Origin of the sequence: Gordonia sp. CPCC 205515 (assembly GCF_048537925.1) — a bacterium.
Lineage (GTDB): Bacteria > Actinomycetota > Actinomycetes > Mycobacteriales > Mycobacteriaceae > Gordonia.
This window is the reverse complement of sequence record NZ_JBCLVJ010000012.1, coordinates 1-56,223: the sequence shown is the minus strand read 5'-3', so window position 1 is coordinate 56,223 and position 56,223 is coordinate 1. Positions and strand designations below refer to the sequence as shown.

The following is a 56,223-nucleotide window of genomic DNA, read 5'->3' as shown; positions in this document are numbered from 1 at the left end:
GCGTCGGCGGCGTTGGCGGGCACCACCAGTCAGCCGCCGCTGTCGGCGATCGTCGCCGCGACCGCGCACACCGAACGCGACACCGGACTCAACCTGCAGAGCGTGTGCGACCTCGAGCCCTACTGGGAGGCGCTGCGAAAGGTGTACTCGCCGTTCGAGTCCGGGCTTCCGGCTCCGACCGGACGCGTCTACACCCACGAGATTCCCGGCGGGCAGCTGTCGAATCTGCGGCAGCAGGCCATCGCCCTCGGACTTGGTAACCGGTTCGAGGCGGTCGAGGAGTCCTATGCCGCGGCCGACCGGATGCTGGGCCGGCTGATCAAGGTGACACCGTCGTCGAAGGTCGTCGGTGACCTGGCGCTGGCGTTGGTCGGACGCGGGGTGAGTGCCGACGAGTTCGCCGCGAACCCGTCGTCGTACGACATCCCGGATTCGGTGATCGGGTTCCTGCGCGGCGAACTCGGCGATCCCGCCGGTGGCTGGCCCGAACCGCTGCGGTCGCTGGCGCTGGAGGGACGTGCCGAGCCGGCTCCGACGCAGGAGATCTCCGACGCCGATTCGCAGGCCCTCGACTCCTCCGGGCGGGACCGTCAGGTGACGCTGAACCGTCTGCTGTTCCCTGGCCCGAGCAAGGAGTTCGAGGAGCACTACGAAAACTACGGCGACACATCGAGTTTGAGCGCCAACCAGTTCTTCTACGGGCTGCGCTACGGCGAGGAGCACCGCGTTCAGCTCGAACCCGGCGTGCAACTGCTCATCGGACTCGAGGCGATCAGCGAACCCGACGAGAAGGGCATGCGCACCGTGATGTGCGTCCTCAACGGGCAGTTGCGTCCGGTGGCGGTGCGCGACCGGTCGATCGACTCGGCGGTCGAGGCCGCAGAGAAAGCGGACCGGTCCAACCCGCATCACATCGGTGCACCGTTTGCCGGGGTGGTGTCGTTGAGCGTGAGTGTCGGCGACGAGATCGTCGCGGGTGCGGCGATCGGCACCATCGAGGCGATGAAGATGGAGGCCACGATCACCGCACCGGTCGGCGGAAAGGTCGCGCGGGTCGCGATCGGCCCGGTCACCCAGGTTGCCCCGGGTGACCTGCTGATCGAAATCGGTTAGGCGGGAGCTCAGTTCGCCCGCTGATCCGCCTTGGTCAGGATCACATACTGCGCCGAGATCTGCTGGTAGGCATCCTGCTGGTTGGTCGACTTGACCTCGCCCACATAGCGTCCCACCTGCACGAGGCACAGGACGCGCGGAGTGCTGCCGCTGGTGTCGGACAGGCACGTGGCGGGGGAGAGACCGGGCGGATCGGCGATCTCGCTGAACCCTCGGTTGCGCGCCGACGATGCGAGGCTGTCGACGATGGTGTCGGCACCGTCATCGGTGTTGGCGCGGTACACATTTGAGCGTTCGACGGCGTTGGCGGTGGAACCGACATCGGTGAGCAGCCGGAGGTCGTTGGGCGGGTCGGCGCTGATCTGGGCCATGCCGCGCGGTCCGTAGACCGCGCGGATGGTGGCGCTCGGGGCCCCGGTGCCCTCGGACTTCTTCAGTTGCTCGTCGGTGTAGGGCAGCGCGTAGATCAGGATGTGGTTCTGATCGACGAGAACCTTTGTCGGATTCGGGTTTCCGGCCGCCGATTCGGCTTTCGTCGGGGTGTAGGGGAACTGGTCGATCAGCGTGGACTGCTGGGTGATCAGCGAGCGCACCGTCGGCTCGAGCTTGCTCTTCTGTCCGGCGCCGGTCTCGTACCACTGGTAGAGCACGTAGTTGTTGTGCGGCGTGAAGGCGACGATGCGGCTCTTGCCGTCGGCGTCGACGCGGACGACCTGCGTGTCGGGTAGTCCCGGCAGCGTGGACACCGTCGTCTTCTCCGAGGCCGCGAGAGCAGCGGCCATCTGCTGTGCGGCGGCTTTCGCATCGGCCGGGGTGAGATAGCGGACCACCATGTTGTTGAGGGAGCGTTTCTGCCCGTCCCGCAGGTTCTCCCCGGGGGTGGTGGCCGCGGCGACGAATCCGCCGACGAGGTTGTTGTTCGCCGGGACCGCAACCACTTCGGCCGGCAGGACCGGTCGGAGCGTGCTGCGGCCGGTGATGACCATCGTCGGGAACGCGGAGTTCGTGAGGTCTTGGTCCACCTCGAACGGCACCACGATGTACTGCGCCATCCGCTGGCCCTCGACCTGCAGCAGGTTGTCGTGGGTGGTTTCGCCGAACGGTGGGCGGGGACTGGTCGGATAACTCCCCGTGTTCAGCGCGGCGACGTCGACCGACGCCGGTGCGCTCGATGAGGTGGCAACCGGCGCCGTTGTGGACTGCGTCGACGATTCACTCGTCGCGGTTCCATCGGTGGAGCAGCCGGCGATCATCGTGACCGCCGCGGCCGCACTCACCAAGGCCGCGCTGCGCTGCCAGTTCGTCATCTGTCGTTCCCCTCTCATCGCAGACAGTGTCGTCGCGATCGATCGTCTTGTCTCGGGTTCGATGCGACGGCGACGCGAAATGTTCCCGACCGCAGATGCTGGTGTCGGCAGCGTACGGTGACCGAGAATGTTCGCTGTGACCACCGGGGGGAGACGATGACCGAGACCGCGCCCACGGCCGCCGATCCGTCGGCGACCGCCGCGGCGAGTGTGGTGGAGGCGTCAGCCAAGGTGCTGCGGGCCTATCGCATGGAGACACTCGCCGACGTCGCCGAAGCGAAACTCGACCCGGCGCGGCAGACCCGGACGGTGGTGGTCGTCGGCGAGGTCCAGCGCGGGAAGAGTTCGCTGGTCAACGCCCTGGTGGGCCGACGCGATCTGTGTCCGGTCGGAGTGGAGGTCACGTCGTCGGTGGCGGTCAGCGTGACGCCCGACCCGGAACTCGACGGCGAGTCCGCCGCACAATTGTTCTTCCCGTCGGGTCCACGGCCGACCGGCGTCGACGAACTGGCACGGTGGGTCACCACCACCGGAGCGCACGTCCGGGATCCGCGGGTCGACGAACTGCCGACCGGCGCCGCGATCGCGCTGCGCGACGCCCGAATGAATGACATCACCCTGGTGGACACGCCCGGGGTCGGCGGCCTGGATGTCGGGCTGTCCCGGCTGGCCACCCAGTCCGCGCAGCAGGCCTGTGTGCTCGTCCTCGTGTGCGATGCGTCGAGTCCGCTGACCGCCCCCGAGATGGAGTTCGTGGCCGAGGCGACCCGCACCGTCGACTCGGTGGTCGTCGCGGTCACCAAGACCGACAAGAACCTGCGACGCTGGCGCGAGATCATCACCGACAACGAGCGTCTGCTCGCCGAACACCTACAGCGGCCGGTGTCCGTCTGTGGAGTGTCCAGTCTGCTCGCGGTCCTCGCTGCCGAATCGCCCGATCCCGCGCAGCGTGACCGTCTCGAACGCCTCAGCGGCATCGCCGACCTCCGGCAGGAGATCTCGCGCCGCCTCGACGCCGCCGCCGACCTGCCGCACCTCGACGCGGTCCGCACCTGCCTGGAAGGACTACGGGTGGTGCGCGGCAAGGTCGCCCGGGAACTCGAGGCCGTCGACGCCGGGGCCGACGCCCTGCCCGACCTCACCGCCGACAAGGCGCGACTCGAGGAACTCCAGTCGCAGGCGCGAGAGTGGGAACACTACATGGCGCGCGACCTCACCCTCCTGCGCCAGGAGGCCGTCGACGACCTCGAACGCCGCCTCGACGACGTCCGCGACAAATGGACGACCTACGTCAACACCCACGGCATGGAGATATTGCGCCGCAGCGCACAGAAATTCACCGCCGACATGCAGACCGACCTGCAACTCGCGATGGCCCACACCCTGTCGACGTTCCTGCAGCAGCTGCACGACACGGTGATCGCGCCGCGGTTCCCCGACGAGCCCAGTGTGTGGGAAGAACTGTCCGCCGCGATCGTCACCTCCATGCAGGACAAGAAGATCGAAGCCCACCAGGTCGGCAGCAAACGCCACGGGCTGCTGGATCCGACACTGCTGACGATGGGTGTCGTCGGCTCCTCGACACTGGGTACCCTGCTGGGACTCTCCGCCCTGGTGGGGGTCGGTGCCGCCGTCGGTGCCGTGTGGGTGGGCATCAACCTGGGGTTCCGCGCGATGCGCGCCGGAAAGTCGAATCTCCTTGCCTGGCTGCGGGAAACGATCGCCGCAACCAAAGCGGCGACGGGTAGACTGCTCGACAGTGCGGTCGCTCGAGCCCGGCCGGAGATCGTCATCCGCTACCGCGAATACCTGCGTGTCAACATCGAGCAGCTACAGGCCACGATCACCGAGGTGCAGCAGGCGACGGCTGCGGACACCGCGAGCCGGGACAAGACCCGGCAACGATTGACCACCAATCTGGAGATCGTCGACAAACGGATCGTCGCCGCCGAGGCGCTGCTCGGGTCGCGAGGCCCCCGATGAGCGGCCCGAATGCCGGTCCGAGCACGGCGGTGCATCAGACCCTCGATCAGGGCCTGCGCCACTTGGCCTCGCTCGGAGGCGATCTCGTCGATTACGCCAACTCGATCGGCTCGATCCTGTGGTCACCACCGCGGGTGGTGATCGTCGGGCGACTCAAGGCCGGCAAGTCGACGCTCGTCAATGCGCTGATCGGGGCGCCGGTCGCGGAGACCGCTGCGCTCGAGGCCACCAACGTGGTCACCATCTACTCCGACGGGTCGCCGTCGCGGGCCGATGTGGTGGGCATCGATGGCCGTCGGTATCCGGTCGCCGTGCACCGCGACGAGCGGGTGCACCTGCCGATCGACTCGCCGGACGTTGCATTCGTCGACCGATGGCTGCCGTCGGCGGCGCTACGGAACCTCACTTTGATTGATACACCGGGACTGTCGACGCTGACCGTTGCCAACGACGCCGCGACGCGCCGGGTGACGATCGACGGATTCGAGCAGACCCGCACCGCCAGCATCGACGCGGACGCCGCGATCTTTCTGTTCGACGCCGCACCCCGACGCGACGAACTCGACTTCCTCGCGCAACTCCCGTTCACCCCGCTCAACACGCTCGGGGTGCTCTCGCGGGCCGACGCCTTCGGTGAAGGCGCACTGGGCCGACGGGATCCGCTCGGGCACGCGGCCGAACATGCCACCCGGCTCAGCGCGCAACTCGCGGGGACCGTCGAGGACGTCGTGCCGATCTCCGGGCTGATGGCACAGACCAGTCACACCGGCATGCTCACCGAACAGCTTGCCGCCCAACTGGCCTCGTTGCAGGCGATGAGCCCGCTCGACGTGACGCTGATGTTCGACGACGACGCCGTGGACGGCTCGCTGATGCCGGCCGTCCGCGATCGGCTTCTCGGACTGCTCGGCGAGTACGGCGTGATCAACGGCCGCCGGGTCGCGACCGGGGGAGCGGCCGCACTGAACCGGTGGCTCGTCGACCGGTCCGGTATCGCAACGCTCCACCGGGCGCTGGACGCGTCGACCACCCGCTACGCGGTGTTGCATCGTGCCCACCGGATTCTCGACCGCCTCGACCGGCTCGCTTTCACCCATCCCGCTCGTGAGCAGATTCGTTCTCTGACAGCACAATTGCGTGCCACCCCGAGCCTGCATCCGGTGACGGTGTTCGAGGACTATCAGCGCATGCTGCGGACCGATCCGAAGGCGGCGGTGACCGACGAATTGCGCACCGTCCTCACCGCAACCTCGCCGGCCGGTCGCGTCGGACTGCCTGACCAGGCGCCCACGCACGCGGTGATGGCCGAGGCGCAGCGTCGGCTCGCGATGGCCCACCAGCGTGCGCTGGCCACCGGTTCGGCCGCCGAGGACGCCGCTATCGTCACCCTGATCCGCACCTACACGCCCCTGAGTGCGCCGCCCGCGCGCTGACCATCGAAAACGATCACAGGACAACGCAACCCATGCCCTCACCGTCCACGTCCGCTGCCACCTGGACCCTCGCGATCGACTTCGGCACCTCCAACAGTGCCGCCGCGCACTCGGGCGCCACCACCGGCCGCATCGAGACGCTGTCGCTGACGCACACCAGCAACCTGATGCCGTCATCGGTCTTCGTGGCCGGGCCGCAAGCGATTTCGGTGGGGGACGCGGCGATCAACCAGGCGCAACAGAACCCGGCGGGCTTCGTGCCATCGCCGAAACGGCTGATCGGCGGCGCCCCCACCGTCACCGTCAACAACGTCACGCTGCCCACGTATGCACTGGTGAGCGCGGTGATGCGGGCGATCATCGCCCGCGGCGCGGCCGCCCACGCCGGTGCGCCCCCGACGCAGCTCGTGCTCACCCACCCGGAAGCGTGGGCGCGTCAACAGATTCGGGTGCTCGTCGATGCCGCGGCGCACGCCGGGATCGATCCCGCGCGCATCGTCACCATCTCCGAACCCCGGGCCGCGGCCGCACACTATTCGCGATCGCATGCGATGCAACCCGGCGCCAAGATCGCCGTCTTCGACTTCGGTGGCGGCACCCTGGACGTCGCGGTCCTCACTGTCACCAGCGAGAACGCCTTCTCCGTTGTCGCGGCCCGTGGCGACAACGGTCTCGGCGGTAAGAACCTCGACGCGCTGATCGGGCGCTGGGTCGAAGAACGTCTCGACGACCGCGATCCGAACCTGGTCACCTATCTCCGCCGTCAGGCCCCGGTCGACGTGGTGCAGTCACTGCAGGAATCCATCCGCCGCGCCAAAGAGCTTCTCTCCGAAGCGCCGTCGGCGACCATCACGGTGCCCACACCGGGTGGCCGACAGACCCTGCAGATCACCCGCGATGAGTTCGACGAACTCATCGGCCCCTCGGTCGCCCAGTCGATGTCGCTTACCCGGGCCACCCTGCTCGACGCGGGCATCACTCACCCCGAGCAACTGACCGCGCTCTACCTGACCGGCGGGTCGTCGCGGATCCCGCTGGTGCAGCGGCGTCTCGCCGAACTGGGGCGGGTCGCCACTCTCGACGACCCGAAAACCGTGGTGGCACAGGGTGCACTGGTGACCGCGATGGCTGATGCGGCACCCCCGAACCAGCCGCCCCCGAACCAGCCGCGTGGAGCCACGATGCCCGGGGCAGCGGTGCCCGGTGCAGCGGTGCCCGGCGCCGCCGACCTCATGCCGTCCTGGCAGGGAGCCGGCACCGCACCCAATCCGGCGGTCCCGGGCGCGGGCGTCGGTGACACCGGCACGCCGAAGCGACGATGGGGGCGGATCGCGGTCATCGGAGTCGCGGCACTCGCCATCGTCGGGATCGTCGCGGGTGTCGTCGCCGCGATGAACCGCGACGAACAACCCGACACCCCCTCGGTGCCGTCCGGATCGTCCGCGTCGGTATCCGTGCAGGCAAGCGGTGACGCCTCGGTGATCCGCGACCAGGAGGCGCTGCTCGCCGCATTGCCCGCCACCTTCCGCGACTCGCTGACCACCTGCACCAGCGCCGGCTACAACGTCGACGGCGCCCTGAGGCTGACCTGCAAGGTCGACAGCGACAGCTCGTTGGCGTCGCTCGGCGCGTCCCCGGACTCGATATTCACCCTCGTCATGAGCGATGTCACCGAGGCCAAACAACGCATCAAGAACATCCGTAACGGCATCTACAGCGACGGCAAGGGCACGCTGGTGGAGAACGACGCACGGACCGCCGCCGCCGATATCGCGCGCACCTCGGCCACCATCGACAGCTACACGATCAAGTACGCGAACACGTCATCTGGCCTGGTCGCCGACGTGCAAGGGCTCAGATCCATCGAGGATGCGAAGACCTTCCTCACCCGCTCCGGACTGATGTCGTAAATCTATTTTCGGCGACGGGGAACATTCTGCGGTGCCGGGTGCAACCAATCTTCGACAACGCAAACCCAAGCGCCCGGGCCACCCGGGCATCGAGGAAAGGCCACACCATGTCCGACAGCATCCACCCCAGCACCCCCGCTCCGGCGCCCGCCGCCCCGGCCCCCGCACCGCAGCAGAGCACGAACGGCGCCCACGTCGAGCACTCCACCGACCCGGACACCGGCCACCAGGTCAACACCTACGTCGACGCGCAGGGCCACGTCTACCTCGTGGAGATGGACACCGACGGTGACGGCGCGATCGACGCCGCCGCCAAGCCCGGCCCGGACGGCGGCACGATCGTCGGCCGCGACACCGACCACGACGGCAAGGTCGACCTCGTCTCGCACCTCGACGCCTCCGGACACATCTACGAGCAGGACACGCTGAGCGCGAGCGGCCAGATCGAGAGCATGCTGCTCGACGCCGATGGCGACGGTGTGCCCGACGTGAAGCTCGTCGACAGCGACCACGACGGCCGCATGGACACCACCGTGCTCGACGTCGACCACGACGGCCGACCCGACACCCAGATCGTCGACACCGACGGCGACGGACAGCCCGACGTCATGAGCTACCTCAACGGCGGCCCGGCCGGCCTGCAGTCCAACAGCCCGGACAGTGACCCGTCGGCGCCGGAAGCCCCCAGCGTTCCCGAGGGTCACACCGACAGCTCCTACGGTGCACAGGACGATCACGACGGCTACACCGCGGCCCACTACGACGGGTCCGACGCCCACGGCGTTTTCTGATCCACCTGCCCGCACCACGACGGGGCGGCGGCCCGCAATGGTCGCCGTCCCAAACTCTTTCACGCCCATTCACTCGAGGAAGCAGGCTCGGCAGTGACCACGATGATCCCCGGCAGCATCAGCGTCGACGGAACCATCCACGCCGTAGGCGACCAGCAGCGCATCACCATCGGCGCCGCCGGAGACAACGACATCGTCGTCGCACACCCGGACGTCCTCGATCACCATCTCGCCCTGCAGTGGCGCGACGCCGGGTGGTGGCTCGTCGTTGCCGACCCCGCCGCGCGGGTGTTCACCGGCGGTCGGCAAATCGCCGAGGTGCCCGTCGACGGCTCGGTCGCCGTACACCTCGGATCCCCGGCGCTCGGTCCGGCCCTGACCGTCGTCCTCGACACCTATGCACCGCAAACACCCTGGACTGGCGACGGTTTCGAGGTGTCGGCAGCACCGATGCCCCGGCAACTCGCCGGCGCACCGCACTTGCAGCCGATGCGTCGCAACGCCGAGGGCGGCGCGCCCATCCGGCTCGACGGAGTCGCCACCATCGGCCGCAACGCCGACAACACCATCGTCGTCGACGACGTCCTCGCCTCCCGACTGCACGCTCGGATCACCACTGCGGCCGACGGCCTGTGGATCGACGATCTCGAGAGCATCAACGGCACCTACGTCGACGGTCAGCGCGTCGAGCGGCGCGCACTCATCGACGGCAACACGATCACCATCGGCAACAGCGACTTCGTCGTCGCCGGCCGGACCCTGGTCCGCGGGCACACCCCGGACGCGCCGGTCGGCGGGCTGGCCGTCCACGGCGTGGGGATCATCGTCGACGGCACCAAGGAACTCCTCACCGACGTGGACGTCGTCGCCCGGCCGGGTACGCTCACCGCGGTCATCGGGCCGTCCGGTGCCGGTAAGTCCACCGTCGCCAAAATTATTGCCGGACTGACTGTTCCGACCAGCGGATCGGTGACCTTCGAAGGCCGCGACGTGCACGCCGGTTACGCGGCGCTGCGCACCCGGATCGGCATGGTCCCGCAGCAGGATGTGCTGCACGGCAAACTCACCCTGCGCCAAGCCCTGCGGTACGCCGCCGAGTTGCGCCTGCCCGACGACTTGCCGGGTGCCGACCGCGACGCGGTGATCGCGGGTGTGCTCGACGAACTGCAGCTCACCGAGCACCTCGACACCCGGGTCGACACCCTCTCCGGGGGACAGCGCAAACGCGCCTCGGTGGCCATGGAATTGCTCACCGGCCCAGCGCTTCTCATTCTCGACGAACCCACCTCGGGTCTTGACCTCGCTCTCGATCGCCAGGTGATGTCGACCCTGCGCCGCCTCGCCGACGCCGGCCGCGTCGTCGTGGTGGTCACCCACTCGTTGGCCTACCTCTCGATGTGCGATCAGGTGCTGCTCCTCGCTCCCGGCGGCAAGACGGCCTACCTCGGCGCCCCGGCCGCTGTCGGCGCCGCGATGGGTACCGATGACTGGGCCGAGATCTTCGCTTTCGTTGCCGCACAGCCCGATACCGCGTATCAGCGATATCTGCGCGGCGCACCGAAACAGCCGCCACGGCTGCGCCGCGTCGTCGCATCCTCGCCGGCTGTACCGCACCGGAGCGCGCTGCGGCAGTGCTCCATGGTCGCGCGGCGACAGATCCGCCTGATCCTCGCCGACACCGGCTATCTCGCGGTCCTGGCGGTGATGCCGATCGTCCTGGGGTTGCTGACCCTGGTCATTCCGGGCAGTAGCGGGTTCACCGTCAACCAGTCGACGGAGACCGCGGGTGAGGCACTACAGATCCTGGTCATTCTCGTCGTCGGCGCCACCTTCATGGGAGCGGCGCTGACCGTCCGCGACATCGTCGGCGAACGCGACATCTTCGAACGCGACCGTGCGGTCGGACTGCAACCCGGGTGCTACCTCACCGCCAAGGTGCTCGTCTACTTCGCGGCCGCGACCCTGCAGTCATTGGTGATGGTGGCCATCGCCTTCGTGGGCACCGGACTCCCGGACGGTGGGGTGCTCGGGGTGGCGCCGCTCGAATTGTTCGGTGCCGTCGCCGCGCTGGCCTGCGTCAGTACGCTGGTGGGGCTGGCGATCTCGGCGACGGTGCGCTCCACCGAACAGACGATGCCGCCGCTGGTGATCATCGTCGTCTCCCAACTCGTGTTCTGCGGTGGCCTGTTTCGGCTCACCACGCCTGGACTGGAGCAGCTGTCCTGGCTGTTCCCGTCGTACTGGGGGTACGCGGTGGCCGCCGGCGCCGTCGACCTCACCCGGATCGCGCCGCTCGCTCCGCAGACCCGACAGGCGACGTTCTGGCAACCCGAACTGAGCAACACCCTGCTCGGCTACAGCGCACTGCTGCTGATGGCGATCCTGCTCGCCGGCTATGTCACGGCGCGCCTGCAACTGAAACGACCCAACCCCGCACCGGCCCGGTAGCATCTAGGGCGTGTCTCCCAATTCCCTTTGCGGGCCTTTGCGGCTCGATGGCCCCCTGGCTGCGTTGTCGTCGGTCACGATAGCTGCCGCTATCGCTCCCTCCTCCGCCTTGCCAGCGGACCATCGATTCCGCAAATGCCTCGCAGAGGAATTGGGAGACACACCCTAGCCGAGAAACCACAGGAGGTCACGACATGCCCGAGGAGCCCTCGATCCTGGCTTCGCTCGGCGTCGACCCCGGCACACTCACACCGCCGCCCCCGGAGATCTGGCAGGCCGCGCTGCACGCCGCCTTCGATCCGACCGCGATCGCCGACGCCGACACCGTGCCCGTCATGGACGACACTCCGGCGTCCGGCGACGATCAGGTCATCGCCGACGATCCGACTGCCGATGTCGCCCACGGCCAGCCGCCACATGGTGACGTGCCCGGACACGACACCGTACTGGTTGACGACGACCACGACGATATCCACCCCGGCCACACCGACACCCTTCACCACGATGTCGACGAGTTCGGCCACCACGACGACTACGGTCATGATCACGACGGTCACGACGACATCGGCGGTCATCACGGGCTGTGATGAGAGTCTGACGAGGTGGGGGACGTGAAGGACGAAGCGGTGCTGCTGATGCAGGCACGCGATGGTGATCAGCGCGCATTTGCCCAACTCGCCGGAGCGCACCGCACCCAGGCCTGGGCGGTCTGCCTCAACATCTGCGGCAATCCGCACGACGCCGAGGACGCGCTGCAGAACACCCTCATCGCCGCGTGGCAGAACCTGCACAAGTTCCGCGGCGAGGCCCGATTTTCCACCTGGCTGCACCGCATCGCCGCCAACAACGCCCTGATGGTCGTCCGCGCACGTAAGGCCAATACCCAGCTCACCGATTTCACCGACCCCGAGCAGCCCGTGCAACTCGTCGATGATGACGACGCACCGGCCTTCGACGAGCGCGTCGCGGTGCGTGACGCTGTCCGGGAAGCGCTCGGCAAGCTGCCCGACGACTTCCGGGAAGCCGTGGTGCTACGCGAGTTCGGCGATCTCTCCTACGCCGACATCGCTGCGCATCAGGGCATCGGGGTGCAGACCGTGAAATCCCGGCTCAACCGCGCGCGCACCCAACTCGCGGAGTTGTTGCGCGACACCATGAGTCCGTCCTAGTCGGATCGCGAGCTCCTTATGCGCCGCTGATCTCGGCATCGGCGCGGTTACGGGTCTGCTCGATCAACCGCGCGTTGGGTTCGTCGACGTCGTCCACCCATGCCCGGGCCGCCTCCGGTGACTTCCCGGCGGCGATGTGCCTGCGCAGCAACCGTTCTCGTCGAAGGTCGGTCGGGGTATCGACATAGTAGAGGCGGTCCAGCATACCGGTGATCCTCGACCACGAACCATGGTCGAGTGCAAGGTAGTTGCCCTCGACGACGACCAATTGCGCAGCGGCAGGGAGGATCAACGACGCGGCGATCGGTTCACCCATGGTGTGATCGAAGTCGGGTGCGTACACGTCGTGCTCGGCGTCGCGGACCCGTATCAGCAGCGCGACGAAGCCGTCGGCGTCGAAGGTGTCGTACGCGCCCTTGCGATCTCGCTGATCGAGCCGGGTGAGCACAGCGTTGGAGAGATGAAAGCCGTCCATCGGTAGGTAACCGACGGACTGCGCTCCGTGGCTCCGTGTGCGGTGCGCGACGAGCGCCCGGGCGATGGCCGTCTTCCCCGAACCGGGCGGTCCGGTGACGCCGATCATGACCCGGGCGCTGCCGGCGGTCAGCAGGTCGTCGACCTCCGCGAATAGCGACATGCGACCAATTGTAGGAACGCATCCGGCGGCGCGGACTCGAGGTCACGCGCCGCCGGAGCGAGTCGCTACTTGTTGCCGAACCAGCTGACGTCGTCGTTGCCGATGAGGTCGGGTACGGTCCAGCCGTCGAGATCGTATTCGGACAGGCACTGCTCGGCGAGGCCCTTCATCTGTGCCACGCCACCGCGGTTCTCGGCGGCGAAGAGCAACTCGGCCTTGACGTTCTCGTGGTTGCCGGAGTAGTTGCGCTCGTAGAGTTCGTGGCGGCCGCCGAATTCCGAGCCGATGGAGTCCCAGAGCGCTTTCATCACCTTGACGCGGTCGACGGCGGTGATGCCGTTGGAGCCGCGGACGTACTTGTCGAGGTAGGGGCGCACGTCGGGGCTCTTGAAGTCCGCGGCGCTCGACGGCAGGTAGATCAGGCCCGATGCCACGTCCTGTTCGATGATCTCCTTGATCCGCGGATAGCCCTGCATCATGAACATGCGGTAGGTCAGGCCGTATTCGAGGCGCGGGATGACGGTGTCACCGATCCACGGCTCGGGGTTGTGGGCCATCGCGTCGGTCAGCGTCCAGAACAGGTTGCGCCAGCCGATCACCTCGCCGACGCGGGTCTGCACGCCGCGGAATCCGCCGGAGCCGGTGCAGTCCAGCGCCTTCATCAGCAGGCCGGCGATGAAGTCGAGCTTGACCGCGAGACGGGTGCAGCCCTGAAAGGTGAAGCGCGGCAGGAAGCCCGACTGCGGGAAGAACGCATTGATCCGGTCGACGTCGCCGTACATGAAGACGTTCTCCCAGGGCACGAGCACCTTGTCGAAGATGAAGATGGTGTCGTTCTCGTCCATCCGGCTCGACAGTGGGTAATCGAACGGGCTGCCCATCACCGCGGCGTGCTCGGTGAAGGACGTGCGACAGATGAGCTTGATGCCGGGGGCGTCCATCGGGACGGTGCAGATGAGCGCGAACTGCTTCTTGCGGATCGGCAGGCCGTAGTGCGCGATGAAGTTGTAGTTGGTGATGGCCGAACCGGTCGCGACGACCTTCGCGCCCGACACGATCAGGCCGGCGTCGGTCTCCTTCTCCACCTTCATGAACACGTCGCCGACCTCGTCGGGCGGCAACTGACGATCCACCGGCGGGTTGATGATGGCGTGGTTCCAGTAGAGAACCTTCTCCTGCGATTCGCGATACCAGCGTTCGGCGTTGGCCTCGAACGGTGCGTAGAGATCCTTGTTTGCATGCAGCGTGCCGAGGAAGCTGGCCTTGTAGTCGGGGGAGCGGCCCATCCAGCCGTAGGTCATCCGCGCCCACTCGGCGATCGCGTCGCGTTCGGTGATCAGGTCCTCGGAGCTCTTGGGTGCCTTGAAGAACGGCATCGTGACGCCGCCGTTGCCGGTGTCGGTGGAGGTGGTGACCTTGTCCTTGGTCTCCGGATCGTGCATCGAGTCGTAGAGGCGGGCGGTCATCCGGATCGGGTTGCGGAAGGCCGGGTGGGTGGTGACGTCCTTGACGCGATCGCCGTGCAGCCAGATCTCGCGGCCGTCCTCGAGCGATTCGATGTACTCGTCGCCGGTCATCGGCCGCGACGCGAAGTTGCGGGTCTTGTTGGCCTCGCTGTCGGCGGCCGGGTTGACGGTGGGGGCGGCGTCGGATTCGGGGCGGTCGATGGTGGTCATTGCGGTTACCTCTCTCTATTCGGGACTGGTTGTTCGGGTCAGGCGGACTGGGAATTGGTGAGATGGAAGGGGGTGAAGGTCGTCGTGGAGTCGAACCAGCCGGAATGCGGGTCGTCGGCCGACAGCGTCCAGAGCGAGTTCACGCTGGGTTCGCCGAGATCGTGAAAAGTGCTGCGGTAGTAGAGGAGTGGTGGTTTTCCGCTGGCCTCGGCGTCGACGATCTCGCCGATGAAGATGGTGTGGTCGCCGCCGTCGTAGGTGCGCCACGGGGTGCAGCTCAGAGTGGCCGCACTGCCACACAGCACCGGGGCGGTGGGACCGTCGGACCAGCGCGGTCCCGGGTCGGCCGGACGGCCGGCGAAGTGCATCGCGATGTCGAGCTGGTCGGCGGCGAGGATGTTCACCGCGAACGGATTGCCCTCCAGGAACCCGCACGCCTTGGACTTTTTCGTCAGCGTCACCTGGCACAGACGCGGTTCCAGGGACACGGCGGTGAAGGCCGTCACCGTCGCGCCGTGGGGCTCTCCTTCGGCGTTCTCGCAGGTGATCACGGTGACACCGCTGGCGAACTGCCCGAAAACGTTTTGCAGAGCCTTGCGTTCCATGTGATCCCTCCTCTCTCGTCGTGCAGAATGTGAGGTAGAACATAAATCGACGAAAGCCTCTTGACGATCCGCCAAACGCGGTGCCGATCCGGAAAGCGCGGCGAAGTCGAGAGGAGTGTGGATGAGCCAGTTGCAGCGGCTGGAGATCCCGGGTGACCGGGAGTGGGACGCGGCGTCGAGTGCGGTGTCCGACGCCTACTTCCCGCACACACTCACGCCACTGAACGGGCGCAGCACCGCCGACGACGTCGACCTCGCCGTCACCGTGCTCGGCCCGCTACGAATCGCGCGCATCGGCTGGGGCGCCGAAGTGGCCATCCATTCCGACCATCCGGGGGCCTACGGCATCAACGTGCCGCTCGGCGGTGTGCTGGAGACCAGCGTCGCCGGCCACACCGTCGTCTCGACCAGCGGTTTTGCGACGGTCAATCCACCCGACATGCCCGCCGAGATCACCCGCTGGTCGGACACATGCACGATCGTCGGGGTAAAGATCGACCGCGACTTCCTGCAACAGGAGGTGGTCCGGGTGGCCGGCGATCCGGCCGCGACCATCCCCGACCAACTGGATCTGCACTCGCCGGAGGGCGCCAGCTGGTTCCGGCTCGTGCAGACCCTCGCCGCGCAACCCACCGACGACCCGCTCCTGGCCAATCCACTGGTCGCCGAGCAACTCGCCGGGTCGCTGACCGATGCCTTCCTGCTCGCCGCGTTGCCCGACGACCCGGCCGACCGGCTGGCTCCGCGCCCGCGCATCATCACCCGCGTCCTCGACGCCCTACGCGCCGATCCGGCTCGGGCGTGGACCGCCGCCGACATGGCCGACGTCGCCGGGGTCAGCGTGCGCCGATTGCAGGAGGGCTTCAAAGAGTACGTCGGCCGGTCGCCACGTGAGTGTCTGGTGGAGATCCGGCTTGCCAAGGTGCACGACGAACTCGTCGCCGGCACTGCGACCTCGGTGACCGACGTCGCACTCAAATGGGGGTTCACCCACTCCGGCCGTTTCGCCGCCGCGTTCCGTCACAAGTACGGCACGCCCCCGTCCCACGTCCTGCGCGACTAGCCGCCCACAGCAACCACTTTCGCGCCCACAGCAACCACTTTCACGCCCACAGCAACCACTTCTGCGTCGGCAGCAACCCCGTCCGCTCGCCGAGGCCCCTTCCGCTTCCTGAGTAGCCCGCGAGGCGATAGCCGAGCGAGCGTATCGAAGGGTCCTCGCGCGACCGAACAGAATTGTCATACCCCCGAGGTATGTTCGTGGTTAGCAGGAAGTAGACAACGAACGAAGCGCCGCGACCCCCAGAGTTGAGGGGTGGCATCAGAGATGAATGTGGGTGTCCTGCAGCCATGTCCGTATCTGGTGAAAGGTCGCTCGCGTGTCCACTTCAGCCGGCTCACCACCGGAGGCGCCGTTGTGGCGTGGGTTGCCGGCTGCCTTCCTCGGCGGGATCGACCCTGCCGATGCCGATGAGGCGCCGATCAACGACCTGCTGCTCGGGATGACCGATCTCGATCGCGGGCACTCCTATCTGGCTTACTGCGACTACCGGACGGCGCAGGTGGTCTACGACCGGTATGTCGCCGCGCGGGAGGACACCGATGGGTTCGTGGTCGACGGGTTCGCCGACGCGGCGACGCGGATTGCCCAGCAACGCACGCTGACCCGCCATCACGCCGAGACGCTGCTCACTGAGGCCATCGTGGTGCGGGACCGACTTCCGGATGTGTTCGAGTGTTTGGGTGACGGGGTGATCAGCCAGCGTCAGATCCGGCAGATCATTGTTGACACCGATCTGATCGACGGCCAATCCTATGCCCCGTATGTGGATGCCGAGATCGCGAAGCGGTTGCGGGCCGGTACGTATTCGTTGAAGCGGTTGCGCGACATGGTCGATCGCCTCATCTTCCGGCATGATCCCGACGCCGTGCGAGAACGTCGCAAGGAGGCGATGGACAAGCGTGGCGTCTGGGTGGACAAGCGAGCCGACGGGACCGCCGAGCTGACGGCGGTGATGTCGGCGGAGAACGCCCGCATCGCCTACGCCCATATCGATGGGCTGGCTGACCGGGTGTGTGCCCATGATGGTCGCACCAAGAATCAACGTCGCTCGGATGCCGAGTTCGCGTTGTTGACCGGCAGCGAGTTCGCGTGTGAATGCGGGCACGAGGACTGCCCGATCTCCGCGGTGACACTCGACGATGTCGATGCTGAGGGTGCCGACACTGAGGGTGAGTCTGGGGCGTCGACGGCGCTGGTGCCGGTGGCCCCGAAGGTCGTCATCCACGTGGTCTGCGACGAGGCCACCCTCAACGGGACGGCCAACAATCCTGGCTACCTCGACGGTCACGGCGTGATCGACGACGAACACGTCCGTGAACTCGCCACCCGCCCCGATGCGCGGATCGCACCGCTGATTCCGGCGGGGACTCCGATGAATCCTGACGGCAGTGTCACTCTGCCGGGTTCACTGCCGTCGGACCCCTACCGGCCGACCACGTCCCTGGATGCGTTCCTCCGCATTCGGCACGGGTATTGCAGTGAACCCGGCTGCACTCGCAGCGCGTGGGAATGTGACGGCGACCATGTCGCGGAATTCGACCACGACAACCCCGGCGCGGGTGGACAAACGACGTCGGAGAACATGAACCCGAAGTGTCGGCCGTGGCATTTGCTGAAGACGTTCTCGGGCTGGCTCGACGATCAGTGGCGCGACACGACTGGTCGATTACGCACGGAGACAGTCACTCCCGAGGGTCTGATCATCCTGGGTGAGGCCGAAACGATGGAGGAACTGTTCCCCGGGCTGCGGCGCATCCGCTACACCGCCCCACCCCAGGCTCCACCGGCCACCGACCCGTCGAATCAGGAACGCCCGACACGCACCCGCAGTCGGACGGCGAACAAACATGCTCGACGCCGGGCGGAGAGGAATCGGAACCGAAAGCGACACAACGAAGGGCCCGAAACGCCGTTCTGAGGCAACAGGTCTCGGTGACAGGGGTCGGCTTGCGTTGCCCTTCGACACGCTCGGCTGGCTCCTACGTCGCCGGCTGCTCAGCTCAGGGAGCAAGGGGTCGGGCTCAGAGTTGGTTACACGTCGAGCACCAGTCGCGCACAGGCGCCGCGGGAGACGCACGGCATCATCGTTGCGCCCGCGGCCTTCTCGTCGTCGGTGAGCAGATCGTCGCGATGATCGACGATGCCGGAGAGCACCTTCACCTCACACGTGCCGCAGAACCCCATCTCGCATGACGACGGGTGTTCGACGCCGGCCGAGCGGATCGCCTCGAGGACGGAGACGCCGTCGTCGACGGTGATGGTCTGGCCGCTTTGGGCGAGTTCCACCTCGAACGACGCCGGACTCGGCGAGTCGGTGTCGGCGGGTGCGGGCACGGTGGCCGAGAACCGCTCGCAATGCAGGTGCGTCCCGCGGCCGCCGGCGGACATGCGTCCGGCGAGGGCATCCATCAGGCCGCTGGGACCACAGCAATACACCTCGGCTTCTGCTGCGGCCGTGACGATCTGATCGAGATCCAGGGGACCTTCGATCAAGCGGACGTCGCCGCCGGGGAGGAGCGCGATCTCGTCACGAAAGGCGAAGTGGTCCGCCGACCGGGCCGCGTAGAACAGCCGCCAGGAACGGCCGGCCCGCGCGGCCGCCGTCATCATCGGCAACAGTGGCGTGACACCGATGCCGCCGGCCACGAAGACGTAGTCGGTGTGTTCGACGAACGGGAAGTTCTGCCGGGGTGTCCCAACCGCAACCATAGCGCCGCAGCGCAGTTCGCGGTGTGCCTCGATCGACCCACCGCGGCCGTCGGACAGTTCCAGCACGCCGATGCGGTAGCGGTCGCCCCGGTTCGGGTCGCCGCACAGCGAGTACTGTCGGACCGTACCCGACGGCAGGTGCACGTCGATGTGCGCGCCCGGTTCCCAAGTAGGCAGCGCGGTGCCGTCGACCGACGCCAGCTCGAAGGAGGTGATGCCCGCCGCCTCGCGTCGAGTGGCCTCGACGCGAAGCGGCAGTAGGCCGTCGGGGGTAGGGCCGTCAGGCGCTAGCGGCGACATCGGCCTGCCCCTTCGCAAGATTCATCAGTTCCATGAACGACCGTCGATAGTTGAGCGTGAACATGTCGGCCGGCACCGAGAACTCCTGGTAGTCGGCATCCCACGGAACCTCGCGCGGAACCACATTTTCCACGATCGGCACATCCTCGAGATACACGATCTCCTCGAGGCGCAGATTTTCCTCGAGCGACGCGCCCTTGAAGCCGACCTCGTTGGCCACACCCCAGAAAATGGTCACGTGCTCGTAGCTGATCGGCGACGGGAAACCGGCCACGACGCGTCGGCCGAGATCCTCGTAGTGGTAGGTGATGGACGCGAAACCCGGTGCGCCACAGTGGTAGCGCATCATGCAGTTTCCGTCACCGGCCCACTCGCCGGTGCCCGCGTTGAGCGGACGATCCATCCAGACCTCCAGGCCGTCGCGCTGCACCTGCAGCGGTTCGACCACCTCGGGGGTCGGACCCATGGACACCTTGTGCACGAAGGGGAAGTGGGCTACATCGCGGAAGTTCTCGATCGACACCGCCACGCCGACCGGCGAATCGATGGGATCGGCGGCCGCCCATTCCAGGTCGACGCCCTGCCATTCCTCGGGATCGTAGAGCTCGCGGATCGGGTCCTCCAGCACCGTCCACACCTGCCCGAAGCGTTCCACCGCAGGGTAATTGCGGATCGCGGCCTTCGGCGGGATCTTCGACTGGTCGGCCAACGACGGGACGCGCACGCACGCGCCGTTCTCGCTGGCGAACTCCCAGCCATGGTACGGGCAGCCGATCGACCGCTCGTGCACCTCGCCCTGCGAGAGGTCGGCACCGCGGTGCGGGCAACGCCGGTCGGAGACGGCGACCCGACCGGATTTGTCGCGGTAGACGACAAGGTCGACGCCCAGCAGGGTGGCGCGCTGTGGGGTGTCCAGGTCAACACTGCGAGCGACGGGAAACCAGCTGTGGCGCATGGCTTCTTCGGCGAGATCCCGTTTGGTGGCGGTGCGGATGTCGGTGATGGTCATGGTGAGCTCCTGAGGGCTGGAAGTGGTTCAGGCGGAGGGGATGTGGGCGCCGCCGTTGACGGCGAGGGTCTGGCCGGTGATGAACGACGCCGCGTCGGAGGCGAGAAACACGACGGCGTCGGCGATCTCGTCGGCCTCCCCGAGTCGCCCGAGAGGGACGGCGGCGAGCTCGATGTCGTACACGTCGTCGGGCACCATGCGGGTGTGGATGGCGCCTGGTGCGATCGCGTTGACCAGGATCTTCTCCGCAACAAGCTCTTTGGCGAGAGCACGCATGAATCCGAGCTGGGCGGACTTGGCGATCATGTACCCATAGGAATGACCGTCGGGCTGCTGTCCCCACTGCGAGTTGATGAAGATGATCCGGCCCGCGGTGCTGCGCTCGATCTGCGGGAGCAGTGCCCGGGTCAGGCGATACGGTGCGAGGACGTTGACCCCGAAATATGGCTCCAGGTTCTGCGTCGGGGTGTCGCGGAAACCGTTCCAGTCGTGCATGATTCCGGCGTTGTGGACGACGATGTCGAGCACGCCTCCGGCGGCGGATACCGTAGTCGAGATGGTGTCGACGGCGTCGTTGGTGGTCAGGTCGGCGACCACGGCGGTGACGGTACGACCGGTGTCGGACCGGATGCCTTTGGCGGTGGCCTCGAGCTCTCCGCCGTCGAGGTCGGTGATGATGACGTCGGCGCCTTGGGTGGCAAGGGCTTTCGCGTGGGCGGCACCCATGCCGCGGGCGGCCCCGGTGATCAAGGCCAGTCGGCCGGCGAGATCTGTTCGTAGGTACGACATCACGCCTCCGGTGCGACGTGCGGTTCGGTGACGTAGAGCATGTTGCCGTCGGGATCGAAGAACGGGCGGTAACGGTACCAGGTGCCGTTCGGGTGCTTCCACTCGATACGCTCGTCGACCCATTCGACCTTGCCCTCCAGCGCCGCCTCGGCGGCGTCGAGATCATCCACCTCGAACGCGAAAGAGTCCATCCCGGGCGCATTTTCGGCGTTGATCGCGGTACGGCGCGGCTCATGCTCCCCGACGGTGGATTCGAAGATGTAGAGCGTGACGTTGCCCATGTCGATCGCGGCCCAGTTCTCGTCCCGCTCGTAGGGGAGGAAGTAGCTCAGGCCGAGGGTTTCGGTGTAGAAGCGGGCGAGGCGATCGACGTCGTGGCTCAGGATGTCCATGTTGTCGATGCGCTTGAGCGCCAACGGTGCGGTGGTCATGGGGTTCTCCTTGTAGGCGGGGGATTCAGGGTGGATGAGCGGATGAGTACAGGGTCCGCCCGGGTGGGCGGAGACGGTGCCGGCCTCGAGGTCGAGGCGAACCGTCGCAAGGGTTTCGAACTGTGCGGCTGCGCCGAGCGCCGGATCCGGATGGGCGCAGGTGGCGCCGCCGCCGAGCAGGTGGGCGTCCAGCGCCCGCAGCGCCCGCTCCTCGGTGAGTTCGCCGACATCGGCGAGGGCGCGACGCACCATGTCGTGCCGGATCACCGTATCGGGTCCGCCGACCAGTTCGGTGTCGTCGAGAGCCGCTGGGGCAGAAAGGAAATGGTTGGTGTGCACCAGGATACCGCGCTCGTCGGGAAGTGCATAGCCGATCGTGGCCGGATTGAGTTCGACACTGACCGCGGCGGATTCGCCACCGCGATGGCCGACGACGGTCAGACATGTTGACGCCGACACCGGGGCCTGCGCAATCCGCGACAATGCCTGGTTGAGATCGTCGGCCTGATCGAGCACCGACCGGGCGAGCACGTGGACCGGGAAACCGATCCCGTCGCCGTCGGCCCGATGGTGAAGGATGTTGAACAGCAGGCCGATTCCGCGATCGTTGACACCGATCTTGCCGACGATGCCGTACTCGGTGACCGTGGTGGTGACCCGGCCGTCAGGATGGATGATCTCCCAGGCGAGCCAGCTGTCGGCGAGGGATTCGTACCAGTCCCAGCACTGCACGGCGACCGGCGCGGCGCCGGTTCGCAGCCCGACCACCGTCGTGCATTCGGCGCTGCGGGCACCCAACGCGGCCAGGATCTCGGTGCGCGCGTTGATGGCCGAGACCGATTCCACCGGCAGGCCGGCACCGTCGGCGATGCCTCGGATCTCGTCGGCCAGATCCGGTGCGTGGCACTCGATCTGGGTGCGGGCGAGCCGTCCCCACGAGTCGAGATCCACCGCGGTGCCCGCGGCGGTGTCGAACAGCGACCGATACGCGGTCACGGTCCGGGTCACCTGGCGGGCGTTGGCGGTGCCGAATCCTCGTCCCCGGTCGTACGACGTGGCTTCCGTGGAGCGGAAGACGTTGGTGCTCATCGGATCGCCTGCAATTCACGGCCGCGGAGTTCGGGGCCGGCCTGTGCGGCCACCTCGTCGAGGCGGGCGAACCGGACATCGCCGACCGAGACCATGTACTCGATGAACTTCTCCAGCTGCGCCAGGCGGTACGGCCGGCCGATCACTTCGGGGTGCATGGTGAACGAGGTGTGCCGGGATTCCGCTTGCGCCGAATCGAATTCGGCGGCGAAGCAGCGGAACAGTTCGGCCGGGTCGGCGACATTGCCGCCGCCGTCGATGTTCCAGCCGAACCGCGGCCAGTCGTCCAGCGACCAGTGCACCGGCAGCTCCAGGATCGACCGTCCGCCATGGGTTTCCAGGTACGGCCGGTCGTCGCCCATGCAACTCGAGTCGTAGTCGAAGCCCCGGTCGATCAGCAGGTCAAAGGTCTCCGGCGTGAGTTCCCACGAGGTGGACCGATATCCGGTCGGTCGAGGTGCGCCCAGTCGCTGTAGCGCCTCGAGTCCCTTGTCGATCTCCTCGGTCTGGACCTCCGCCGAGACCTGATCGCTGCGGACGTGCAGATAGCCGTGGTGGGCGATCTCGTGACCGTTCGTCAGAAGCAGATCGATCAGGTGCGGATGTAATTCGGCGGTATATCCCGGGAGGAAGAAGGTCGCCGGAATATGGTGGCGGGACAGCAGATCCAGGATGCGGGGGAGACCGCGGACCACACCGTAGCGGCCCTCGGAGAGGATGGTCAGGCGTCGGGCATACTCCTGCCCCTCACCGAGCCAGCCGGCTTCGGCGTCCACGTCGAAGGTGAGTGAGACGGGGATCTCAGACATTGTCGGCACCTTCCATCACAACCGGGGAGACGGTGGAGTCGGACGCGGTGGCCGGAATGCGCCACTGAAAGGTCTTCTTCTCCTGCACCACCTGGCGGTAGAAGTAGAGGATCACCGAGAGCGACAGCACACCGACGCCGATGATGATCTCCTTGGGGCCGCCGTAGCCGGTGATCTCCGAACTCAGGACTCCGACGACGAGGACGATGGCGTCGATCGCGGCGAGTAGACCGGCGATGTAGATCCATTGGCGGCCGAGCTTGATCGGGCGGGGTGCGTCGGGCCGGTCGCGGCGCAGATTGATGAAGCCGGTGAGCGAGAGGATGTGGCAGATCAGATAACCCATGATGCCGGCGACGATGACGGCCATCGCCTCACCGACGAACACGATCAGGACGACGTTGACCAGCAGGTCGAGCGACATCGCGCGGCCCGGCATACCGAATCGGTTGAGCACGCCGAGCTGGCGGATGGTGAGACCGTCGAGCGCACTGCCATGCAGTACCCGGCCGCCCGTCGCCGTGGTCATGACCATCATCAGCATCAGACCGGCGATCAGACACACCGTCATGAACCAGTCGGACCCCGGAATGATCGTGTCGAAGGCCTGCAGATAGAAGGTCACCGGGTTGGCGGCCACGTCGGGCTGATTCGTCAGGCCGCCGACGCCGAGCGGAACCAGGAAGTAGACGGCGAGGACGAACAGTCCGGCGAGCCGTAGTGCGCGCCGCGAATCGGAGACTGTGTACTTGAACTCGGGGACGAAGGCCGCGACGGCTTCGATGCCGTATACCGACCAGGCCATGACGAACATCCAGGCGATGATGGTCTGCCAGCCGGGATGACCGCTCGCGGCCAGGTCCCAATGCAGATTCGACGCGTGCCACTGTCCGGAGAAGAACGGGACGATGGCGAACACCAGGATCGGGATCAGGATGATGACGCCGGTCACGTACATGATGCCCATCGCCGGGCGCATGCCGAGGATATTGAGCAGCCAGCCCAACAGCAGGACGCCGAGGGCGACCATGTGCGGGAAGCCGAGCGTGGCGAGGCCGGTGGAGAAGGTCCAGGTCTGGTTGGGGAACCACTCGGCCTGCACCAGGGTGCCGATCTGCAGGCCGTAGATGGCCAGCGAACTCGACCAGCTGAACCAGTAGCCGAAGGTGGCGATGGGCCCGACGATGGTGCACCTCGAGCGCCACCCCTCGTTGGCGTACATCGAGATGCCGCCGACCTTGTCGCCGAACATGCCGGCCATCTCCGAGTAGATGAAGTTCTGCAGGCAGGCGATGACGGCGACGAGCACCGCGATGGCTATCGCCGTCCAGGCGCCGATGGCACCCATCGCGTACCCGATCACGATGAACAGGGCGGCGGGGATGGAGAGGCTGATGGTGAATCCGTCCCACCATCGCAGGTTTTTCTCGTACGCAGGCATTCCTGCGAGTTCGTCGTGGGCTGCGGTCACGTCGTGCTCCTTGATGGCGGTGTCTGGGTGCGCAATGAAAGTTTGTGGGGGATTTTCTGTGCGCGATGTCACAACACAAGAAGAGTAACGCCACGCATTGCGAGGCACAAGAGGGAATCGGAAGCTTTTGCGAATGAAACACAGGGTTTACACGTCGCAACACGTATCCAACGTCCGTATCGAGTTCGCATTGCGCGGACACTCGGCCCGTTATGCTTCGAACATGTCTACCTACTCGCTCGATGACCTCGACCGCGGCATCCTCCGTGAACTCGAGGAAGACGGTCGCCGCGCGTTCCGCGAGATCGGTCGGACGCTCGGGACATCCGAGGCCACGATCCGGGCACGGGTGAAACGCCTGCAGGATCTCAACGTACTGCGGATCGTGGCCTTCGCGGACCCCAATTCACTCGGTACCACGCAGTTGGCGCTGGTCTTCCTCGACGTGGACCCGGCAGACCACGAACGGGTCATCGAGGCGGTATGTGAGCTGCCCGAGGCGACCTACGTGTCGACGGTGATGGGGCGCTTCGACATCTGCGTCGAGCTGCTCGTCACCGACAATGCGGCGCTGTGGAAGTTGATCAACGAGAGGATCGGCCGCATCACCGGGGTGCGCAACGTGGAGACCAACTCGATCATGCGGGTGCACAAGCTGCGCTACGCGACGCCGGTCTGAGCGATTGGCCAGCGCGGGTTCTGTGTGGAAGGATGGACCACGCGTGTGTCACTTGACGCACGTATGCATAAAGAGAGAAGTACACAGCAACATGGCACAGGGAACCGTCAAGTGGTTCAACAGCGAAAAGGGCTTCGGCTTCATCGCTCCGGACAACAGCTCCGATGGGGACGTCTTCGTCCACTACTCGGCTATCCAGGGTGGCGGATACCGCAGCCTGGAAGAGCAGCAGCGCGTCGAGTTCGAGGTCGAGCAGGGCCCCAAGGGCCCGCAGGCGACTCAGGTCACCGCGCTCTGAAATAGAACTTCACACCAGTAACGCCGTCCGGACTCAGGTTCGGGCGGCGTTACTGGTTTTTCCGGCACTCGCCGCCAGGGCGGCGTCGTGCTGGTCGGCCGCGCGCTGCAGGATGCGCGCGGCGTAGAGAACGAGATGGGAGTGGTTGTTCGATCGCGCGGCGGCCTCCGGGTAGCCGGCCTGGTGCAACAAGGCCGCGGCCAGCGGAGACGCGGTCCGCGGCGGAATGACCAGCAGCGTCACCGCGCAGCGGGTGGCGGTGATCGACATCAGCGGCAGCAGTACCGGCGAGTTCTCCGAATCCAGGCCTGGGTAGCGCGAGAACGTACGCCAGTTCACCTCGATGGTGGAGATCGTCCCGATGCGTCCGCGGGCCGCGTCCCGCAGCGCCGGCAGTTCCTGGGAGATCCGTGCGGTGTAGGGGAGCCAGGCCCCGGCGATCGACGCTCGCAGGTCGGGCGCGAGGCGTAGTCGGGTCGGACCGAGGGTCGGTATCACGGCGACAGCCGTGACTCAGTCTCGCCCCGTGGTGGTGGGGGTGTCCGGGGCGTCGGAGAACACGAGGTCATCGGTGGCCGAGGTGGCAACCACGGCCGCATCCGCAACATCCGCGGCGTGCGAGAAGAGCTCGGAATCAGTCAAGGGCATGGAAATCCGTTCAGAAAGGGTGGGCAGGCGATTGTGCCTGCCTACCCGACTCTATGCCCCCGGGAGCGAATTGTCGGCATGGGGTGCCGATGGGACTCGTTCGGACGGTAACGGGCTGGGTCAACTCCCTCGATACGTCGAGTACGCGAACGGACTCAACAGAAGCGGCACGTGATGATGCCGGTCCGGGTCGCTGACCTCGAAGCAGATGTCGACCTCCGGATAGAAACCGTTGATCCCGTTGTCGGAGAACCAGTTTCCGGTGTCGAACACGAGATGATAGATCCCCGGGACCAGTGCGTCGCCGTTGACCTGTCCGATCCGTCCGTCGGCGTCGGTGACACCGGATGACACCTCGGTACCGCTGGCGTCCTGCAGTGTCACCGCGACACCCGTTGCCGGAGAACCGGTTACCGCATCGAGTACATGGGTGGACAGTCCGGTCATGCCTGCGCCGCGCTTTCGTCGAGGAACGCCTCGGCCGGCGTCAGCATCCGAATCAGTCTGCTGCGGTTGATCTTTGCCAGCTCCGACCGCATCGCGCGCCGCTCGGTCGCGGGATCGTTGCCCATCCGCTCCTTCAGGATGCCGAGCAGCACGTCGGCCGGGCGTCCGTTGGCGAACACCAGATAGACGTGGCCGAAGCGTTTCTCGTAGGCCTTGTTCAGTTCCTTGAGCTCGGTGAGCACCGCGGCGTCGGCGCCTGCGACCCCGGACTGTTCGCGCGCCGACGCCGGATTGTCCGGGCGATCGCCGATGCGTGGATGCCCGGCCAGCGCCTCGTCGAGGTCGGTGTCGGTGAGTTCGTCGAGGATCGCGTCCGCGTAGTCGAGGAGTGCGTCGTCGTCGGTGAACGGGCGGGCCTTGGCCACCCGTAGCGCCCAGATCGACGAACTGCAGCACTCGTAGAGCTGATGGATGGCCTTGCGGTCGGACAGTTCGTTGAAACTGGACAATCCTCGCCAATCGACACGACGCATACTCCCAACCCTAGGTGAGTTCGGGCTGCCGGCTGAACCGGGCCGACGTGATCGGGTTGGCGTCGGCGACCAGATCGTCGAAGCGATAGTTCGCGATCTTGGCGATCTCGATGAGCGCGAACGACTTCTCGCTCGTTGGGGAGTTGTCCATGCGGGCCCAGCCGTTGCGCAGGATGCGGTCGTAGCGTTCGGTTTCCCGGGCGCAGATGACCAGCGGGAACCCGAACTGCTCGCGATAGGCGGCGGACAGGTTGACCACGTTCTCGTGCTCGCTCTCCTCGAGGTGCGACAGTCCCTTGTGATCGACGGCGGTGAGTTCGCCGGTCTCTTCGTCTTCGGCACCGAGGTTGGGGAAGGCCTGGATCAGCTCGAGTTGCTCGACGTCGCTGCCGGTCAGCATGGCCTCTTGGAACGCGATCCGCAGATCATGCACATCCTCGAACGGACGCTGATCGAAGGCGCGGTCGACGACCCAGTCGACGTCCTGTACGAGGCTGCCGAAGGTGTCGCGGAACTGCTCGGAGGTCATCGTGTTGACCTCGTCGAGGGTGATGGAACCACCACCGGCCACCGCCGGGCCGCGGCTGCCGACATGGAAGAACAAGAGATTCAACAGGATTGCGGTTATCGCACCCATGGTGATGCCGGTGGAAAAGGGAATCTGCAGGAAGATGTTAGGCATGGCCTGATCGACGCCGGGCAATGCCGGGACGTCGACATGCGCACCCGACTTCTCGATCACCGTCGTCGGGGTCGCCGACTGCGAGAACTGCACGTACAGGGCAACGGCCAGCGAGGTGGCGGAGATGATCAGGTTGCGGTGGTCGGTGAAATCAACCGACGTGAGCGTCTGGATGCCGACGATGGCGACGGTCGCGAACATGATCAGCGCGGCACCGCCGAGCACCGGCGCGGGAATGGATTCGACGACCTTGGCCAGCTTGGGCAGCAGGCCGAGCAGGATCATGATGACGCCGGCGCACGCGACCACCCAGCGGCTCTTCACCCCGGTGAGGCGCACCAGTCCGACGTTCTCGGAGAACGCGGTGTAGGGGAACGAGTTGAACGAACCACCGATGACGGTGGCCAGCCCGTCGGCGCGGACGGTGGCGGCGATGTCCTCCTTCTTGATCCGCTTGCCGACGATCTCGCCGGTGGCGAAGACAGATCCGGTGGATTCGACGGCCACCACCATCAGCACCACGATCAGCGAGACGATTGCGACGAGATCCCAGCGCGGCCAACCGAACGCGAACGGCGGCGTGAAGCCCAGCCAGCTCGCCTCGCCGACCGAGGAGAAGCTCGCGTCGCCGAAACACCACGCGACGAACGTGCCGATCACGAGGCCGAGCAGCACGGCGATCGTCGCCATGAAACCGCGGAAGAAGCGCTGCATCAACACGATCAGCAGGATGGTGCCGAGCACGTAGCAGACCCATTTCCAGTTCGCCGAGTCGTGCAGGTGCGTCGCCGGATCGCTGACGGCGTCGCCGGCGCCGACCGGGATCAGACAGATGCCGATGATGGTGATCAGCGTGCCGGTCACCACCGGCGGCAGGAACCGGATCAGTTTGGCGAAGAACGGGGCGATGAGGAAGGTGAAGACACCCGCCGCGATCACCGCGCCGTAGACCGTCTGCAGGCCGACGCGGCCGCCGCCGTGATTGTTGGCGATCTGGATCACCGGCGCCAGGGTGGCGAACGTGATGCCCTGCAGCAGTGGCAGGCGCACGCCGATCTTCCAGACACCGACCGACTGCAGCAGTGAGGCGATGCCGCAGGTGAACAGGTCGGCGGTGATCAGCATCGTCAGCGCCTCGGAGTCCAGATCGATCGCGCGGGCGATCAGCAGCGGTACCAGCACCGCGCCCGCGTAGAAGGCGACGACGTGCTGGGCGCCGAGCGCGACGAGTTTGCCGGTGGGCGGCACCTGATCGACCGGCGCGACCCGCCGCTTCCTCTTCGATGTCGGGGCTTGCGGGCTGGAGTCCGTTGCCATGTCCCTACTCACCTTCTGCTCACGCGTCGTCAACGCACACGTCGGGGGACCGCGGAGCGTGGTGCGTCCGCGGTGGCAGGTACATAGTGGACCCGGCAGCACGTGCCCGCTGACCGGCGGATCGTATATTTCGGAGACGTAAAAGGGGTCAAACGGACACGGCGACAAGGGATGGGTGACATGGACGCAACCGACGGACAGACGCGCGACAGGAGTGAGCGGGGACCCGCGACGGTGGGCGGGGTGGTCCTCGCCGCCGGTGCCGGGTCCCGCTATGGCGAGCCGAAAATCGGTGCGCACCAAGGGGAGTGGCTCCGGTTGGCGGTGGCTGCGCTGGCTGCCGGGGGCTGCGAGGACGTGGTCGTCGCGATGGGTGCACGGGTTGTCGAGCCGCCTCCGGGTGCGTCGACGCTGAGCGTCCCGGACTGGTCCGTCGGACTGTCGGCGACGGTGCGTCGTGCGCTCGACGCCGCCAGCGAGCGCGGATGGGCGGCAATGGTTTTACACGTTGTTGACACTCCCGACGTCGGACCCGAGGTGGTCGCCCGGCTGCTCGCGACCACGGGTGCCGACCGCGCGGCGCTGGCCCGGGCAGTCTACGACGGTGGCCCCGGTCATCCGGTCTATCTCGGGGCCGATCACTTCGACGCCGTCGGTGCCACTCTGAGCGGCGATACGGGGGCCGGGCGTTATCTCGCGGCGCACACCGACGTCGTCGTGGGTGTCGAATGCGGTGACCTGGCGACGGGTGTCGACCACGACCAGCGGGAAGCGTGAATCGGTTGTGATGTTGATCGGCTACCGATGATCAGCGCAACCGATCGGGGTGTTGCCTCACGGTGACGGAATGACGTCGACCAGTCCGGTGGGTGGGGTGAGGCCGAGTGCGCCCTCGGCGAAGCGGGTCACCGGGCCGACGGCCGCGCTGAGTGCGTCGTCGTAGCCGGTGCGGGCGCGGCCCGAAAGTGTTGCGGCGCCGTCGTCGTCGCGGACACCGATCACCGCGATGAGCTCACCGGTGGTCGGGATGCACACCGCCCACGTGAACAGGGTGTCGTCGGCCCAACCACGCGAAACGACCTCGGTGTAGCCGAGCGGATCGGCGACACCGAGGTCGGTCAGTGCGGAGACGTCGGACAGTCGGTCGTCGGCGCGCAGCGCGCGCAGATACCAACTTCCGGCGTTGATCTCGACTGGTTGCACCCCTGGAGGTGACTACTTGATCTCGAGCAGGAGGGTGCCCTGGGTGACCGCGGCACCGGCCTCGACGGCCAGACCGGTGACCACACCGTCCTTGTGGGCGGTGACCGGGTTCTCCATCTTCATGGCCTCGAGCACGACCACCAGATCGCCGGCGGCGATCTCCTGACCCTCCTCGACCGCGACCTTGACGACGGTGCCCTGCATCGGCGCCTGCACCGAGTCGCCGGACGCGGCAGCGCCGCCACCCTTCTTGCGGGCCCGGGCCTTCGGCTTCTTGCGGACGACACCAGCGGCGCCGCCGCCGCCACCGAGCGACAGGTCGCCGGGCAGCGACACCTCGACGCGACGCCCGCCGACCTCGACGACGACGTTCTGCCGGGGCAGCGACTCGTCCTCCTCGATGGGCTCGGCGCCGGTGTAGGGCTCGATCGGGTTGTCCCAGTCGGTCTCGATCCACTTGGTGTAGATGTCGAACTTCTCGACGCCGTTCTCGTCCTTGTGGCCGTGGAAGGCGGGGTTCTCGACGATGTGGCGGTGGAACGGCAGGACCGTCGCGAGGCCCTCCACCTCGAACTCCGCGAGCGCGCGCCGCGACCGTTCGAGGGCCTGCTCGCGGTTCTCGCCGGTGACGATGAGCTTGGCCAGCATGGAGTCGAACTGACCGCCGATGACGTCGCCGGCGACGACACCGGAGTCGACGCGCACGCCGGGGCCGGTCGGCTCCTTGTAGACGGTGATGGGGCCGGGAGCCGGCAGGAAGTTGCGGCCGGCGTCCTCGCCGTTGATGCGGAACTCGAAGGAGTGCCCGCGCGGGGCCGGGTCCTCGGAGATCTCGAGCTTCTCGCCGTTGGCGATGCGGAACTGCTGGCGGACGAGGTCGATGCCGGAGGTCTCCTCGGTGACCGGGTGCTCGACCTGCAGGCGGGTGTTGACTTCGAGGAAGGAGACGAGGCCGTCGCTGCCGACGAGGAATTCGACAGTGCCTGCACCGTAGTAGCCGGCCTCCCGGCAGATGGCCTTGGCCGCGGAGTGGATCTTGGCGCGCTGCTCCTCGGTCAGGAACGGCGCGGGGGCCTCCTCGACGAGCTTCTGGAAGCGACGCTGCAGTGAGCAGTCACGAGTGCCGGCGACGATGACGTTGCCGTGCTGGTCGGCGATGACCTGCGCCTCGACGTGGCGGGCCTTGTCCAGGTAGCGCTCGACGAAGCACTCGCCGCGACCGAAGGCCGAGATGGCCTCACGGGTCGCCGACTCGAACAGATGCGGGATCTCCTCGATGGTGTAGGCGACCTTCATGCCGCGGCCACCGCCGCCGAACGCGGCCTTGATGGCGATCGGCACACCGTGCTCCTTGGCGAATGCGACAACCTCGTCGGCATCCTTCACCGGGTCCTTGGTGCCCGGTGCCATCGGGGCGTCGGCCTTCAGCGCGATATGGCGGGCGGTGACCTTGTCGCCGAGGTCGCGGATCGACTGCGGGGACGGCCCGATCCAGATGAGGCCCGCATCGATGACGGCCTGGGCGAAGTCACCGTTCTCCGACAGGAATCCGTACCCGGGGTGGATGGCGTCGGCACCGGATTTGGCCGCTGCGTCGAGGATCTTGTCGAACACCAGGTAGGACTCTGCGGAGGTCTGGCCGCCGAGCGCGAAGGCCTCGTCGGCGAGCTTCACGAACTGCGCGTCGGCATCCGGTTCGGCATAGACCGCGACGCTCGCGTAGCCGGCGTCCCGGGCAGCCCGGATGACACGGACCGCGATCTCACCGCGGTTGGCGATCAGGACCTTGGAAATAGTGTTCGCAGAGGTACTTGGCACTTGTTCTCCTGGGCGTTCGCAAAAACAGTCACACGTTCAGGGCAATACCCTAGCCCACCGAGCAATTGTTCGGTGGACCCCACCTCGGTAATTTGCCCGGTTACTGGCGGGTACCAAAAGTGCTGGTGTCGCCGACCTTTCGAATGAGCTGGGTGAAGTCCCGCAGGAACGCATGTACCGGCCCGGTTTCCTCGCCGATCGGCGCGTCCACAGTGGGATTGTTCACTCCCGGCTCACCGGTGGCCGGCAGCAGCGGCGGGCCGGACGGCTCGGGTGGGAATCGCGCGGACAACCGCATCCCGCCGGGTGTCCGGTTGATCCAGAAGTAGACCTCGTGCGGGGCGTAGCTGTGACTGCGCAGCACCTTCGCGCGGCCGGCGTCGGCCTCGGCCGCGCCCGGCGCGTACCGGGTGTCGATGAAGGAGATCACGAAGCGCGGTTCGGCACGGGTGTGCAGGAGTTCGGCCACCCGCAGGAACGGCAGTGACGATCCCTGCCGGGACCGTTTGAGCTCCGCCGTCGCACGTGCGACCGCCTGATCGAAGGTCGGGGAGTCCGACATGTCGATGCAGAACGGGGCGACCGCGACGAACCAGCCGAGCGCGGTGAGCCAGCGCGCGTCGTCGCGGGTGTGTCGGGGCAGGACACAGCGGAACTCCGAATCCCCGCTCTGGGCGTGATAGATCATGGCGAACGCGGCGAGCACCCCGGCGGTCAGCGTGCCACCGGCGGCCGAGCACACGGCGGTGAACCTATTGGTCGCCTCGTCGTCCAGCAGGAGGCCGTACAGCGAGTCCTGGGCGACAGCGGACGCGTCGCTCGGGTCGGGTGCGGGCGCCTCCAGCGCTTCCGGCGGTGTCTCGGCCTCACGGCGACCGATCTCGAAGCCCGGCATGCCGCCGTGACCGGCCGCCAGGAACGACGCCCACGACGCGACGGCCGGATGGTCGGCGCCGGTTTGATCGGTCTGACGTCGTTCGGCGGCACCGAAGTCGACGTAGCTGCCGACCGGCGGCAGCTCGGCCTCGGTGTGGTTGCGCACCGCGCGATAGGAGACCAGCAACTCGTACTGCGCCATGATCAGCGAGTAGCCGTCGAGCAGCGAATGGTCGGCGGCGAACAACAGGGTGAACGAGTCCTCGCGCCCGACCGTGGCGAACATGTACGCCGGCCAGTGCAGCGGTGCGGTCGCGCGGTCGAACGCCCCGGCGATCTGATCGACCAGCGGGCCGGGCGAGGTGTACCAGCCGATGCGACCCATCTTGAGTTTGACCGTGCCCGGTTCCGTGGAGAGCCGGTGCAGCCCGTCGCCCTTGATCACCACGTGGCTGCGCAGCACCTCGTGTCGGTCGATCCACTGCATCAGCGTCGTGCGGATCGCCGGGATGGACAGCGGTTCGTCGAACTCGATGGACACCCCGAGCCACGATTCGCGGCCGCCCTCGCGTCGAGTGGCGAGCCGATACTCGAACGCCGACCGCAGATGCTGTTCGTGGTTGTACGAGGTCAGTCGCGAATCAGCGTCCCACGAGCCGAGGCCGCCCGGCACATACGGCATCCATTCGACGAGGCCACCCGGTTCGATCGGTTCGTCGCGGATCTGGATGAACTTCATTCGCCTGGCGGCGGTGATGTCTGGGATGGGGCGGTTTGCCTGCGCACCTGGCTCTTGATGCGACCGAGCATGCCGGCCATCCCGCGCAGACGCAGCGGGCTCACCGCCGAATCCAGGCCGAGATCGTGATAGAAGTCGCCCGGGACCTCGAGGATCTCTGTCGCGGAGGTGCCGTCGAGACCCTGGGCCAAGATCGACGCGAAACCGCGGGTCGTCGGTGCCTCGGGGGGCGCACTGAAGTAGAGCCGCACTGCCGACGGATCGGCGGCGTCGACCGAGAGGAACACGGGTGACTGGCACTCCGGGACCGGTTCCATGGCGTCTTCGCGGAGGTGGTCGGGAAGATCGGGCAGTTCCCGGGAGAACTCCAGCAGCAACTGCACTCGGTCCGAATCACCCAGTGCGCCAAAATCTTCCACGATCTCGGCGAGAGCGGCGGGCAGGCTCATCGGACCCGCGCTACTTCGTCGTCGGCGCCGAGCCGGGCTCGGGGCCGATCGCGATGGGCACTCGCACCGCGTTACCCCACTCGGTCCAGGAGCCGTCGTAGTTGCGGACATGGGTGTACCCGAGCAGATGCGTCAGCACGAACCAGGTGTGGCTCGAGCGTTCCCCGATCCGGCAGTAGGCGATCGTCGCCGTCGCGGGGTCGAGGTCGCCGTAGATCTCCTCGAGCTCGGGACGGGACCGGAACCGGCCGTCGGGTGCGGCGGCCTTGGCCCACGGGATGGAGATGGCGGTGGGGATGTGGCCGCCGCGCAGCGCGCCCTCTTCGGGGTAGTCCGGCATGTGGGTGCGTTCGCCGGTGTACTCCTGCGGCGAACGCACGTCGACGAGCGGCTCGGTGCCGAGGGCGGCGAGCACGTCGGCGGCGTAGATGCGGATGCGGCTGTCGTCGCGCTCGACGACCGGGTAGTCCGACCGCGGATAGTCCGGGACGTCGAACGAGGTATCCCGATCCTCCGACATCCACGCGTCGCGACCGCCGTCGAGCAGGCGCACGTCCTCGTGGCCGAAGAGGGTGAACACCCACAGGGCGTAGGCGGCCCACCAGTTGCTCTTGTCGCCGTAGATGACGATCGTGTCGTCGCGGGCGATGCCCTTGCTGCGCATCAGTTCGGCGAACTGCTCACCGTCGATGTAGTCGCGGGTGACCGGATCGTTGAGGTGCAGATGCCAGTCGACCTTCTGCGCGGTGGGGATGTGACCGACGTCATAGAGCAGCACATCCTCGTCGGACTCGATGATCTTGAGTCCCGGGGCACCCAGGTGCGCCGACAGCCATTCGGTGGTCACCAGACGCTCCGGATGGGCGTAGGCCGCGAAGGCGGGATTCGGGTCGGTCGGGACGCTCAACGTGGTCCTCCAAAAGAGTTCGCGATCTGGCGGCCGAGATGGCGACCGATCGGCCTGTGCTGTCGTGATGAGACTACCGACTGATGGGGTGTAGCGGTGTCCGGCGTGCCGCACCGCCGGTGGTCGGGATGTCGATGAGGAAATCATTCAGCGCATCGAGCACGCGGGACATGGTGTCCGCGGCGATCTGCGTGTCGGGGAATCGGGCGCGTAGGTGGATGCCGTCGTCGTCGCGCCAGAACCACCACTGGGCGGTGTCGGACTGTCGGCCGCTGGAGATGTGGTGCACCCGTACACGCGGCAGCTTCAGCTGGCGGTAGTCGATGTAGGACGCCATGAAGACGTCGTGCCGGGTGGTCTTCAGCTGGGCGGCGTAGGTCGTATAGACCGGGGTCACGCCGATCTCGGCCAGGGGTAGCGCCGCACCCAACCGGCGGGTGGTGGTCCGCATCGCCGAGCCCGCCGAGCCGTCGCTCGTCGCGGTCATCGGGGCGTTGCCGACGATCCAGCCGACCGATCGCCTGCTGGAGTGGCTGCGCCGCAGATGAACCGGGATGACCACCGGCAGCTCGAGTGGACCACCGCAGTCATGCACGGCGGCAGCGAGGCCGGTCAGCAGCGCGGGGAAGGTGCGGGCGTCGAGGGTGTGCACCGCGCGCTCGAATGCCCGGCCCTGCGCCGCGGTCAGCAGCGTGCGCACGTCGGTGCGCGCCGGAGCCGTCTCGCCGGGCGCAACGCCCAGATCGAGGGGGAATTCCGGTACCTGCCAGTCATTTTCGGTGAAGAACCGGCCCCACGCGGCCAGGCGCGGGTCGTCCGGCCCAATGGGCGGGGCGGTTTGTTCGGTACGCCGCAGATCGAGGAAGCTGTCGGCGGCCGCGATGGGTCGGCCGCCGAGGCCGTCGAAGATGTTCGACGCGATGATGCCCAGCGAGTAGGCGTCGACGTAGACATGGTCGAAGGCACACACCAGCGTCGTCGACGACGGTGTGCGAATGGCGGCGAAATGGTGTCCAAGCGGTTCGAAAGGGGAGCAGCCCGAGGCGATTTCGGCGAAGACCTGGTCGGTGGGTGCCAGCGTGGAGACGCCGGGCTGTGCCTCGACGGCGACTGCGTCGGGACCGAGCAGCATGCGCTGGTGGTTCTCGGCCGCGTCGGTGACGAAATGGGTGCGCAGGATCTCGTGGCGATCGAGCACCGCCCGGATGCCGCGGGTGATCTCGGTGACCTGCACCCACCCCGGGATCTCGACGGCGATCGCGAGCCACCCCGACCGCCCGGTCCGACGCACCGAATCGAGGTGAAACGTCTCGTTCTCCGACGGTGTCGCATCCGAGGGCCGGCCCGGTCCGGTCGCACGCAGCGTCCAGCGGATCAGCTCACCGGAGGGGAGCGTGATGTCGTCGACGCTGCACAACTTCATCGGGAAAGGCCTGTCAGTTCGGTGTCGACGCCACGGCGCAACGGTGTCGTCACGAGGGGGTCCTCACCCGCAGCGTAGGCGCTCAGCAGGCGCGACACCACATCCAGGTAGGTGGTCAACGTCTGCCGCGCCACGTCGTTGTCGGGCAGCTGCGCACCGACCTCCAGCCGATCGGGGAACCGACTGAACCACATGTTCGCGTTGCGCGTGCGGCCGATGCCGGTGAACATCGTCGCCTGGGTCACGGTCGGGTCGTCGAGCCCCGGCGTGCGCCGGAAGTCGATGTAGGACACCATCTGTGGCGAATCGGCCGTCGGTTGATAGGCGCCTTCGGCGGCCAGCGTGCCGAGCACCGCATGCACCGGAACCGTGCCGAGATCGCGGGCCCGGCGCACGGCGGCACTGGCCTCGGCCACCAACGCCGAGAAGGGAGCGGCGGGATCGATCGGGAAGGCGACGGGCGCGAAGTTGCAGAGCCAGCCCTGGGTGTCGAGGGTCTCCGCGGTCCGGGTCGACAGCACGGTGGCCGTGAAATAGCGGTCCGCACCGGTCAATTCGTGGAGCGCGGCAGCAAGCGCGGCATAGATGACGCCGGTGAACGTCACCTCCGGGCGGGACCGGGCGTCGCATCCGGCGAGTCGGTCAACGTCGAGTAGATCGCGGACCAGGATGTGCGCGGGCATCGGGGTACGTGCATCGTCCAGCCCCAGGGGCAGTGGGAATCCGGGCACGACGCCGCCGGTGGTGGCCAGGATGGTCCGCCAGTCCTCGACCCGCGGATCATCGGGACGCAGCTCCGCGGCGAGCACCTTTTCGGCACTGATGTGATCGGTGAAGCTCGCCGCCGACGCGGGTGCGGGCGGCGATCCCGCCCGATGTGCCCGGTAGCGGCCGGCGATCTCGTGGAGCGCGGCGATCTGGGAGAACCCGTCCGAATGTGCATGGTCCATGCCCAGATAGAACGTGAACCGGTCGCCGCCGTCGGCGGCGCCGAACACCACGCCCGGCATTCGGTCGGGTAGCGCCTGCGCTTCGATGCGATCGACGATGTGCCGCACCAGATCCTCGCCGTCGAGCTCGATTCCGTCGTCGACGGTCACCAGGGTGATCGCGTCGGCGGGGGCGACACTGCGCACCACACCGGTCGGCGTCGCCGCGTAGACGGCGCGCAGTTCGTCGTGGCGGCGCACGAAGTCGGTCAGGGCCGCCGCCATGGCATCGCGGTCCAGCGGTTCGTCGAACACCGTGATGCTGGCCGCGGTACCGGTATGCGGCTCCCCGGCCGCGCGCTTGGCCGCGACGCCCGCAAGGTGGTCGAGTTGCAGGAAACTCGCCCCGTCCGGGGTGGGAACCGTTGCAGCGGAGACCTTTTCCGGGTCGGTCAGCACCCAGTGCAGCACCGGCCCGCCGACCGCGGGATGACGAAGTGTGGGAATGCGGGACATGGCGTGATCCGTCACGCGTGCTGCGCGGCGACCGTCGAGGTGTCGATCGTCAGGTCGCCGTCGGCGATGACCGTCCGCAGGATCTGATGGAACGTCGAGATGAAGGTGTGGACCTCGTCGGCCGTGGCCCCGGTGGGGAATCGCGACGAGATGTTGGTGCCGTCGGGCACCCGGTTGATCCAGAAGTAGACCTCGTCGGCCATCCGCGTCGAACTCCGCAGCACCCGGGCGGCCCGGGCATCCCACAGGTCCGCGCCCTCGGCGTGGCGGAGATCGATGTAGGACACCACCAGTCCGGGCGGCGTCGTGTCGCCGCCGAGGAGGTCGGCGATCGGCGCGAACGGGGCCGCGCCGACGTGCTTGTAGTCGTTGGCGGTGCCGGCCACGGCGGACAGGCCCTCACGGAAGGTCGTGGCCTCACCGAGTCGCAGATGCACCGGGATGATGCCGACGAACCAGCCTGCGGCCTCGCCCCACCGCACCTCGGTGCGCGTGTGGATCGGATTGAGGAAGCGCAGGTCGCTCGAGCCGGTCAGCCGCCGGGCGGTGATGGCCAGCGCGGTGTAGATACCGGCTTGCATGTTGGCGCCCGCGTCCTTGCACAGGGCGTGGAATGCGGCGGTCTCGTCGGCATCGAGCAACCACGACGACAGAGTTGCCTGAAACCCGTGATCCGGCACCCGTTCGGCGGTGATCGACGGGTCGCTCATGGTGGCCGCGTCGGGTAGACGCGGGAAGCGTGGCATCGGATTCGGTTGCGTACCAACCGGATCGGCTGCGGCGAAGAACCGACTCCACCCCTCGACCGCGCGGTCATCGGTGCCGATCGCCTCGCCGGCCGTGCGCTCGGCATCGGAGAAGTCGACGTAGCTGCCGAAATCGGCCAGCCCGTCGGGGGTTCCGTCGAGCGCCGACTGATACAGCGCGGTCAGTTCCTTGATGGCGAACACCTGGGTATAGGCGTCCATCACGGTGTGATCGGCGGCGAACACCAGCAGGAACGCGTCGTCGCGATCGGTCAGCTCGACGGTCACCGCGACACAGTGGGGCCACCGGAGCGGATTCACCGTGGTATTGAAGTACTCGTTCATGATCTCGAATACCCGTGTGCTGCTGAGCGATTCGCCCAGCGAGCGGTCGGTCACCGTGACCGCCTCGACGGGCAGGGTCACCCGCTGCAGGTCGTCGTCGGCGATCCGGACCGAGGTGCGGAACGCCTCGTGGCGGTCATACCAGCGGCCCAGGGTGGTGCGCATCGCGTCGGCGTCGAGTGGACGCTCGACGAGGAACGCGGTGCCGATCCACTGGCTGTACCAGTCGTCGCCCTCGGTCGCGGCGCGGCGTGCGTGTTCGACGTGCATGTAGGACAGGCGGCGGGAGTCCTGGGCCCACGCATCGGCGGCGGCGGTCGGCTCCCATGCCGTCATGGTTCCCGCGGGCAGCGGGTAATCGGCCAGTTCGGTGTATTCCACGAAATCTCCTTGCTCGGAACCGGAATGTCCCCCGACGGGTTCACTGGATAGGGATCTCCACTGCGGACGCTACCGCGAACCGATGGTGCCCGCAGGATGAGAGAGTCGAATATTCAAGTAGGACAATCGATCCAGTTGTCCAGGTCACGCTCGGGACAGTGAACGGTTGATGAACGGCCAGCTCTGGTGCAGTTGGTCGACCCAGTACGGCCACGAATGTGTGCCCGGACTCACATACCGGAACTCCGCGGGAATGCCCTGCGCGGCAAGCCGTTGCTGGAGGTTTCGGGTACACACTTGCGATCCGAACTCGATGGCACCGCCGACGGCCTGCCGGTTCATCGGGTCGGTGTTGCCCGGATAGCCCGGGGCGTCGTAGGCGCCGGACAGGCCGGTGCCGGTGGAGACGTAGATGTCGGTTCCACGCAGGCCGCCGGAACGCGCGACGACGTCGTGCGCCGCCCAGCCCGGCGAACCGGGTGGGCCCCACATGTTGTCTGGATTGCCGCCGAACGTGGAGACGATGCCGCGCGGGTAGGCCTCGCCGGCCGGCCCCGTGGTGGTGTAGCACCCGCTGTAGGCGGCGACGGTGCGGTAGAAGCGGGGATTGCGCGCGGCGAGCATCAATGCGGACCCGGCGCCCATGGACAGTCCGGCGATCGCGCGTCGGCCGTTGCCGGCGAACCGGGCGTCGATCAGCGGCGGCAGTTCCTTGGTGAGGAACGTCTCCCACCGGTAGCGACCGAGTTTCGGGTCGTCGCGCTGCCAGTCGGTGTAGAAACTGCCGTTGCCTGCCAGCGGCAGGGCGACGTTGACGTTCTTGTCGGCGAAGAACCGCGCGGCGTCGGACTTGATGAGCCAGATGCTGTTCTTCGGATCCTGCTCACCGAGGCCGCTGAGCATGTAGAGCGTCGGACGTGGTCCGCTCGGACGCCGTGGCGTCAGCACCTGGACCTTGATGGTCTTGCGCATCGCCGCGGAGTAGACGTAGGCGGCGAATTGCGTTGGGCCCTCCTGCTCGACACGCTCGATGATCGGGCGGGAGGGGGCTGCGTGTGCGGCCGGAACGGCGGTCGCCACGCCCGCGAGGGCACTCAGGACGGTCGCCACGAGGATCAGGCCGCGGCGGCCGATCGGGTGGCGCTGCCGACCCTGAGCGCGGGTGAGTTGGTCGCGCAGGGCGGTCATCGCACTCCTTTGGTCGACGTGAAGTAAGGGTTACCTAAGCACATTTCGTTGCCGTTGCAAACAACCTAGTGATCGTGCTGCGCGATGGGAAATGAAAGTGATCTATCTCACCATTGTGTGGCGGTCAAACCCCAACGTAGACATTCGTTTTGGACGATTGACCGAAGTGCGTCGACGCTGGGGAAGGCATACGGATCGAGTCCGGACACCGAGAGAGTGACCGCGTCTCCGCATTCGTTGAGCCAGACGGAGAGGGCGCCGCGTAACGCGGACCGACGGGTCGGGTCGGCGCCCGGTGTGACCGCGCGGCCGGCAAACGAGTCGGCGCGGTCCGGATCGCCCAGTCCGGCGTAGACCGGGTCGAGGACACCGTTGTTGGAGGCCAGTGCCAGCGGGGTGGCGGCGTTGCGGCTCAGCGCCGCGACCGCCGCGTCCGGCAGGGCCTGCATCAGCGGTTGCAGGCGCACCAGCAGACTCGGCTCGGTGTCGGCGCCCTGATAGGCCGCGCGGGCCAGTTCGCGGATCGGGCCGAGATCGCGGGACTTGCTCAACTCTGCGGGCACGTCGACGCTGACCCCGGTGGTGGAATTGGCGCGGGTATCGCCTTCGTCGCGCACGGACATCGGCACCGACACGCGCACCCGGTCGTCCCACGACGCCCGGCCCGCGGCCACGGTCAGTCCCACCACGACGGCGATGAACAGTGCGTTGCTCGAGCCGCCTGCCGCGGTTGCGGTCGCCCGCCACTGTGCGGCCGGGATGGCGGCCACGGCGAACGGGAGGTGGGCGTCGGCGTCGGGCGGTGGCGGATCGGTCCGGGCGGGTGCCGTCTGTGACGTGATGACCGGCGGTTGCGCACCGGTGACCTCGGTCTGCCCGGCCCGTGCGGACCATGCGTGTCCGGCAAGTCCGACGAGGTTGCGGCCGATCGTGATCGCCTGGCCGGTCGCGTCCCGCAGATCGTCGAGGAGGGAGGGGCGCGTCGGGTGATAGTCGGGCAGGGTGCCGGCGCCCAGGGCGGTGAGCATGGCGTTGCGTCCCATCCACCCATCGCCGACGGCGTGTGAGGTGCAGCGCGACACGATGCCGCCGCCCGAGGCGAGCGGCGCGGCCCGCAATTCCCAGACCGGACCGTCGGTCAGATCGAAGGTGACGTCGGCGGCCGCGTCGATCCACGACATGATCTCGTCGTCGGCGATCTCGGCGTCGAGATGGACGCGGCCGAAGGGTGTCTCGGGTGCGGTCCAGTAGCTGCGGGCGAGTGGCAGGCGCGCGGCGTGTAGCCGCCGGCTCGCCGGGGTCTGGTCCAGCTGTGTCGCGAGGTGCGTCAGCTCCTCGGCGGTCAACGGCGACCGCAGGCGCCAGATGCCCTGACTGACCACCGGCAGGCCGACGGCCCGGTCCATGCGGATGAACAGGTCGTCGTCGTAGGTCGTGCGCTGTACTGCTGGGGTCACGCGGCACAGCGTAGTGACGGGCGGCCGGTCCGGCCACCGCTCGCCGTTGTGAGTTATTTCGCTGTATCGGTTCCCGGTGACCAGAAGTCGGCGACGGCGAGCCCGACCCGACCGAGCAATGTGGCCACCAACGGCAGGCCGATGCCGATCACCGCCGACGGATCGCCGTCGATGCGTTCGATCAGCCACCCGCCGTAGCCGTCGAGGGTGAATGCCCCGGCCACCTCGAGCGGCTCACCCGTCGCCACATACGCCTCGATCATCGCATCCGACGCGTCAGTGAAATATACGGTGGTGGAGGAGGTTCCGCTCGACTCGCGGGGATCGGAGCCGGGCTCGCGGCGGATCACGTGATGGCCGGTCAGCAGGTCGGCGTGACCACCTCGCATCTGCCGCCACTGTGCCGCAGCGACCTCTGCGGTGTGTGGCTTGCCGAGGAGTCGGCCGTCCAGCAACAGCATCGAATCACAGGCCACCACAACGGAATCGGAGTCATCCTCGCGGGACGCGGCCATGTCGTTGCAGCGGGCTGCGACCACGGCACGCGCCTTGGCCTCGGCCAGTGCGCGCACCACCTCGGCCGGTGGCGTGCCGGATGGTAGCGCAGCGGTCACCGCGTCTTCGTCGACATCGGAGACGTGCACGACCGGGTCGATACCGGCCGCGCGCAGCACCCGATACCGCGCCGGGGAGGCCGAGGCGAGGACGAACCGCCGGCTCAAGTCAGAAGTGCCGGTTGGGGAAGCTGCCCGGCCCGCCCCACTGCGAGCGGAACAGATCCTCCGGCCGGCCCCACTCGTTGCGCGGTTCCGCGGAAGCCGGGTCGCCGTCGCCGGACCCCGACGCCGCCGCGATCAGCGTGACGAGCACGGCGACCTCTTCGTCGGTCGGTTTTCCGTTGACGATGCGCAGCAGCGGCGCCTCGGTGGTGATGTCAGGTGCGTCGCTCACAGGGGGATGTTCCCATGCTTCTTGGGCGGCGTGGTGACCATCTTGCGCTCGAGCAGTTTGAGCGCAGTGGCGATCTGGCCGCGGGTGTGGCTGGGCGGGATGACCGCGTCGACGTAACCGCGTTCGGCCGCAACGTACGGATTCACCAGGGTGTCCTCGTACTCCTGCTGCAACTGCAGGCGCAGCGCGTCGACGTCCTCGCCCTTGGCCTCGGCGTCCTTGAGTTGGCCGCGGTAGACGAACCCGACGGCGCCGGAGGCACCCATGACCGCGATCTGGGCGGTCGGCCACGCCAGGTTGACGTCGGCGCCCATGTGCTTGGAGCCCATGACGTCGTACGCGCCGCCGTACGCCTTGCGGGTGATGACGGTGATCTTGCCGACGGTGGCCTCGCCGTAGGCGTAGAGGAGCTTGGCGCCGCGGCGGATGATGCCGTTGTATTCCTGGTCGGTGCCGGGCAGGAAGCCGGGGACGTCGACCAGCGTGACGATCGGGATGTTGAACGCGTCGCAGGTGCGCACGAACCGCGCGGCCTTCTCCGAGGCGTTGATGTCGAGGCAGCCGGCGAACTGGGTCGGCTGGTTGGCGACGATGCCGACGCTGCGGCCGTCCACCCGACCGAATCCGACGAGCACGTTGGTCGCGTAATCGGCCTGCACCTCGAGGAACTCGTCGTCGTCGAGGATGCGCCGGATGACCTCGTGCATGTCGTAGGGCTGATTCGGCGAATCCGGGATCAGCGTGTCGAGTTCGAGGTCCTCGTCGGTGAGGGTCTCCTCGATGGAGCCCGCGGCCGGCTGGGCGACCGGCAGGCGCGGGGCCTCGGCGCGGTTGTTCGACGGCAGATAGCTCAGCAGGTCCTTGACGTAGTCGAGGGCGTCTTCCTCGTCGCTGGCCACGTAGTGCGCGGTGCCCGACTTCGCCATGTGGGTATGGGCGCCGCCGAGCTCCTCCATCGTGACCTCTTCACCGGTGACGGTCTTGATGACGTCGGGTCCGGTGATGAACATCTGGCTGGTCTGATCGACCATGACGACGAAGTCGGTGAGGGCGGGGGAGTAGACGTGCCCGCCGGCCGCGGCACCCATGATGAGCGAGATCTGCGGGATCACGCCGGACGCCCGAACGTTGCGGTAGAAGATCTCGCCGTAGAGGCCGAGGGAGACGACGCCCTCCTGGATGCGGGCGCCGGCGCCGTCGTTGATGCCGATCAGCGGGCGTCCGGTCTTGACGGCCAGGTCCATGACCTTGACGATCTTCTCGCCGTAGACCTCGCCGAGGCTACCGCCGAACACGGTGGGGTCCTGGCTGAAGATGCAGACCTCGCGGCCGTCGATGGTGCCGTATCCGGTGACCACGCCGTCGCCGACGGGACGACGCTCGGCCAGGCCGAAGTTGGTGCTGCGGTGCCGGGCGAGGGCGTCGAGTTCGACGAAGGAACCCTCATCCAAGAGGTGAGTGATCCGCTCCCGGGCGGTGAGCTTGCCCCGCGAGTGGGTCTTCTCGACGACCGCCTCACCCATCGGGTGCCTCGCCTCGTCCAGGCGATTGCGCAGATCGGCGAGCTTGCCCGCAGTGGTGTGGATGTCGGGAGCGGCGTCGTCGTCGCGCGAAGCTGTCGTCATGGTCTTCGATGCTAACGACCCGACTGTGAGCCACGTCAACCGGATCAATGTGAGATGCACCTCATGTTTCCGAGCGATCGGTCGGTGGACTCGCCGGTGGCGTTCTCAGACCGCGCGCGGGTGCCGCGCAGTAGCGTCAACGGTCATGAGCACCGACGGCACGAATCTCAACGACGAGGCACTGCGCACCCAACTGTCCGGCACCCGGTGGCACACGATCGAGGTCGTCGAGTCGACCGGCTCGACCAACGCCGATCTGATCGAGCGGTCGGCCGGTGAGAACGTCGCGGGTACGGTCCGACTGACCACCGACCAGACTGCGGGTCGCGGGCGGCACACGCGGGTATGGGCGGCACCGGCGGGCACGCAGGTCGCGATGTCGGCGGCGGTCGATGCGGGCACCAACACCGAAGACCTCGGCTGGTTGTCATTGATCGCGGGGCTGGCGGTGGCCGACGCGGTGGAGTCGGTGACCGCGGTGCGACCGACCCTCAAGTGGCCCAATGACGTCCTGATCGACGACCGGAAGGTGTCCGGCATCCTGTCGGAGTACTCGCGCACGTCCACCGGCGGTATCGCGGTGATCGGCGTCGGCGTCAACACAACCATGACCGAGGATCAGTTGCCGGTGCCGACGGCCACCTCGCTGGCGATCGTCACCGGCAAAGACGTCTCGGTCACCGACCTCGCGGCGGCGTATCTGCGTCGGCTGGCCGAACTGCTGGACCGGTGGCCTGCCGAACTGGGCAGCCTCGCCGAGGCCTACCGCGAGCGCAGCGACACCATCGGTCGCCGGGTGCGGGTGGTGCTGCCCGGCGACAAGGAGGTCGTCGGCACGGCCACCGGGATCGACTCGGCGGGCCGGATCGTCGTCGACGCCAATGGTCAGGACGTGATCGTGGCGGCCGCCGACGTGACGCACCTGCGCGCCGACGGCTGAGGGCGCACGCTCCCGGACGCGTTGGGGCGGGGGCTCAGCGTTGGCGAATGCTCTTGTGTCCCATGGCCGGAATCAGCGTGAGGATCGGTAACCCGATCACCAGGTGGACGATCGCGGTCGCGATGCCGACCGAGAACTCCGCCGACAGCAGCAGCGGTACGAGCACCGCCGCGGTGATCAGCAGCCCGACGATCCAGCGGTAGAACTGGTCGGGCGACGGCGTGACCAGCTGGAGCACATACCAGAGGGCGGCCGCCGCCAGGGCGCACAGGAAGCCCACGACCCCGAACCAGATCTCGTCGCGGGCCATCGGATTCCACACCCCGAACTTCCCGGCCTCGTTGATCTTCTCGACGATGGTGCGCAACACCCACGCGACCAGCCAGGCCGCCAGGCCCGTCACCACGCCGGTCATCACCACACCGCCGACGAACATCGTCGGGTTGATGTCGGGGCCGTGGCGCTGCGGTGATCGGGTCGGCGGCGGTTGCTGCTGGTAGGGATCGCCGGGATACGGGTTCATCTGGCTGTAGGCCTGCGCATTGGGGTCATAACCCGGCTCGTAGTGCGCGGTCCGGGGATCGCGCGGGTCTCGTGGATCTGGGTAGCTCATGCTGCCTTCCTCGCTTGATGTCTCCCGGGCCTTGTCTCTGTCGGAGAAGTCTACCGATCCGCACCGACGACATCGGTGAGCCGAACGACCTCGTCGGTGCCACGCCCTAAGCTGGCACCCATGTCCTATCCACGGGAGAACCTCGCGCCCGGCGAGGAGATCGTGCTGCACCGGCACCCCCACTGGAAATGCCTGATCGGGCCGTTTCTGTTGTTCGTGGTGATCACCGCCGTCGCGGGGATACTCGGCGGGATGACCACCGGCTCCCAGTTCGGGTCCACCACCACGATGGTGCTGCTCATCATCGTCGGAGTGCTGTGGATCGCCGGGCTGATCTGGTTCTTCGTCCGCCCGCTGGTGTCGTGGGCGTCGACGCATTTCGTGCTCACCGACCGACGCGTCATCTTCCGCAACGGGATCCTCACCCGATCGGGGATCGACATCCCCATCCGGCGGATCAACACCGTCGAGTTCCGGCACGGGCTGATCGACCGGATGCTGCGCACCGGGACGCTGGTCATCGAGTCGGCCTCCGACGACCCGTTGTCCTTCCATGACATTCCGCAGGTCGAGCGCGTGCACGCGTTGCTCTATCACGAGGTGCTCGACCTGCAGGAGGATGATTTGGTCTCGCGTGACGAATCCGACGTGGCGCGCGCGAGCCGTCGTGACGAGGAGGGGTATCGGTAATGACCGATGTGCTGTTGGCCGAGGACGATGCGGCGATCGCCGAACCGCTGGCGCGGGCGTTGACCCGCGAGGGTTACGGCTGTGAGGTGGTCACCGACGGTGCCCGTGCGCTCGAGCAGGCCCGCGACCAGCGTTTCGAGTTGCTGATTCTCGACCTGGGGTTGCCCGCGATCGACGGGTTGGAGGTGTGCCGACGGATTCGGGCGGAACGGCCGCAGCTGGCCGTCCTGATGCTGACCGCCCGCACCGACGAGGTGGACTTCGTGGTGGGGCTCGATGCGGGTGCCGACGACTACGTCGGCAAACCCTTCCGACTGGCCGAGCTGTTGGCGCGGGTGCGGGCGCTGCTGCGGCGTCAGCAGAGCACCGATGAGGTGCTCGACGGTGGCGACATCCAACTCGACACTCGTGGGCGGCGGGTCTTGGTGAACGGCGCCGATCTGGTGCTGGCCAACCGCGAGTTCGACCTCTTGCGCTTCCTGATGGAACGGGCCGGTGAGGTCGTCAGTCGCGACGAGATCCTCACCGAGGTGTGGGGATCGTCGACGGATCTGCGGTCGTCGAAGACCCTGGACATGCATATCTCGTGGCTGCGCCGAAAGATCGGCGACGACCAGTACGACCGTCCACGCCACATCGTCACGGTGCGCGGGGTCGGTTTCCGGTTCGATCCGTGACCAGTACGTAGCGACCGGCCCATGCGTCGTCGGATTCTGAACACGATGATCGCCATGCTGTTGGCGGTCGGCCTGCTGCTGGGCGTTCCGCTGTCGGTGATCGCCTGGTGGTGGGTGGCCGACAACGCGCATCAGAACCTCGACAGTCGACTCAAGCTGATCTCTGCGCAACTGATCCGGCAGGAGGGCACCGAGGGGCGGGTCGCGCCCGGCTCGCTGGATCTCGAGGCCTTCCGGCTGTTGCTGCCCGAGGGCGGTCGGCTCACCGTCCGCTATCCCACCATCGACGGCAACCAGGCGGTCACCGTGATCGGCAGCCCGATCGTGGGACAATCGATGACCGACTCCATCGCTCTGGGCAACGCGGGGTCGCTGGTGTTGGAGATCCCGATGTCGCAGGTCCGCGACGACCAGCTGGCCGCTGTCGGCATCGTCGTCCTGGTGGTGGCCGGGTCGATCGCGGCGGGCACGATCGCCGCGGCCGTCACCGCGGGCCGCGTGGCCGATCCGATGATCGATCTCGCCGACCGGGCGGCCGCCATGGCCAAGGGGGACTTCCGGTCGGAATGGAAGACCTACGGCATCAGTGAACTCGATCGGGTGTCGGATGCGCTCGGCGACGCGAACGCCGAGATCGCGCTTCGGCTCGAACGTGAGGGGGAGATCGTCGGCGACGTCTCGCATCAGCTGCGCAGCCGGCTCACCGCGATCCAGCTGCGCCTCGACGAACTGTCGCTGCACGCCGATCCTGCGGTCGTGACCGAGGCCGAGGCCGCCCTCGAGCAGGTGGAGCGGTTGTCGCGGGAGCTCGACGAGATGGTTGCGGCGTCCCGCAACGAACCGGGTGTGCCGACCCGGATCGACGTCGAAGACATGGTGCGGACACTGGTCGGCGATTTCCAGGCGGCCTTCGGAGCTCGCGACCGCGACCTCGAGGCGACCTTCAGCGGACACACCACGGCGGTCAGCGCGCGCCCCGGGCGTCTGCGCGAGGCCTTGAGCGTGCTCGTCGACAACGCGCTGCAACACGGCGCGGGCGAGTGCCGGATCGATGTCGACGACCTGCCGTCGGCGGACATGCTGCGGATCACCGTGGCCGACGGCGGCCCGGGGGTCGACGACGACCTGGTGGGGCTGATCTTCCGGCGGGGCTTCTCCGCGGGCCGTGGCAACGGGGTGGGGTTGTCGCTGGCCCGTGCGCTGGTCGAGGCCGACGGCGGTCGACTCGAATTGACGACCCGCAGACCCCCGGTGTTCTCCATCGTCGTGCCCTCGGCACACCCGTCCGATGTGCGGCCGGCGCCCTCACCGGTCAGGCGTGACCCAGTTCCTCATCGTTGAGTTCCTCCATCGTCGGATGCAGGTCGGTCGATCCGGCGTCGCCGCCGCGCAGGTTCTCCTCGGGGAACGCGAACTTGCGCAGCGCCCAGAACCGGAAGCCCATCTGCAGGATGTTGCCGATGATGAAGCCGAGGACGAAGTCGATGATGGCGAGTTCGACGCGGTCGACGTTCGCACGGATGTCGAACAGGTTGTTGGCGACCCACAGCGGTGCGGCGGCCAGCACCACGCCGATGCCGCTGATCACGAAGAACAGCAGTGCTTCGTGAGCCTTCTCGTGACCGCCGCGGTTCTTGAACGCCCACTCGCGGTTGAGGATGTAGCTGAGGATGGTGGCCAGCGTTCCGGAGATGACCCTCGCGACCACCGGCTTGGCCTCGAGAACCGTGAAGGTCAGCAGATAGAAGATGGCCAGGTCGAAGATGAACGTGGTGCCGCCGACGAGCGCGAATTTGATCAGTTCGTTGTGCTTGAGGACGAGTCGATGGACCGGAGCGGGCAGTCGAGCGACCAGCTCGTCGATGAAGGGCACAAGGTCCGAGTCTACGAAACAAAACCTGTGAGTAACTTCAGCGGGCGGTCATGCGAATGATGTCCGTGTCGTGCCACGATGTGTCGCGTGACTTCCAGCAGCGCTGATCCCGTCCCGCCCGCACCCGGTGCCGACCGTTCGGGTGTCGCATTTTCTTCCCGGTCGGAGACCGGAATGCCTGCCCGGTCGGAGACCGGAATGCCTGCCCGGTCGGAGACCGGAATGCCTACCGTGACGATGATCGGCGGGGGTCAGCTGGCACGGATGACCCATCAGGCGTCGATCGCGCTCGGCCAATGTCTGCGAGTGCTCGCGGCGAGTCCGTCGGATCCGGCCGCCCAGGTGAGCGCCGACGTCGTGCTCGGGTCGCATGACGAGCTCGATGATCTGCGGCGCGCGGCGGCCGGCGCGGTGGCCCTGACCTTCGATCACGAGGGTGTGCCGCTGGCTCATCTGCAGGCGTTGGAGGCCGAGGGGGTCGCGGTGTTGCCGCCGTCGAAGGCGCTGCACTTCGCCCAGGACAAACTCGCCATGCGCACTCGGCTCGCGGAGCTGGGTCTGCCGGTACCGGACTTCGCCGATCTGACCGGCGACCGGGACGCCGCCCGCGCGGCGCTCATCGAGTTCGGCGATCGGCATGACTGGTCGATCGTGCTCAAGGCGATCCGCGGCGGCTACGACGGACGCGGGGTCTGGCTGCTGGACGACCGCGACGCCGCGCTGGCGGTGTTCGACGAGCAGCGGGCCGACGTCGGATTGATCGCCGAGCTGATGGTGCCGATGCGTCGCGAACTGTCGGCGATGATCGCGCGGTCGCCGTTCGGTCAGGGTGGTGCGTGGCCGGTGGTGGAGACCATCCAGCGCAAGGGACAGTGCGCGGTGGTGCTCGCCCCGGCGCCGGGGCTCTCCGACGACGTCGCCGAGCAGGCGCAGCAGATGGCCCTGCGGTTGGCCGACGAGCTCGGCGTCGTCGGCGTGATGGCGATGGAACTGTTCGAGACCACCGACGGCGGGCTGCTGGTCAACGAGTTGGCGATGCGTCCGCACAACAGTGGGCACTGGACCATGGACGGGGCCGTCACCTCGCAGTTCGAGCAGCACCTGCGGGCAGTCCTGGACTATCCGCTCGGTGCGAGCGCACCGCGGGCGCCGATCACGGTGATGGCGAATGTGCTTGGCGCCGAAACGGCCCCGACGATGTCGATGGACGAGCGGCTGCACCATCTGATGGCCCGCATGCCCGATGCCAAGGTGCATCTGTACGGTAAGGGCGAGCGTCCCGACCGCAAGATCGGGCACGTGAACATTGTTGGCACGAGCAAAGATTCGGTTGCCGAGGTGCGTGAGCGTGCGGAGCGCGCGGCGCACTGGATGTCGCATGCCGAATGGACCGATGGATGGGATGCACACTCATGACCGATGCGCCGGCGAGCACCGACACCGCGAACGAGGCTGTCGCCGAGACCGATTCCCCGCCCGCCGAGCATGTCCGGCCGCGCGTCGGATTGATCATGGGCAGCGACTCGGACTGGCCGACGATGGAGGCCGCCGCCGAGGCGCTCGCCGAGTTCGGCGTCGGGTTCGAGGTGGGTGTCGTCTCGGCCCACCGCACCCCGCAGCGGATGCTCGACTATGCGGCCGGTGCGGCCGATCGCGGTATCGAGGTGATCATCGCCGGTGCTGGTGGTGCGGCCCACCTGCCGGGCATGGTCGCCTCGGCCACGCCGCTCCCGGTGATCGGGGTGCCGGTGCAGCTACGCACCCTCGACGGACTGGACTCACTGCTTTCGATCGTGCAGATGCCGGCCGGGGTACCGGTGGCCACCGTATCGATCGGCGGCGCCCGCAACGCGGGACTGCTCGCGGTACGCATCCTGGGCTCGGCCGATGAGCGGTTGCGTGCTCGGATGGTCGAGTTCCAGCGGGGGCTGGAGACGATGGTGCTGGAGAAGGACGAGGCGCTGCGCAAGAAGCTGTTGGGCGAGTAGCAGTTTCGCTCGTGGAGGCGCCAATCGTCAGTCGGCGAGCTTCGCGCTGAGGAAATCGAGCACCTGCTCCCGGGCGCGGTAGGTGGGCTGGCCAGGTTCGTCGATGAGGTGCTCGGTCAGCACCGAATGTGGGGTGGGCAGAAACGAATCCGGGTTCGCTGCGGAATCGGGCAACGGCACGGCGATGAACGCGTCGCCGAGTTGCTCACGCAGGAACTCGAAGCGCCCCTTCGGCGACATCGGATCGCCGTCGAACCGCAGACCGAGCACCTGCAGGCCTGCGGCGCACCGCGATTTGACCCGCGCCAGGTCGGCGTCGCTCAGGTCGATCGAGCGATTGCGGGACGGAATGATCCCGAACGGCAGTGAGGGTTGGGACAGGACCGGCGCGAGCAGTCGGTCGTCGGTGGCCATTGCCAGCGCGAACCCTCCGGTGAAGCACATGCCGACAGCGCCGACACCCGGGCCGCCGCACCGCTCGTGTTCGATCGCCGCCAGGCCGCGCAACCAATCGGCGATCGGCGACGTCTTGCCGGTCGCCAGCACGGTGAACTCGCGACTGATGCAGGCCCGGGCGATGGTGCCCACCATGTTTCGGCCCGCACCCAGCATGCCCAGGTTCTCCGGCGTCGGATCGCGGCCGTCGACCCCGAACAGCGACGGCAGCACCGCGGTGAGTCCGCGATCGGCGACCTTGCGGGCGAAATCCGCCACTTTCGGTGAGATACCGGGCATCTCGGCGATGACGATCACCGCCGGTCCGGTACCTCGGTGGTAGACGCGTCGCGTCGACGATCCGACGGTGACGTCGCGGGCGGTGAAGTCGTCCAGCGGATCGTCGGCCATGTCAGTCCGCGATGACCGTGCCGACGAGCACCGAGTCGAACAGTTGCGCCGCCAATCGGGCTCCGCGGGCCACATCGGGGGAGTCCGACGGGATGATTCGCGGACGAATTACCTTGTAGTGCTTCGACTTCCGGACGAACCCGAATTCGCCGGCAGCCAGCACGTTGCGCACCCAATCGGTGTGGCGACCATAGGCCAGCACAATGGACAGCCGATCGCCCTCGACCCAGGCCAGCACCGGGATCGAATACGTTGCGCCGGATGTGCGGCCGACGTGTTCGACCATCGCCCAGGGTGCCAGGCGCGGCGCCCACAGGCGCTGAATGGGATTGGTGACGACCTTGTTGAAGCGGCCGACGGCGGCAGGTAGTTGCATGGTCAGCTCGATCCGAATGATCCGCTGCCCGAACCGGATCCGGACCCCGACCCGGAGCCGGCCGCGGGGGCCCCGTCGGTGAAGCCGGAGATGACACCGGCCATCGGGATGGAGCCGCCGACGGCCTGGCGGAAGTTGAGCATGGCCCGTTTGACGTGGTCGGGACTGCTGACAACCACGGCGCCACTGGCGCGGCCGGCCGCGAGCATGCGCGCAGTGTACCGGGCGTTTTCCATGGTGGACCGCGAACGATTCTCGGTGGCAACACGATTGGCCGGGATGCCATGGCCGACCAGCCACGACTTCATGGCTTGCGCTTCGGTGCGTCCGCCACGCGGCAGGCCGCCGGTGGTGATGATGCCGGCGGTGGGAAAGGCGCGGGCGAGCGAGATGCCGGCCTGCAGGCGGCTCACCAGCATCGGCTTCATCGAGCCGTCACGATTGAGCCCGGCGCCGAGGACCACGATGCGGGTGCCCACCGGATTGAGGGTCAGCATCATCGGCACCTCGGGGGTGAGCTGCTCCTGGTCGGTACACCATTTGATGACCTGCGGGATGGCGGTCTGACATCCCCCGACCGTGGACAGGATCCCGTTGAGCATGGTCACCGGAGACGCGGCCGCCGGCGCCATCGTCTGCGGAGCCATGGCAATTGCGACACTCAGGACACTTGCGCCCGCCCACGCGGCAGCTTTCCCTCTGATGCGCATGAGTCACACGGTAGGGCTCTCGTCGGTGGTTCGCCGGGGTTCGGCGATTTCCTTGCCGGCGCGACGGCGTGTTGTTCTCTCGGCGTGTTGGACGGATGACCCGCTCGAGACACACCACTAGCGCAGGGTGACGGTCGCGCGTTCGGTGTCGGCCAACGCGTCGAGTCGCGTGGCGTCCGCGTGCGACACCGTGACCAGCGACGCCCCGACGATCAGCGGCGCCAGGAGGTTGGTCTGCACGTCCGCGCCGGTACGCCACGACCGCACGGAGAGCGCCCGGGCACCGGCGACGATGCCCTCGGCCTCTGCGGCGGTGCGTGCCGCCGCGAGCACCGCTCCGACCGGCTGACCGTCGAGAACCGGGCCGGTGACCGGTGACCGCAGCGCGTACTGATCGCCGTGGACCCGGACCGCGGAGGCAAAATCGGTGACCCCGATCGGCAGATCCCGCACCCCCATCGCGAACGGGTCGAGCGAGGCCACCAGCAATTCGTCGACGTCGCCGTAGGCGTCGATGCGGTCGGCGGAGGTGATTACGGCCGCGACCGCTGCTGTATCGGTGTCGTCGTCGAGCCGTACGTGGGCGCCCGCCCACCATGCTCCGAGCAGGATCGCAATGGTCTGCCAGTGTTCGGGCAGGTCGACGCGCAGTTCGTCGCCGGGGGCCAGACCGAGTTCGTCGACGAAGAAGTTCGCCGACTTCGCGGCCCAATTGCCCAGGGTCGCGGCGGACAGCTCGGTGCGCTCACCGCTGTCGTGGTCGTAATAGGTGACCATCGGCTGGGACCAGTCGGCGACGGCGCCGAAGATCCCGGTGGTGACCGATGCGGGGACGGGGGCGGACGTGGTCATCAGTTCACGCACGTGGGTCCGTCGGTGCCGGCGGTGATCGGCGCGCGGTTGCCCGCGACCTGTTCGGCCTGCGGGGTGGAATCGGCCTGTGCGCCGGTGTCGACGATCGATCCGGGACCCTCGTAGGTGTTGGTCAGCACCGCGCGCAACCGCTTGTCCGGCAACGACGCATCGGCCCGCACGGCGATCCCGCCGAGGTCCTTGGCGAGCTGCTGGGCTCCGGCGTCGTCGGCCGAGCGTGCATAGATCACCGAATCGAGGTCGTCGGCGGGGTTGCTCGACGTCTTGCCGGTTTGGAATCCCTTGTTGGTCAGGATGTTCGACACATTCGAGGCCAGTCCGTCGATGGTGCCGGCGTTGTCCACGTCCACGGTGTAGTCGGAGCGCTCGATGCCGCCGGAGTTCTTCTTGCCGTTGAGGAGGCCGTCGGTGAAGGTCTGGACCTGCTTCGGGTCCACCTTGACCACGCTCTGCTGGCCGTCATCGCTCCAGCCCTGGTCGGTCACCACCGGGACGGTCGCGAATTTGACCCGCCCGCCGGAGAGATTCCGCAGTTGCTCCGCGAACTTGACCACGTCCCAGTTGTCGTCGATGACCACCGAGCGGGAGACCGCATTCTCCAGGTCGGAAAGTTTGCCGGGATCGGCAAGAATGTTGGCCGACAACATCTTCTGGGTCAGCGATGCCATGAACACCTGCTGGCGGGTGATGCGGTCGAGGTCGCCGCGGGGCAGGCCGTGCCGCTGCCGGACGAAGCTGAGCGCCTGCGGTCCGTTCAGGGTCTGTCGGCCGGCCCGGAAGCGTGCGCCCGAAAAGGGTTCGTTGACAGCATCTTTCAGGCACACATCGACTCCACCGACCGCCTTGGTCAGCAGCGCGAAGCCGAGGAGCCCGACCTCCGCGTAGTGATCGACCTGCACGCCGGTCAGGTTGGCCACACTGTCGATCAACGCTTTTCGGCCGGCTTGCACGCCTTCGCGTTCGGCGTCGGCCTCGGGTTTGCCTGCCTCGACGTCGCGTCGGCGGGTGCCCTCCTTGGTCGCGCCGTAGGCGGCATTGATCTTCGACATACCGATCCCGGGCACGTCGACGTAGGAGTCGCGGGGGATGGAGATGGCGGTCGCCGACGATCCGTCGTTGGGGATGCGGATCAGGATGATGGTGTCGGTGCTCGTCGTGACGTCGTCACCGGCCCGCAGCCACTGCAGCTCCTGCGACGAGAGGGGGTTGCCCTTGGCGTCGGTACGTGAATCCATGCCGACCAGCAGGATGTCGGTGGCACCGTCGGCCGCGCCGCCGCCGAGCCCGAGACCGCCCAGCTGGGTGATGCTGGAGTTGAGACCGTTCACGCTGCTCCACGCGTAGCCGGTGCACAGCAGGACCGCGGCCGACAGCAATGCCACCAGTCCCCGGCCGAGGCCGCGTCGGGCGGTGGTCGAACCCAACGAGATGCGGTTCTTGGTCGGCGGCGCCTCGACGACCGGCTGTTCCGGCCGGGGCCGAGGTCGGGGCTTGCGGGGCGGCGGGCCGTCGCCGTCGCCGGTGCGCGGATTCCGCGGCTGCGCGGCGCGGACTCGCGGGTCCTCGGACGGTCGACGACGGCGCGCGTCGGGGGCCCTGTCTGTCCGGCGGGTGTGGATCTCGCCCGAGGACGTGCGCCGCTGCGGCTGGGCCTCGCGCGGCTTCTCCGGCGGGGGAGTGCGGCGACGTGCGCCCGGCTCGCCGCGTTCGGGCGGGCGCCGGCGGGGGGCCCCGTCGC

At 67.4% G+C, this 56,223-nt stretch carries 54 protein-coding genes (1 of these 54 only partly in view); 19 read left to right on the top strand and 35 right to left on the bottom strand.

Annotated features, from left to right (window positions below):
• Positions 1-1,113, top strand: partial view of a pyruvate carboxylase gene (locus AAFP30_RS19625; RefSeq protein WP_419231679.1) — the 3' end only. It extends 2,277 nt beyond the left edge of the window; 1,113 of the gene's 3,390 nt are visible here — the last part of the coding sequence; its start codon lies beyond the left edge, outside the window; it ends in the stop codon at positions 1,111-1,113.
• Positions 1,114-1,121: 8 nt separating this feature from the next.
• Here the strand turns inward: AAFP30_RS19625 and AAFP30_RS19620 are convergent, their stop codons facing one another.
• Positions 1,122-2,420 carry a DUF7373 family lipoprotein gene (locus AAFP30_RS19620; protein WP_419231678.1) on the bottom strand — a complete coding sequence of 433 codons (1,299 nt, stop codon included), beginning with the start codon at positions 2,418-2,420 and terminating at the stop codon, positions 1,122-1,124.
• A 156-nt stretch (positions 2,421-2,576) separates the two neighbouring features.
• Here AAFP30_RS19620 and AAFP30_RS19615 point away from each other — a divergent pair, with 156 nt between their 5' ends.
• From AAFP30_RS19615 to AAFP30_RS19585, 7 genes are all read left to right on the top strand, one after another.
• Positions 2,577-4,403, top strand: coding sequence for a dynamin family protein (locus tag AAFP30_RS19615; RefSeq protein WP_419231677.1), 1,827 nt, complete (start codon positions 2,577-2,579; stop codon positions 4,401-4,403).
• The gene (locus AAFP30_RS19610; protein WP_419231676.1) at positions 4,400-5,836 is read left to right on the top strand and encodes a GTPase; all 1,437 of its coding nucleotides are present in this window, start codon (positions 4,400-4,402) and stop codon (positions 5,834-5,836) included. Before AAFP30_RS19615 ends, AAFP30_RS19610 begins: the two co-directional genes overlap by 4 nt.
• 32 nt (positions 5,837-5,868) lie before the next feature.
• Positions 5,869-7,746 (top strand): Hsp70 family protein, encoded by a 1,878-nt coding sequence (locus AAFP30_RS19605; protein WP_419231675.1) that lies wholly within the window; start codon positions 5,869-5,871, stop codon positions 7,744-7,746.
• Positions 7,747-7,853: 107 nt separating this feature from the next.
• Entirely contained in the window at positions 7,854-8,537 is a 684-nt protein-coding gene (locus AAFP30_RS19600) for a hypothetical protein (RefSeq protein WP_419231674.1), read from the top strand.
• 102 nt (positions 8,538-8,639) lie between these two features.
• Positions 8,640-10,985, top strand: coding sequence for an ATP-binding cassette domain-containing protein (locus AAFP30_RS19595; RefSeq protein ID WP_419231742.1), 2,346 nt, complete (start codon positions 8,640-8,642; stop codon positions 10,983-10,985).
• Positions 10,986-11,179: 194 nt separating this feature from the next.
• On the top strand, positions 11,180-11,572 hold the full coding sequence (locus AAFP30_RS19590; RefSeq protein ID WP_419231673.1) for a hypothetical protein: 393 nt from the start codon (positions 11,180-11,182) through the stop codon (positions 11,570-11,572).
• A gap of 48 nt (positions 11,573-11,620) precedes the next feature.
• A complete protein-coding gene (locus tag AAFP30_RS19585; protein WP_419231741.1) occupies positions 11,621-12,154 on the top strand; it encodes an RNA polymerase sigma factor in 534 nt (177 codons plus the stop codon).
• 16 nt (positions 12,155-12,170) lie between these two features.
• Here the strand turns inward: AAFP30_RS19585 and AAFP30_RS19580 are convergent, their stop codons facing one another.
• From AAFP30_RS19580 to AAFP30_RS19570, 3 genes are all read right to left on the bottom strand, one after another.
• Positions 12,171-12,791 carry a nucleoside/nucleotide kinase family protein gene (locus AAFP30_RS19580; RefSeq protein ID WP_419231672.1) on the bottom strand — a complete coding sequence of 207 codons (621 nt, stop codon included), beginning with the start codon at positions 12,789-12,791 and terminating at the stop codon, positions 12,171-12,173.
• Positions 12,792-12,856: 65 nt separating this feature from the next.
• A complete protein-coding gene (locus tag AAFP30_RS19575; RefSeq protein ID WP_419231671.1) occupies positions 12,857-14,467 on the bottom strand; it encodes a 4-hydroxyphenylacetate 3-hydroxylase family protein in 1,611 nt (536 codons plus the stop codon).
• A gap of 38 nt (positions 14,468-14,505) precedes the next feature.
• On the bottom strand, positions 14,506-15,072 hold the full coding sequence (locus AAFP30_RS19570; protein WP_419231670.1) for a flavin reductase family protein: 567 nt from the start codon (positions 15,070-15,072) through the stop codon (positions 14,506-14,508).
• A 121-nt stretch (positions 15,073-15,193) separates the two neighbouring features.
• Here AAFP30_RS19570 and AAFP30_RS19565 point away from each other — a divergent pair, with 121 nt between their 5' ends.
• Both AAFP30_RS19565 and AAFP30_RS19560 read left to right on the top strand, forming a co-directional pair.
• Positions 15,194-16,135, top strand: coding sequence for an AraC family transcriptional regulator (locus AAFP30_RS19565; RefSeq protein WP_419231669.1), 942 nt, complete (start codon positions 15,194-15,196; stop codon positions 16,133-16,135).
• 316 nt (positions 16,136-16,451) lie between these two features.
• Positions 16,452-18,053, top strand: coding sequence for a DUF222 domain-containing protein (locus AAFP30_RS19560; RefSeq protein WP_419231668.1), 1,602 nt, complete (start codon positions 16,452-16,454; stop codon positions 18,051-18,053).
• Positions 18,054-18,166: 113 nt separating this feature from the next.
• Here AAFP30_RS19560 and AAFP30_RS19555 read toward each other — a convergent pair whose 3' ends face one another.
• Genes AAFP30_RS19555 through AAFP30_RS19530 form a run of 6 tightly spaced genes read right to left on the bottom strand, consistent with a single transcriptional unit; the run spans position 18,167 to position 24,742 of the window.
• On the bottom strand, positions 18,167-19,144 hold the full coding sequence (locus tag AAFP30_RS19555) for a PDR/VanB family oxidoreductase (protein ID WP_419231667.1): 978 nt from the start codon (positions 19,142-19,144) through the stop codon (positions 18,167-18,169).
• A complete protein-coding gene (locus AAFP30_RS19550) occupies positions 19,125-20,153 on the bottom strand; it encodes a Rieske 2Fe-2S domain-containing protein (protein WP_419231666.1) in 1,029 nt (342 codons plus the stop codon). The genes AAFP30_RS19555 and AAFP30_RS19550 overlap by 20 nt, the downstream gene beginning before the upstream one ends.
• Positions 20,154-20,180: 27 nt before the next feature.
• Complete coding sequence (locus AAFP30_RS19545; protein WP_419231665.1) at positions 20,181-20,942, bottom strand: SDR family NAD(P)-dependent oxidoreductase; 762 nt, start codon at positions 20,940-20,942, stop codon at positions 20,181-20,183.
• On the bottom strand, positions 20,942-22,462 hold the full coding sequence (locus AAFP30_RS19540) for a C45 family autoproteolytic acyltransferase/hydolase (RefSeq protein ID WP_419231664.1): 1,521 nt from the start codon (positions 22,460-22,462) through the stop codon (positions 20,942-20,944). The genes AAFP30_RS19545 and AAFP30_RS19540 overlap by 1 nt, the downstream gene beginning before the upstream one ends.
• A complete protein-coding gene (locus tag AAFP30_RS19535; RefSeq protein WP_419231663.1) occupies positions 22,459-23,271 on the bottom strand; it encodes a polysaccharide deacetylase family protein in 813 nt (270 codons plus the stop codon). Before AAFP30_RS19535 ends, AAFP30_RS19540 begins: the two co-directional genes overlap by 4 nt.
• Positions 23,264-24,742 carry an APC family permease gene (locus AAFP30_RS19530; protein ID WP_419231662.1) on the bottom strand — a complete coding sequence of 493 codons (1,479 nt, stop codon included), beginning with the start codon at positions 24,740-24,742 and terminating at the stop codon, positions 23,264-23,266. Before AAFP30_RS19530 ends, AAFP30_RS19535 begins: the two co-directional genes overlap by 8 nt.
• Positions 24,743-24,965: 223 nt before the next feature.
• Between AAFP30_RS19530 and AAFP30_RS19525 the strand changes: the two genes are divergently transcribed.
• Positions 24,966-25,421, top strand: a complete 456-nt coding sequence (locus AAFP30_RS19525; RefSeq protein WP_419231661.1) for an Lrp/AsnC family transcriptional regulator — start codon at positions 24,966-24,968, stop codon at positions 25,419-25,421.
• A gap of 91 nt (positions 25,422-25,512) precedes the next feature.
• Positions 25,513-25,719 (top strand): cold-shock protein, encoded by a 207-nt coding sequence (locus tag AAFP30_RS19520; protein WP_419231660.1) that lies wholly within the window; start codon positions 25,513-25,515, stop codon positions 25,717-25,719.
• A gap of 33 nt (positions 25,720-25,752) precedes the next feature.
• Here AAFP30_RS19520 and AAFP30_RS19515 read toward each other — a convergent pair whose 3' ends face one another.
• From AAFP30_RS19515 to uraD (AAFP30_RS19495), 5 genes are all read right to left on the bottom strand, one after another.
• Positions 25,753-26,217, bottom strand: a complete 465-nt coding sequence (locus tag AAFP30_RS19515) for a DUF5994 family protein (RefSeq protein WP_419231659.1) — start codon at positions 26,215-26,217, stop codon at positions 25,753-25,755.
• Positions 26,218-26,232: 15 nt separating this feature from the next.
• Complete coding sequence (locus AAFP30_RS19510) at positions 26,233-26,367, bottom strand: hypothetical protein (RefSeq protein ID WP_419231658.1); 135 nt, start codon at positions 26,365-26,367, stop codon at positions 26,233-26,235.
• A gap of 120 nt (positions 26,368-26,487) precedes the next feature.
• Complete coding sequence (gene uraH, locus AAFP30_RS19505) at positions 26,488-26,814, bottom strand: hydroxyisourate hydrolase (protein ID WP_419231657.1); 327 nt, start codon at positions 26,812-26,814, stop codon at positions 26,488-26,490.
• Entirely contained in the window at positions 26,811-27,347 is a 537-nt protein-coding gene (gene uraD / locus AAFP30_RS19500; RefSeq protein ID WP_419231656.1) for a 2-oxo-4-hydroxy-4-carboxy-5-ureidoimidazoline decarboxylase, read from the bottom strand. The genes uraH and uraD (AAFP30_RS19500) overlap by 4 nt, the downstream gene beginning before the upstream one ends.
• Positions 27,348-27,357: 10 nt before the next feature.
• A complete protein-coding gene (gene uraD / locus AAFP30_RS19495; protein WP_419231655.1) occupies positions 27,358-29,346 on the bottom strand; it encodes a 2-oxo-4-hydroxy-4-carboxy-5-ureidoimidazoline decarboxylase in 1,989 nt (662 codons plus the stop codon).
• Positions 29,347-29,526: 180 nt separating this feature from the next.
• Between uraD (AAFP30_RS19495) and AAFP30_RS19490 the strand changes: the two genes are divergently transcribed.
• Positions 29,527-30,123 carry a nucleotidyltransferase family protein gene (locus AAFP30_RS19490; RefSeq protein ID WP_419231654.1) on the top strand — a complete coding sequence of 199 codons (597 nt, stop codon included), beginning with the start codon at positions 29,527-29,529 and terminating at the stop codon, positions 30,121-30,123.
• A gap of 57 nt (positions 30,124-30,180) precedes the next feature.
• On the opposite strand, the gene AAFP30_RS19485 is transcribed toward AAFP30_RS19490, so the two are convergent.
• The 13 genes from AAFP30_RS19485 to AAFP30_RS19425 form a co-directional block, all read right to left on the bottom strand.
• The gene (locus AAFP30_RS19485) at positions 30,181-30,549 is read right to left on the bottom strand and encodes a hypothetical protein (protein WP_419231653.1); all 369 of its coding nucleotides are present in this window, start codon (positions 30,547-30,549) and stop codon (positions 30,181-30,183) included.
• A gap of 12 nt (positions 30,550-30,561) precedes the next feature.
• Positions 30,562-32,367 carry an acetyl/propionyl/methylcrotonyl-CoA carboxylase subunit alpha gene (locus AAFP30_RS19480; protein WP_419231652.1) on the bottom strand — a complete coding sequence of 602 codons (1,806 nt, stop codon included), beginning with the start codon at positions 32,365-32,367 and terminating at the stop codon, positions 30,562-30,564.
• Positions 32,368-32,467: 100 nt separating this feature from the next.
• Entirely contained in the window at positions 32,468-33,982 is a 1,515-nt protein-coding gene (locus AAFP30_RS19475) for a condensation domain-containing protein (protein ID WP_419231651.1), read from the bottom strand.
• Positions 33,979-34,431, bottom strand: a complete 453-nt coding sequence (locus AAFP30_RS19470) for a SufE family protein (protein WP_419231650.1) — start codon at positions 34,429-34,431, stop codon at positions 33,979-33,981. The genes AAFP30_RS19475 and AAFP30_RS19470 overlap by 4 nt, the downstream gene beginning before the upstream one ends.
• 10 nt (positions 34,432-34,441) lie before the next feature.
• Positions 34,442-35,338: a sulfurtransferase gene (locus AAFP30_RS19465; protein ID WP_419231649.1), complete on the bottom strand. Its 897-nt coding sequence runs from the start codon at positions 35,336-35,338 to the stop codon at positions 34,442-34,444.
• 73 nt (positions 35,339-35,411) lie between these two features.
• Positions 35,412-36,761 carry a condensation protein gene (locus tag AAFP30_RS19460; RefSeq protein ID WP_419231648.1) on the bottom strand — a complete coding sequence of 450 codons (1,350 nt, stop codon included), beginning with the start codon at positions 36,759-36,761 and terminating at the stop codon, positions 35,412-35,414.
• A complete protein-coding gene (locus tag AAFP30_RS19455; protein ID WP_419231647.1) occupies positions 36,758-38,206 on the bottom strand; it encodes a condensation domain-containing protein in 1,449 nt (482 codons plus the stop codon). The genes AAFP30_RS19460 and AAFP30_RS19455 overlap by 4 nt, the downstream gene beginning before the upstream one ends.
• A gap of 11 nt (positions 38,207-38,217) precedes the next feature.
• Complete coding sequence (locus AAFP30_RS19450) at positions 38,218-39,678, bottom strand: condensation domain-containing protein (protein ID WP_419231646.1); 1,461 nt, start codon at positions 39,676-39,678, stop codon at positions 38,218-38,220.
• Positions 39,679-39,822: 144 nt separating this feature from the next.
• Complete coding sequence (locus tag AAFP30_RS19445; protein WP_419231645.1) at positions 39,823-40,866, bottom strand: alpha/beta hydrolase; 1,044 nt, start codon at positions 40,864-40,866, stop codon at positions 39,823-39,825.
• Positions 40,867-40,973: 107 nt separating this feature from the next.
• Positions 40,974-42,323 (bottom strand): hypothetical protein, encoded by a 1,350-nt coding sequence (locus tag AAFP30_RS19440; RefSeq protein ID WP_419231644.1) that lies wholly within the window; start codon positions 42,321-42,323, stop codon positions 40,974-40,976.
• Between the two features lie 53 nt (positions 42,324-42,376).
• Positions 42,377-43,045 carry a Maf family protein gene (locus AAFP30_RS19435; protein ID WP_419231643.1) on the bottom strand — a complete coding sequence of 223 codons (669 nt, stop codon included), beginning with the start codon at positions 43,043-43,045 and terminating at the stop codon, positions 42,377-42,379.
• Position 43,046: 1 nt separating this feature from the next.
• Positions 43,047-43,274 (bottom strand): acyl-CoA carboxylase subunit epsilon, encoded by a 228-nt coding sequence (locus tag AAFP30_RS19430; protein ID WP_419231642.1) that lies wholly within the window; start codon positions 43,272-43,274, stop codon positions 43,047-43,049.
• Entirely contained in the window at positions 43,271-44,899 is a 1,629-nt protein-coding gene (locus tag AAFP30_RS19425) for an acyl-CoA carboxylase subunit beta (RefSeq protein ID WP_419231641.1), read from the bottom strand. The genes AAFP30_RS19430 and AAFP30_RS19425 overlap by 4 nt, the downstream gene beginning before the upstream one ends.
• A gap of 145 nt (positions 44,900-45,044) precedes the next feature.
• On the opposite strand from AAFP30_RS19425, the gene AAFP30_RS19420 reads away from it, so the two are divergent.
• Positions 45,045-45,839, top strand: coding sequence for a biotin--[acetyl-CoA-carboxylase] ligase (locus tag AAFP30_RS19420; RefSeq protein ID WP_419231640.1), 795 nt, complete (start codon positions 45,045-45,047; stop codon positions 45,837-45,839).
• A 34-nt stretch (positions 45,840-45,873) separates the two neighbouring features.
• Here the strand turns inward: AAFP30_RS19420 and AAFP30_RS19415 are convergent, their stop codons facing one another.
• On the bottom strand, positions 45,874-46,452 hold the full coding sequence (locus AAFP30_RS19415; protein ID WP_419231639.1) for a hypothetical protein: 579 nt from the start codon (positions 46,450-46,452) through the stop codon (positions 45,874-45,876).
• A 120-nt stretch (positions 46,453-46,572) separates the two neighbouring features.
• Here AAFP30_RS19415 and AAFP30_RS19410 point away from each other — a divergent pair, with 120 nt between their 5' ends.
• From AAFP30_RS19410 to AAFP30_RS19400, 3 genes are read left to right on the top strand one after another with little or no spacing between them, the layout of a single operon-like run.
• Positions 46,573-47,142, top strand: coding sequence for a PH domain-containing protein (locus AAFP30_RS19410; RefSeq protein WP_419231638.1), 570 nt, complete (start codon positions 46,573-46,575; stop codon positions 47,140-47,142).
• On the top strand, positions 47,142-47,819 hold the full coding sequence (locus tag AAFP30_RS19405; RefSeq protein WP_419231637.1) for a response regulator transcription factor: 678 nt from the start codon (positions 47,142-47,144) through the stop codon (positions 47,817-47,819). The genes AAFP30_RS19410 and AAFP30_RS19405 overlap by 1 nt, the downstream gene beginning before the upstream one ends.
• A gap of 21 nt (positions 47,820-47,840) precedes the next feature.
• Positions 47,841-49,160 carry a sensor histidine kinase gene (locus AAFP30_RS19400; RefSeq protein WP_419231636.1) on the top strand — a complete coding sequence of 440 codons (1,320 nt, stop codon included), beginning with the start codon at positions 47,841-47,843 and terminating at the stop codon, positions 49,158-49,160.
• On the opposite strand, the gene AAFP30_RS19395 is transcribed toward AAFP30_RS19400, so the two are convergent.
• Positions 49,132-49,692, bottom strand: a complete 561-nt coding sequence (locus AAFP30_RS19395; protein WP_419231635.1) for a GtrA family protein — start codon at positions 49,690-49,692, stop codon at positions 49,132-49,134. The genes AAFP30_RS19400 and AAFP30_RS19395 overlap by 29 nt on opposite strands.
• A gap of 198 nt (positions 49,693-49,890) precedes the next feature.
• On the opposite strand from AAFP30_RS19395, the gene AAFP30_RS19390 reads away from it, so the two are divergent.
• Together AAFP30_RS19390 and purE are read left to right on the top strand one after the other, a co-directional pair.
• Positions 49,891-51,108, top strand: a complete 1,218-nt coding sequence (locus tag AAFP30_RS19390) for a 5-(carboxyamino)imidazole ribonucleotide synthase (RefSeq protein WP_419231740.1) — start codon at positions 49,891-49,893, stop codon at positions 51,106-51,108.
• Entirely contained in the window at positions 51,090-51,680 is a 591-nt protein-coding gene (purE, locus tag AAFP30_RS19385; RefSeq protein WP_419231634.1) for a 5-(carboxyamino)imidazole ribonucleotide mutase, read from the top strand. The genes AAFP30_RS19390 and purE overlap by 19 nt, the downstream gene beginning before the upstream one ends.
• A gap of 27 nt (positions 51,681-51,707) precedes the next feature.
• On the opposite strand, the gene AAFP30_RS19380 is transcribed toward purE, so the two are convergent.
• From AAFP30_RS19380 to AAFP30_RS19360, 5 genes are all read right to left on the bottom strand, one after another.
• The gene (locus AAFP30_RS19380; RefSeq protein ID WP_419231633.1) at positions 51,708-52,526 is read right to left on the bottom strand and encodes a dienelactone hydrolase family protein; all 819 of its coding nucleotides are present in this window, start codon (positions 52,524-52,526) and stop codon (positions 51,708-51,710) included.
• A gap of 1 nt (position 52,527) precedes the next feature.
• On the bottom strand, positions 52,528-52,902 hold the full coding sequence (locus AAFP30_RS19375; protein ID WP_419231632.1) for a nitroreductase family deazaflavin-dependent oxidoreductase: 375 nt from the start codon (positions 52,900-52,902) through the stop codon (positions 52,528-52,530).
• Between the two features lie 2 nt (positions 52,903-52,904).
• The gene (locus AAFP30_RS19370) at positions 52,905-53,612 is read right to left on the bottom strand and encodes a YdcF family protein (RefSeq protein ID WP_419231631.1); all 708 of its coding nucleotides are present in this window, start codon (positions 53,610-53,612) and stop codon (positions 52,905-52,907) included.
• Between the two features lie 117 nt (positions 53,613-53,729).
• Positions 53,730-54,464, bottom strand: a complete 735-nt coding sequence (locus tag AAFP30_RS19365) for a TIGR03089 family protein (RefSeq protein WP_419231630.1) — start codon at positions 54,462-54,464, stop codon at positions 53,730-53,732.
• On the bottom strand, positions 54,464-56,223 hold a 1,760-nt coding region (locus AAFP30_RS19360), incomplete at its 5' end, for an LCP family protein (RefSeq protein WP_419231629.1). The genes AAFP30_RS19365 and AAFP30_RS19360, both read right to left, overlap by 1 nt.

What these genes read in the sequence shown, in the direction of transcription:
- AAFP30_RS19620 (WP_419231678.1), bottom strand. Translation starts at nt 2,420, where the DNA reads ATGACGAACTGGCAGCGCAGCGCGGCCTTGGTGAGTGCGGCCGCGGCG.
- AAFP30_RS19615 (WP_419231677.1), top strand. Translation starts at nt 2,577, where the DNA reads ATGACCGAGACCGCGCCCACGGCCGCCGATCCGTCGGCGACCGCCGCG.
- AAFP30_RS19610 (WP_419231676.1), top strand. Translation starts at nt 4,400, where the DNA reads ATGAGCGGCCCGAATGCCGGTCCGAGCACGGCGGTGCATCAGACCCTC.
- AAFP30_RS19605 (WP_419231675.1), top strand. Translation starts at nt 5,869, where the DNA reads ATGCCCTCACCGTCCACGTCCGCTGCCACCTGGACCCTCGCGATCGAC.
- AAFP30_RS19600 (WP_419231674.1), top strand. Translation starts at nt 7,854, where the DNA reads ATGTCCGACAGCATCCACCCCAGCACCCCCGCTCCGGCGCCCGCCGCC.
- AAFP30_RS19595 (WP_419231742.1), top strand. Translation starts at nt 8,640, where the DNA reads ATGATCCCCGGCAGCATCAGCGTCGACGGAACCATCCACGCCGTAGGC.
- AAFP30_RS19590 (WP_419231673.1), top strand. Translation starts at nt 11,180, where the DNA reads ATGCCCGAGGAGCCCTCGATCCTGGCTTCGCTCGGCGTCGACCCCGGC.
- AAFP30_RS19585 (WP_419231741.1), top strand. Translation starts at nt 11,621, where the DNA reads ATGCAGGCACGCGATGGTGATCAGCGCGCATTTGCCCAACTCGCCGGA.
- AAFP30_RS19580 (WP_419231672.1), bottom strand. Translation starts at nt 12,791, where the DNA reads ATGTCGCTATTCGCGGAGGTCGACGACCTGCTGACCGCCGGCAGCGCC.
- AAFP30_RS19575 (WP_419231671.1), bottom strand. Translation starts at nt 14,467, where the DNA reads ATGACCACCATCGACCGCCCCGAATCCGACGCCGCCCCCACCGTCAAC.
- AAFP30_RS19570 (WP_419231670.1), bottom strand. Translation starts at nt 15,072, where the DNA reads ATGGAACGCAAGGCTCTGCAAAACGTTTTCGGGCAGTTCGCCAGCGGT.
- AAFP30_RS19565 (WP_419231669.1), top strand. Translation starts at nt 15,194, where the DNA reads ATGAGCCAGTTGCAGCGGCTGGAGATCCCGGGTGACCGGGAGTGGGAC.
- AAFP30_RS19555 (WP_419231667.1), bottom strand. Translation starts at nt 19,144, where the DNA reads ATGTCGCCGCTAGCGCCTGACGGCCCTACCCCCGACGGCCTACTGCCG.
- AAFP30_RS19550 (WP_419231666.1), bottom strand. Translation starts at nt 20,153, where the DNA reads ATGACCATCACCGACATCCGCACCGCCACCAAACGGGATCTCGCCGAA.
- AAFP30_RS19545 (WP_419231665.1), bottom strand. Translation starts at nt 20,942, where the DNA reads ATGTCGTACCTACGAACAGATCTCGCCGGCCGACTGGCCTTGATCACC.
- AAFP30_RS19540 (WP_419231664.1), bottom strand. Translation starts at nt 22,462, where the DNA reads ATGAGCACCAACGTCTTCCGCTCCACGGAAGCCACGTCGTACGACCGG.
- AAFP30_RS19535 (WP_419231663.1), bottom strand. Translation starts at nt 23,271, where the DNA reads ATGTCTGAGATCCCCGTCTCACTCACCTTCGACGTGGACGCCGAAGCC.
- AAFP30_RS19525 (WP_419231661.1), top strand. Translation starts at nt 24,966, where the DNA reads ATGTCTACCTACTCGCTCGATGACCTCGACCGCGGCATCCTCCGTGAA.
- AAFP30_RS19520 (WP_419231660.1), top strand. Translation starts at nt 25,513, where the DNA reads ATGGCACAGGGAACCGTCAAGTGGTTCAACAGCGAAAAGGGCTTCGGC.
- AAFP30_RS19510 (WP_419231658.1), bottom strand. Translation starts at nt 26,367, where the DNA reads ATGCCCTTGACTGATTCCGAGCTCTTCTCGCACGCCGCGGATGTTGCG.
- uraH (WP_419231657.1), bottom strand. Translation starts at nt 26,814, where the DNA reads ATGACCGGACTGTCCACCCATGTACTCGATGCGGTAACCGGTTCTCCG.
- uraD (WP_419231656.1), bottom strand. Translation starts at nt 27,347, where the DNA reads ATGCGTCGTGTCGATTGGCGAGGATTGTCCAGTTTCAACGAACTGTCC.
- uraD (WP_419231655.1), bottom strand. Translation starts at nt 29,346, where the DNA reads ATGGCAACGGACTCCAGCCCGCAAGCCCCGACATCGAAGAGGAAGCGG.
- AAFP30_RS19490 (WP_419231654.1), top strand. Translation starts at nt 29,527, where the DNA reads ATGGACGCAACCGACGGACAGACGCGCGACAGGAGTGAGCGGGGACCC.
- AAFP30_RS19475 (WP_419231651.1), bottom strand. Translation starts at nt 33,982, where the DNA reads ATGAAGTTCATCCAGATCCGCGACGAACCGATCGAACCGGGTGGCCTC.
- AAFP30_RS19470 (WP_419231650.1), bottom strand. Translation starts at nt 34,431, where the DNA reads ATGAGCCTGCCCGCCGCTCTCGCCGAGATCGTGGAAGATTTTGGCGCA.
- AAFP30_RS19460 (WP_419231648.1), bottom strand. Translation starts at nt 36,761, where the DNA reads ATGAAGTTGTGCAGCGTCGACGACATCACGCTCCCCTCCGGTGAGCTG.
- AAFP30_RS19455 (WP_419231647.1), bottom strand. Translation starts at nt 38,206, where the DNA reads ATGTCCCGCATTCCCACACTTCGTCATCCCGCGGTCGGCGGGCCGGTG.
- AAFP30_RS19445 (WP_419231645.1), bottom strand. Translation starts at nt 40,866, where the DNA reads ATGACCGCCCTGCGCGACCAACTCACCCGCGCTCAGGGTCGGCAGCGC.
- AAFP30_RS19425 (WP_419231641.1), bottom strand. Translation starts at nt 44,899, where the DNA reads ATGACGACAGCTTCGCGCGACGACGACGCCGCTCCCGACATCCACACC.
- AAFP30_RS19420 (WP_419231640.1), top strand. Translation starts at nt 45,045, where the DNA reads ATGAGCACCGACGGCACGAATCTCAACGACGAGGCACTGCGCACCCAA.
- AAFP30_RS19415 (WP_419231639.1), bottom strand. Translation starts at nt 46,452, where the DNA reads ATGAGCTACCCAGATCCACGAGACCCGCGCGATCCCCGGACCGCGCAC.
- AAFP30_RS19410 (WP_419231638.1), top strand. Translation starts at nt 46,573, where the DNA reads ATGTCCTATCCACGGGAGAACCTCGCGCCCGGCGAGGAGATCGTGCTG.
- AAFP30_RS19405 (WP_419231637.1), top strand. Translation starts at nt 47,142, where the DNA reads ATGACCGATGTGCTGTTGGCCGAGGACGATGCGGCGATCGCCGAACCG.
- AAFP30_RS19400 (WP_419231636.1), top strand. Translation starts at nt 47,841, where the DNA reads ATGCGTCGTCGGATTCTGAACACGATGATCGCCATGCTGTTGGCGGTC.
- AAFP30_RS19390 (WP_419231740.1), top strand. Translation starts at nt 49,891, where the DNA reads ATGCCTGCCCGGTCGGAGACCGGAATGCCTACCGTGACGATGATCGGC.
- purE (WP_419231634.1), top strand. Translation starts at nt 51,090, where the DNA reads ATGGGATGCACACTCATGACCGATGCGCCGGCGAGCACCGACACCGCG.
- AAFP30_RS19380 (WP_419231633.1), bottom strand. Translation starts at nt 52,526, where the DNA reads ATGGCCGACGATCCGCTGGACGACTTCACCGCCCGCGACGTCACCGTC.
- AAFP30_RS19375 (WP_419231632.1), bottom strand. Translation starts at nt 52,902, where the DNA reads ATGCAACTACCTGCCGCCGTCGGCCGCTTCAACAAGGTCGTCACCAAT.
- AAFP30_RS19370 (WP_419231631.1), bottom strand. Translation starts at nt 53,612, where the DNA reads ATGCGCATCAGAGGGAAAGCTGCCGCGTGGGCGGGCGCAAGTGTCCTG.
- AAFP30_RS19365 (WP_419231630.1), bottom strand. Translation starts at nt 54,464, where the DNA reads ATGACCACGTCCGCCCCCGTCCCCGCATCGGTCACCACCGGGATCTTC.